General features: G+C 57.2%; 38 protein-coding genes and 1 tRNA gene. 14 read left to right on the forward strand and 25 right to left on the reverse strand.

Going from position 1 to position 44,199, the window contains the following annotated elements:
- Nucleotides 1-1,248: translation elongation factor 4 (gene lepA, locus ABYT07_RS01485; protein WP_372988947.1), on the reverse strand; the 1,248-nt coding region annotated here is incomplete at its 3' end.
- 355 nt (nucleotides 1,249-1,603) lie between these two features.
- Between lepA and ABYT07_RS01490 the strand changes: the two genes are divergently transcribed.
- A complete protein-coding gene (locus ABYT07_RS01490; protein WP_372988870.1) occupies nucleotides 1,604-2,701 on the forward strand; it encodes a porin in 1,098 nt (365 codons plus the stop codon).
- Nucleotides 2,702-2,844: 143 nt separating this feature from the next.
- Complete coding sequence (locus ABYT07_RS01495) at nucleotides 2,845-3,204, forward strand: hypothetical protein (RefSeq protein ID WP_372988872.1); 360 nt, start codon at nucleotides 2,845-2,847, stop codon at nucleotides 3,202-3,204.
- A 17-nt stretch (nucleotides 3,205-3,221) separates the two neighbouring features.
- On the opposite strand, the gene ABYT07_RS01500 is transcribed toward ABYT07_RS01495, so the two are convergent.
- The 6 genes from ABYT07_RS01500 to ABYT07_RS01525 all read right to left on the reverse strand — a co-directional run bounded on the left by ABYT07_RS01500 (nucleotide 3,222) and on the right by ABYT07_RS01525 (nucleotide 7,601).
- Nucleotides 3,222-3,686 (reverse strand): low molecular weight phosphatase family protein, encoded by a 465-nt coding sequence (locus ABYT07_RS01500; protein WP_372988874.1) that lies wholly within the window; start codon nucleotides 3,684-3,686, stop codon nucleotides 3,222-3,224.
- Nucleotides 3,687-4,166: a UPF0262 family protein gene (locus ABYT07_RS01505; RefSeq protein ID WP_372988876.1), complete on the reverse strand. Its 480-nt coding sequence runs from the start codon at nucleotides 4,164-4,166 to the stop codon at nucleotides 3,687-3,689.
- A 75-nt stretch (nucleotides 4,167-4,241) separates the two neighbouring features.
- Nucleotides 4,242-5,543, reverse strand: a complete 1,302-nt coding sequence (gene hisD / locus ABYT07_RS01510; RefSeq protein WP_372988878.1) for a histidinol dehydrogenase — start codon at nucleotides 5,541-5,543, stop codon at nucleotides 4,242-4,244.
- Nucleotides 5,544-5,643: 100 nt separating this feature from the next.
- Complete coding sequence (locus tag ABYT07_RS01515) at nucleotides 5,644-6,114, reverse strand: DUF2948 family protein (RefSeq protein WP_372988880.1); 471 nt, start codon at nucleotides 6,112-6,114, stop codon at nucleotides 5,644-5,646.
- Nucleotides 6,111-7,382 (reverse strand): UDP-N-acetylglucosamine 1-carboxyvinyltransferase, encoded by a 1,272-nt coding sequence (murA, locus tag ABYT07_RS01520; protein WP_372988883.1) that lies wholly within the window; start codon nucleotides 7,380-7,382, stop codon nucleotides 6,111-6,113. The genes ABYT07_RS01515 and murA overlap by 4 nt, the downstream gene beginning before the upstream one ends.
- 3 nt (nucleotides 7,383-7,385) lie before the next feature.
- The gene (locus tag ABYT07_RS01525) at nucleotides 7,386-7,601 is read right to left on the reverse strand and encodes a hypothetical protein (RefSeq protein ID WP_372988885.1); all 216 of its coding nucleotides are present in this window, start codon (nucleotides 7,599-7,601) and stop codon (nucleotides 7,386-7,388) included.
- Between the two features lie 84 nt (nucleotides 7,602-7,685).
- On the opposite strand from ABYT07_RS01525, the gene ABYT07_RS01530 reads away from it, so the two are divergent.
- Nucleotides 7,686-7,760, forward strand: a tRNA-Thr gene (locus ABYT07_RS01530).
- Between the two features lie 145 nt (nucleotides 7,761-7,905).
- Here ABYT07_RS01530 and ABYT07_RS01535 read toward each other — a convergent pair.
- The 4 genes from ABYT07_RS01535 to ABYT07_RS01550 form a co-directional block, all read right to left on the reverse strand.
- On the reverse strand, nucleotides 7,906-8,874 hold the full coding sequence (locus ABYT07_RS01535) for a Gfo/Idh/MocA family protein (protein WP_372988887.1): 969 nt from the start codon (nucleotides 8,872-8,874) through the stop codon (nucleotides 7,906-7,908).
- 166 nt (nucleotides 8,875-9,040) lie between these two features.
- Nucleotides 9,041-10,441, reverse strand: a complete 1,401-nt coding sequence (locus ABYT07_RS01540) for a M20 family metallopeptidase (RefSeq protein WP_372988889.1) — start codon at nucleotides 10,439-10,441, stop codon at nucleotides 9,041-9,043.
- 128 nt (nucleotides 10,442-10,569) lie between these two features.
- Complete coding sequence (locus ABYT07_RS01545; protein ID WP_372988891.1) at nucleotides 10,570-11,088, reverse strand: DUF421 domain-containing protein; 519 nt, start codon at nucleotides 11,086-11,088, stop codon at nucleotides 10,570-10,572.
- Nucleotides 11,089-11,204: 116 nt separating this feature from the next.
- On the reverse strand, nucleotides 11,205-12,155 hold the full coding sequence (locus ABYT07_RS01550) for a mechanosensitive ion channel family protein (RefSeq protein ID WP_372988893.1): 951 nt from the start codon (nucleotides 12,153-12,155) through the stop codon (nucleotides 11,205-11,207).
- Nucleotides 12,156-12,493: 338 nt separating this feature from the next.
- On the opposite strand from ABYT07_RS01550, the gene ABYT07_RS01555 reads away from it, so the two are divergent.
- Genes ABYT07_RS01555 through ABYT07_RS01565 form a run of 3 tightly spaced genes read left to right on the forward strand, consistent with a single transcriptional unit; the run spans nucleotide 12,494 to nucleotide 19,105 of the window.
- Nucleotides 12,494-15,811: a DUF2126 domain-containing protein gene (locus ABYT07_RS01555; RefSeq protein ID WP_372988895.1), complete on the forward strand. Its 3,318-nt coding sequence runs from the start codon at nucleotides 12,494-12,496 to the stop codon at nucleotides 15,809-15,811.
- Nucleotides 15,812-15,814: 3 nt separating this feature from the next.
- On the forward strand, nucleotides 15,815-18,223 hold the full coding sequence (locus ABYT07_RS01560) for a circularly permuted type 2 ATP-grasp protein (RefSeq protein WP_372988897.1): 2,409 nt from the start codon (nucleotides 15,815-15,817) through the stop codon (nucleotides 18,221-18,223).
- Nucleotides 18,224-18,226: 3 nt separating this feature from the next.
- A complete protein-coding gene (locus ABYT07_RS01565) occupies nucleotides 18,227-19,105 on the forward strand; it encodes a transglutaminase N-terminal domain-containing protein (protein WP_372988899.1) in 879 nt (292 codons plus the stop codon).
- A 13-nt stretch (nucleotides 19,106-19,118) separates the two neighbouring features.
- Here the strand turns inward: ABYT07_RS01565 and urtE are convergent, their stop codons facing one another.
- The 5 genes from urtE to urtA all read right to left on the reverse strand — a co-directional run bounded on the left by urtE (nucleotide 19,119) and on the right by urtA (nucleotide 25,008).
- A complete protein-coding gene (gene urtE / locus ABYT07_RS01570) occupies nucleotides 19,119-19,814 on the reverse strand; it encodes an urea ABC transporter ATP-binding subunit UrtE (protein WP_372988901.1) in 696 nt (231 codons plus the stop codon).
- Nucleotides 19,807-20,559 (reverse strand): urea ABC transporter ATP-binding protein UrtD, encoded by a 753-nt coding sequence (gene urtD / locus ABYT07_RS01575; RefSeq protein ID WP_372988903.1) that lies wholly within the window; start codon nucleotides 20,557-20,559, stop codon nucleotides 19,807-19,809. The genes urtE and urtD overlap by 8 nt, the downstream gene beginning before the upstream one ends.
- Nucleotides 20,556-21,722, reverse strand: a complete 1,167-nt coding sequence (urtC, locus tag ABYT07_RS01580) for an urea ABC transporter permease subunit UrtC (RefSeq protein WP_372988905.1) — start codon at nucleotides 21,720-21,722, stop codon at nucleotides 20,556-20,558. Before urtC ends, urtD begins: the two co-directional genes overlap by 4 nt.
- 3 nt (nucleotides 21,723-21,725) lie before the next feature.
- A complete protein-coding gene (urtB, locus tag ABYT07_RS01585; protein WP_372988907.1) occupies nucleotides 21,726-23,657 on the reverse strand; it encodes an urea ABC transporter permease subunit UrtB in 1,932 nt (643 codons plus the stop codon).
- A 61-nt stretch (nucleotides 23,658-23,718) separates the two neighbouring features.
- The gene (gene urtA, locus ABYT07_RS01590; RefSeq protein ID WP_372988909.1) at nucleotides 23,719-25,008 is read right to left on the reverse strand and encodes an urea ABC transporter substrate-binding protein; all 1,290 of its coding nucleotides are present in this window, start codon (nucleotides 25,006-25,008) and stop codon (nucleotides 23,719-23,721) included.
- A gap of 902 nt (nucleotides 25,009-25,910) precedes the next feature.
- On the opposite strand from urtA, the gene ABYT07_RS01595 reads away from it, so the two are divergent.
- A complete protein-coding gene (locus tag ABYT07_RS01595) occupies nucleotides 25,911-26,042 on the forward strand; it encodes a hypothetical protein (RefSeq protein WP_372988911.1) in 132 nt (43 codons plus the stop codon).
- Nucleotides 26,043-26,082: 40 nt separating this feature from the next.
- Here ABYT07_RS01595 and ABYT07_RS01600 read toward each other — a convergent pair whose 3' ends face one another.
- From ABYT07_RS01600 to ABYT07_RS01615, 4 genes are all read right to left on the reverse strand, one after another.
- Nucleotides 26,083-28,782, reverse strand: a complete 2,700-nt coding sequence (locus tag ABYT07_RS01600) for a methyl-accepting chemotaxis protein (RefSeq protein WP_372988913.1) — start codon at nucleotides 28,780-28,782, stop codon at nucleotides 26,083-26,085.
- 148 nt (nucleotides 28,783-28,930) lie between these two features.
- A complete protein-coding gene (locus ABYT07_RS01605) occupies nucleotides 28,931-30,085 on the reverse strand; it encodes an ABC transporter substrate-binding protein (RefSeq protein ID WP_372988915.1) in 1,155 nt (384 codons plus the stop codon).
- A 415-nt stretch (nucleotides 30,086-30,500) separates the two neighbouring features.
- Entirely contained in the window at nucleotides 30,501-31,604 is a 1,104-nt protein-coding gene (locus ABYT07_RS01610; RefSeq protein ID WP_372988917.1) for a mandelate racemase/muconate lactonizing enzyme family protein, read from the reverse strand.
- 11 nt (nucleotides 31,605-31,615) lie between these two features.
- A complete protein-coding gene (locus ABYT07_RS01615; RefSeq protein ID WP_372988919.1) occupies nucleotides 31,616-33,232 on the reverse strand; it encodes a GMC family oxidoreductase in 1,617 nt (538 codons plus the stop codon).
- Nucleotides 33,233-33,498: 266 nt separating this feature from the next.
- On the opposite strand from ABYT07_RS01615, the gene ABYT07_RS01620 reads away from it, so the two are divergent.
- A complete protein-coding gene (locus tag ABYT07_RS01620; protein ID WP_372988921.1) occupies nucleotides 33,499-34,476 on the forward strand; it encodes an MBL fold metallo-hydrolase in 978 nt (325 codons plus the stop codon).
- 91 nt (nucleotides 34,477-34,567) lie between these two features.
- On the opposite strand, the gene ABYT07_RS01625 is transcribed toward ABYT07_RS01620, so the two are convergent.
- The 5 genes from ABYT07_RS01625 to ABYT07_RS01645 all read right to left on the reverse strand — a co-directional run bounded on the left by ABYT07_RS01625 (nucleotide 34,568) and on the right by ABYT07_RS01645 (nucleotide 38,256).
- Nucleotides 34,568-34,678 carry a DUF2474 family protein gene (locus tag ABYT07_RS01625; RefSeq protein WP_372988923.1) on the reverse strand — a complete coding sequence of 37 codons (111 nt, stop codon included), beginning with the start codon at nucleotides 34,676-34,678 and terminating at the stop codon, nucleotides 34,568-34,570.
- Nucleotides 34,678-35,679, reverse strand: a complete 1,002-nt coding sequence (gene cydB / locus ABYT07_RS01630; protein WP_372988925.1) for a cytochrome d ubiquinol oxidase subunit II — start codon at nucleotides 35,677-35,679, stop codon at nucleotides 34,678-34,680. Before cydB ends, ABYT07_RS01625 begins: the two co-directional genes overlap by 1 nt.
- Nucleotides 35,680-35,690: 11 nt before the next feature.
- Nucleotides 35,691-37,100: a cytochrome ubiquinol oxidase subunit I gene (locus ABYT07_RS01635; RefSeq protein ID WP_372988928.1), complete on the reverse strand. Its 1,410-nt coding sequence runs from the start codon at nucleotides 37,098-37,100 to the stop codon at nucleotides 35,691-35,693.
- A 62-nt stretch (nucleotides 37,101-37,162) separates the two neighbouring features.
- Nucleotides 37,163-37,600: an EF-hand domain-containing protein gene (locus ABYT07_RS01640; RefSeq protein ID WP_372988930.1), complete on the reverse strand. Its 438-nt coding sequence runs from the start codon at nucleotides 37,598-37,600 to the stop codon at nucleotides 37,163-37,165.
- Nucleotides 37,601-37,629: 29 nt separating this feature from the next.
- On the reverse strand, nucleotides 37,630-38,256 hold the full coding sequence (locus ABYT07_RS01645) for a peroxiredoxin (RefSeq protein ID WP_372988932.1): 627 nt from the start codon (nucleotides 38,254-38,256) through the stop codon (nucleotides 37,630-37,632).
- Between the two features lie 107 nt (nucleotides 38,257-38,363).
- Between ABYT07_RS01645 and ABYT07_RS01650 the strand changes: the two genes are divergently transcribed.
- The 6 genes from ABYT07_RS01650 to ABYT07_RS01675 form a co-directional block, all read left to right on the forward strand.
- Nucleotides 38,364-38,828, forward strand: coding sequence for an Rrf2 family transcriptional regulator (locus tag ABYT07_RS01650; protein ID WP_372988934.1), 465 nt, complete (start codon nucleotides 38,364-38,366; stop codon nucleotides 38,826-38,828).
- Entirely contained in the window at nucleotides 38,825-39,496 is a 672-nt protein-coding gene (locus ABYT07_RS01655; protein ID WP_372988936.1) for a Crp/Fnr family transcriptional regulator, read from the forward strand. Before ABYT07_RS01650 ends, ABYT07_RS01655 begins: the two co-directional genes overlap by 4 nt.
- A gap of 100 nt (nucleotides 39,497-39,596) precedes the next feature.
- The gene (locus tag ABYT07_RS01660) at nucleotides 39,597-39,809 is read left to right on the forward strand and encodes a DUF2892 domain-containing protein (RefSeq protein WP_372988938.1); all 213 of its coding nucleotides are present in this window, start codon (nucleotides 39,597-39,599) and stop codon (nucleotides 39,807-39,809) included.
- A gap of 81 nt (nucleotides 39,810-39,890) precedes the next feature.
- A complete protein-coding gene (locus ABYT07_RS01665; RefSeq protein WP_372988940.1) occupies nucleotides 39,891-40,772 on the forward strand; it encodes an MBL fold metallo-hydrolase in 882 nt (293 codons plus the stop codon).
- Between the two features lie 15 nt (nucleotides 40,773-40,787).
- Nucleotides 40,788-42,461 carry a TIGR01244 family sulfur transferase gene (locus tag ABYT07_RS01670; protein ID WP_372988943.1) on the forward strand — a complete coding sequence of 558 codons (1,674 nt, stop codon included), beginning with the start codon at nucleotides 40,788-40,790 and terminating at the stop codon, nucleotides 42,459-42,461.
- Between the two features lie 55 nt (nucleotides 42,462-42,516).
- On the forward strand, nucleotides 42,517-44,199 hold a 1,683-nt coding region (locus ABYT07_RS01675), incomplete at its 3' end, for a SulP family inorganic anion transporter (RefSeq protein ID WP_372988945.1).

The raw sequence follows: 44,199 nt of genomic DNA on the forward strand, positions 1-44,199 counted from the left end.
GTCATCGGGCACAAGGATCGTCGCCTTGATGCGCGGCTCTTCGATGTGGTCCACGAATGTCAGATCGACCATGTCGGCAGGGTTGTGCAACTGCGTGACGGTGCCGTCTTTCATGTGGATGTCGTAAATAACCGACGGGGCCGTGGTGATCAGGTCGATGTCATATTCACGTTCGATCCGGTCGCGGATCACCTCGAGGTGCAGCAGACCCAAGAATCCGCAGCGAAAGCCGAACCCAAGGGCGGCTGATGTTTCCATCTCGAAGCTAAAGCTCGCATCATTCAGCGCCAGTTTTTCGATGCTGTCGCGCAGGTCTTCGAATTCAGCGGCATCCACGGGGAACAGGCCGCAGAACACAACAGGCTGCGCAGGCTTAAAGCCCGGCAATGCCTTGTCGCAGCCTTTTTTCTCGTGCGTAATCGTATCGCCGACGCGGGTGTCGCGAACCTGCTTGATCGACGCGGTCAGGAAACCGATATCGCCCGGACCCAGCACGTCAATTTCGGTCATCGCTGGGCGGAACACACCGATACGGTCGACGTGATGTACGGAACCGTTCTGCATCATGCGCACCCGGTCGCCCTTTTTCAGCTGACCGTCCATGATGCGCACCAGAACGATCACGCCCAGATAGCTATCGTACCACGAATCAACCAGCATCGCCTTGAGCGGCGCGTCCAGCGTGCCCTTGGGGGCGGGCAAACGGTGCACCACGGCCTCGAGCGTTTCGATAATGCCGACGCCGGTCTTGGCAGACACGCGGATCGCCTCGGAGGCATCAATGCCGATCACGTCTTCGATCTGTTCGGCCACGCGGTCGCAATCGGTCGCGGGCAAGTCGATCTTGTTCAGGACCGGCACGATCTCGTGATCCGCATCCAACGCGTGATACACGTTGGCCAATGTCTGCGCTTCGACGCCTTGGGTGCTGTCGACAACCAGCAGCGACCCTTCGACGGCGCGCATGGACCGGGACACCTCATAGGCGAAATCGACGTGGCCGGGGGTGTCGATCAGGTTGAGAACATAATTCTCGCCATTAAGCGCGGTATAATCGATCCGCACGGTCTGCGCCTTGATCGTGATGCCGCGTTCGCGTTCGATGTCCATGCTGTCGAGCATCTGCTCTTTCATATCGCGCAAGGCGACTGTGTTCGTCTCTTGGATAAGACGATCAGCGAGCGTGGATTTACCATGGTCGATATGCGCGACGATGGAGAAATTGCGGATGTGTGAAAGTGCTGTCATGGATAGGGATATGGTGCGGTTTTGGGCGCTGGTCAATGGGGTGCCGCGCCTGTTGACGTTGATGATTATGACTTGTTTCACACTGGCACCGCTTTGGCGGCGGGATTCCGTTTTTCTCGGTTCGGCAAACACAAGGTCCAGATGCGGGCAACACCTATGCAAAGCCTGCATATCAACCATAAATCTCAATAAAACAAGGCCCACTGCCCCTGCTCACTTTTGCTTGAACAGGGCCTTGGTGCAACACCTTGGGTTCGTTCGGGTGCCTTACGGTTTTAGAGATACAATGCGTGTTCTAGGTCTGGATTCCAGATTGGCCTGCGACATTGTGGGCCGGGTGAAAAGGAACTTAGAGATGAAGATCAAACAGCAGCTGGGATCTGCAACCATCGCCGCGCTTGGGTTTGCGTGTGTACCGGCCTTGGCACAGGCGCAATCCGCAGGTCCGGTTTGGGACTTTTACGGCCAGCTGAACTTGGGCTTGGTCAGCGTTGACGACGGCGTCGATCGCAATTCGGCATTCACTGACAACGACAACTCAAACAGCCGCATCGGCCTGTCCATGACGCAGGCTTTGCAAAACGGGTCCGAGCTGACGCTGACCTTTGAGACAGGCTTGGGCCTGACCGGATCGTCCAGCTTGAACGGGCAGGACAGCAGTTTTGACGCCGAATACCGCCAGACCGAACTGCGCAAACTTGACCTGAGATACCGGACACCCGCCATGGGGACGTTCTCTTTTGGTCAGGGCAGCACATCGACAGACGGTTCCGCCGAGGCTGATTTCTCGGGCACAGGCGTTGCCGCATATGTGGGCATCAGCGATATCGCGGGCGGTCAGTCTTTGCGCTTTGCTGACGGTACCTTGTCGACTGTCAGCATCGGCAACACCAACAGCTCTTTCGATGGTGGTCGCCGTTTGCGCGTACGGTATGATACGCCCGTGTTTGGCGGTTTCTCGGCGTCGGTATCGGCCGGTCAGGAAGTTCTGAAATCGGGTGACGACAACGATTATTATGATGTTGGCACACGCTATACCCAAGACTACGGCACCTACAAAGTCGACGCGCGTCTAGGCTATTCCTTCCGCGACAGTTCGGACGATCTGGTCATGGGGTCGGCCGCGGTACTGCACGCGCCAACAGGCCTAAGCCTTGCCATCTCGTCAGGTCGCCGTGTCGGAGGAGACACGGACTACGCCTATATCAAAGCGGGTTTGACGCGCGATTATCTGGCCGTCGGTTCAACGTCGTTCTCGATTGATTACTACAACGGCAATGATTTCGTTGTGGCAGGGTCCAGCACGTCGTCTGTCGGCGTCGCGGTTGTTCAGCGCCTTGATCAGTACAACATTGAACTGTTCGCCACCCACCGCAGCTATGAGTTCGACAGCGCCTCTGCGTCCTATCAGGACATGGATGTGACATTTGTCGGAGCCCGCTGGAAGTTCTAAAAAAACGCCTTTGCCCGATATTTTCGGGCAAAGGCGTTTGCATTATCGTGAATTGCCCCATCTTGCATTTTACGGCATAGTCGCCATCAATCGACAGGGCCAGCAAACGGGATCAACCCGGCGCGCCGAAGATGAGGCAAAACATGTTACGACTCTTTATGACGATCTGTGCGCTGTCCGCTTTGGCAGCTTGTGGCGGCTCGCGCGGCTATAACCCCAGCGGCGGCTATGGTGGCGCGGCGGTGTTGTTCGCCACGGGGCCGATCAACTCGGCCTGTCTCGCGGCGGGGCGCAAGCAGGCCAGCCGGGCACGCTGTGGCTGCATCCAAGCGGTCGCGGACCGCGAGCTTTCGGCATCAGAACAACGGCGTGGGGTGCGGGTATTCAAAGACCCACATTCCTTGCAAGAAGCGCGCCAATCGGACCGCTCCAGCGATAACGCATTTTGGGCGGCGTGGAAGGCATATGGCAACACGGCACAAACCCTATGTAGCGCGGCCTAAGCTATCGCAAACGCAGGTTAAATCTGTGGTCGCGTCGGCTCTCCAAAGCGGTCGATCAGCCGGTTTTTGATCTGGTCGCGGGCCGCGCGGTATTGCGCCATCTTTGCCTCACGGGTTTCACCCAAACCCGTCGGATCAAGGATCGGCCAGTATTCGACGGTCAGGTGATAGAACCGCGTCAATTCCAGCGCGCGGCGCTGGCTGGCGGGGCTAAGCGCGATGATCAGATCAAAAGAACTCAGGTCGTCGCCCCAATTTTCCATCTCGTCAAAACTGCGCGACCGGTGCCGCGACAATTCGACATCCAGTTCCTGACAAACAGCAATAGAGAACCCGTCGATTTCAAGGTCGTTCATCACGCCGACAGATTGCACATATGTGCCTGTGCCAAAAAACTTCTTCATCAACCCTTCGGCCATAGGCGACCGCACAGCATTGTGGTCGCAGCAAAACAGCACCGATTGGGGCAATGCGTCGTTCATCTAGCCGCCGTAGTGCAGGACGCAGATCAGGGTGAACAAGCGGCGGGCGGTGTCGGTATCAATCTCCGCCTTGCCCTCAAGCCGCTCTTGCAGCACGCGTGATCCTTCGTTGTGGATACCACGGCGCGCCATGTCGATGGTTTCGATCTGGGCGGGCGCGGATTTCTTGACCGCCTCGAAATACGATTCGCAAATCTGGAAGTAGTCTTTGACGACCTGCCGAAACGGTCCCAGCGACAGATGAAATTCAGCTGCCTTTTCATCGTTTTCGGTGTTCACGTCAAAAACCAAACGCTTGTCGCGGATCGACAGGCCAAGGTGGTAAGGGCCTTGCGGCGCAGGGCGATCCTCGCGCACAGGCAGGGCGAAAACGTTATCCTCCAACAGATCGAACATTGCGACTTTGCGCTCTTGTTCGATCTCGGGGGTGGGCGGGGGCAGGTTCGCATCGTCAAGGACGATATGCGTGATGCGCGACATTGGCTTCTCAATTCTATCAAATCTTTGACGGACCTTAGCCCGCCCACCCGCGTTGATCAATCGGCGTCGCTGCGTCTAGTCGTTCAACTTGCGCAGGCGCGCCGTGACCGAAAGGCCATGCGCCTCTAGGCTTTCGGAGCGCGCGAGCCGTTCTGCCGCTGGCCCGATGGCGCGCAAGGCGTCCGGTGTCATGCGCGCCAAGGTCGTGCGCTTCATGAAATCAAGCACCGACAGGCCCGAGGAAAACCGCGCTGAACGCGCCGTTGGCAACACGTGGTTCGGCCCGCCGACGTAATCGCCAATCGCTTCGGGGGTCCACTGTCCCAGAAAAATCGCACCAGCATGGGTGATTTGCGCGCTCAGCGCATCAACATCAGCCACGCAAAGTTCAAGGTGTTCAGGTGCGATGCGGTTGCTGAGCGCCGCCGCAGTAGCGATGTCCGGCACCGTGATGATCGCCCCGTTATCGCGCCAGCTGGCACCTGCAATTGCACGACGCTCAAGGGTTTCGAGCCGTTTATCGACGGCAGCAGCGACCGCCTGGCCAAACCCCGCATCGGTGGTAATCAGGATGGATTGCGCACTTTCGTCATGTTCTGCCTGAGACAGCAAATCAAGGGCGATCCAGTCGGGATCGTTATCCTGATCGGCAATCACCAGAATTTCCGAGGGGCCTGCGATCATATCGATGCCGACTTTGCCAAAAACCCGCCGCTTGGCCGCCGCCACATAGGCGTTGCCCGGGCCGGTAATCTTGTCGACCGGCGGGATCGTTTCGGTGCCATAGGCCAGTGCGGCAACCGCCTGCGCGCCGCCAATGCGGTAGATTTCATCCACCCCCGCAATGCGCGCCGCCAACAGAACAAGCGGATTGAGAATACCGTCCGGCGTGGGCACGACCATGGCAAGCCGTGCAACGCCAGCGACCTTGGCAGGGATCGCGTTCATCAGCACCGAACTGGGATAGCTGGCCAGCCCCCCCGGCACATAAAGCCCCGCCGCTGAAACTGCCGTCCAGCGCCAACCCAGTGTCGCACCGGCCTCATCCGTCCATTCGGCGTCTTCGGGCAGCTGGCGTTCGTGATAGGCACGGATGCGCGTTGCTGCCATTTCAAGCGCGGCACGATCTTCGGCCGAAACCTGTGCCACGGCAACATCGACTTCGGATGTGGTAATCCGCAGGGTCTGGGGCGTCAGGGTGATGCGGTCAAATTTTTCGGTCAGCGCGATGACCGCAGCGTCACCAGTGGCGCGGACCTGTGCGATGATGTCAGCGACCGTGTCATCCACGTCGGGGCTGTCTTCACGCTTGGCGGACAACAGGGCGGTAAATGCCTGTTCAAAATCTGACTGAGCATAGTCAAGAAACTGGGGCATGGGATTTCCTTTTCCGCCGGGGCTGAACTTGGGCCGGGCATAGTTTGGGATGGTTGTGCAAGCGCTTCGCGCGAGGATATTTAAGAGCCAGAGAAAGGGGTCAGGCCGGATGTTCCGGCAGCTTTCGGGAAGGCGCTGTGTAAGGGCGGGTCACGTCCTTGAGGGTCACTTCGAGCGCTTCGACGCTGAGACGGATTGCCCCGTCGCCTGCAAGCGTCAGGATCACGTCGCCAGAGGGCGTGTCAGTTTCGGCGAATTCTATCTGCAACAGCGACAGGATTGTATCGGCGTCGCCCTTGTTGACGCCTTGGCTTGAGACGCGCTGGACGTTGTTGAACATCAAGACCGATTGCACGCGTTCCGCAGCGTGACGGGTTTTGCCGGTATCTTCCCAACGGACACGGTTCAACAGCAGGGCAAAGCGCGCGCCTTTCTGGTGCCAGCGCATTTCAGAGGCCGGGAAAACTGCGTCCTGCACCAGTGACGAGATCACCTTGAGGTCATCGGCGTCCAAGGCACCAAGGTTCAGCGGTGCCTCGCGGCCATCTTCGAAACGTGCATCTTGAGTCATTGTTCTTTGATCCGTTCGATGTTTGCACCAACGCCGCGCAACTTGGCCACGACGTGTTCATAGCCACGGTCCAGATGGTAGACGCGGTTCACTTTGGTTTCGCCTTCTGCGGCCATCGCAGCAAGGATCAGCGACACGGAGGCGCGCAGATCGGTTGCCATCACCGGCGCCCCCTTGAGCTTGTTCACACCCGTCACCGTGGCTGTGCCGCCGTGGACCTCAATACTGGCCCCCATCCGGATCAATTCGGGCGCGTGCATAAAGCGGTTTTCAAAGATTTTCTCCTCGAGAACAGAGGTGCCTTCGGCGGTACACAACAGCGCCATCATCTGCGCCTGCAAATCGGTGGGAAAGCCGGGGAACGGTTCGGTCGTCACGTTCACCGCACTGATCACACCATTGCGCCGCGCAACCTTGAGGCCTTTTTCAGTCTCGGAGACGTTGATGCCGGCCGCGTCGAGCTTTTCGCAAAAGGCTTGCAACAGGTTGATCCGACCGCCCAGCAATTCAACTTCGCCGCCGCAAATGGCAGGGGCCAGCATATAGGTGCCCAATTCGATCCGGTCGGTGACCACGCGATGTGTCGCACCGCCCAGACGGTCAACACCCTGAATTTCGATCCGGCTGGTGCCGTCGCCCTCGATCTGCGCCCCCATGGCGCGCAGGCAATCCGCCAGATCCACGATTTCGGGTTCGCGGGCGGCGTTATTGATAACGGTCGTCCCTTTGGCCAAGGTCGCGGCCATCATGATGTTTTCCGTCGCCCCGACAGAGGCGAACGGGAAATCAATTACCGCACCCTTGAGAGAGCCACCTTGCGCCTTGGCGTGCAAATACCCGTCGCGCAGGTCAATTTCTGCGCCCATCAGCGCCAGGCTGTCGGTGTGAATGTCCATCGGGCGCGCGCCAATCGCACACCCGCCGGGCAGCGACACTTGTGCGTGACCTTCGCGGGCCAGCAAAGGCCCTAGCACCAAATTCGAGGCGCGCATTTTGCGCACGATGTCATATTCGGCGCGGGTGTTGATCTCTCCGTGGCACGAGAGCGCGAGAACCTTGCCCTCTTGCATCGTCGATACTTCGGCCCCGAGCGAGCGCAGCAGCTCTGTCATGGTGCGAATATCCGACAAGCGCGGCGCGTTTGTCAGGGTCAGCGGTTCCTCGGACAGCAAGGTCGCGGGCATCAAGGTCAGACACGCATTCTTGGCCCCTGCAATCGGGATTTGCCCTGACAGCGCGCCGCCGCCTTTGACCACAATAGAATCCATCGTTCAGCCTTCCTTGTCTTGGTCTGTATGACCAGTGCCTGCCTGCGCTTCGCCAGACCATTCTTGATCGGCCTGCATTTTATCAGTCTGCTCTTTGTCCGTCCGCGCACGTGCCTGTGCTTTGCGCCGGCCCATATTGGCCTTGAGCGCAGCCTTCAGCCTGTCTTCTCGATTTTGCTTCGGAGTGCGGGGCTTTTGCGGGGCGGTATCTTGTGACATTGCCATTGTCTAGCGTAGCGGGCGGATATGGTCCAGATTGCGCTTGCACCAAATTGCGAATGCGGCTAATCACCCGCCCACAGTGCTGGAGTAGCTCAGTGGTAGAGCGCGTCATTGGTAATGACGAGGTCGGGAGTTCAATCCTCCCCTTCAGCACCATTTCACAATAGTTTTGTATGTAGATAAGCGGGTTCGGTCTTGATTGACCCCACATGCGCGATCTATGCGGCGGAATATCGACGCTGGGCCTATTTGTGAAAGGCAACCTGCCCGCGCCAAGACAGCGCAGGCAGGCATAATTTCTTCAGGCGGCGTTTTTGCCCGATAAGATACTTTCAACAAGGATTTGGACCCGCAACGCTTCGTCCAAGGTTGCCAGACGGTTCGGTTTGCCCGCCACCAACAGGGCAAGATCATCCAACTGCGCCTTTAGGCTAACCGCGCGTGGGTCTGACACATCAGCACTGACAGGTACGAAATCACCCCCGTTAGATTTGGCATCGCGGTAAAAATCAGCGATTCGGCGGCTGGTTTTTGATCCTTTGATCGTCAGTTCCTGACGGTCGGGCTGTGCGCCCCCCACGGACCCCATGATTGTTACAACCGCGCCATTTTCTGCAACCAACCTTGCCGCCACATGGGTTTCGCACAGATCGCTATTCGGGGGGGTATCGGCCCGCGCCCAGACCAACTGCAGCGGGCCCAAGATACGTTCCGAGAAGAACAGGAAATGCGAGACGACTTCGCGGGTCATACCGCCTTCGGCGGCAAAGCGCAGCCAGTCTGCCGATTGCTGCCATGCGCGCGGCCAATTGGCATAGGTGACGACGATATCCGCACCCATTAGATCGCCCAATTCGCCCGATTGCGCCGAAGCCGCCACATCGGTCAGCGCAGCCCCTGCCGCTTGGGTGAAATTGACTGCTGCGGGGACACCCAACGCTGTGATTTGCGCCACAAGATCGCGGCTTTCGGCGATATCGACGCCAAGGGGTTTTTCGAGGAACACAGCCTTGCCTAACCTCGCAGCCGCCAAGGCGTAAGCTTTGCGCGGCACCGGCGGACAGGCAAGATAAACCAGATCAGCGGCGGCGATTGCAGCAGCGGCATCCGCCGCGATCTGTGCGCCGGGCACAATGGCTTGGGCGGCCTCGCAGGCTGAGTGATCCGGGTCCCAGATGGCCGTAACCGTAAAATCTGGGTGTAGGTTCATGTGTTCCAACATGCGCCGACCCATGATGCCCAAACCGATGATTGCTGTTGAAATGGTCACTGGAAATCCCCTGAAATCTTGCAGGACGGTTTCAAAGCCTGCGTTGCCCTATGGTCAAGGTGACAGTGTCACGCTGCCCATCGCTGTGCCAGCCGGGTTTTGCCTTACCCTGCGTTCCGAGGTCAACCACCGCACATCTACAGCGCAGCAAGAAACCACAAGGCATCTATTTGGCGGCCATTTCCGGCGTGCTGGTCCCGATATCCCAGAACAGTCCGGCCATCACCTGCATCGCCTCGCGACAGACGGGTTTCAACACATGCTCATCAGGGGCGTGCTGATTGCAGCCCAGATAGCTATGGGGAATCCAGATGGTGGGCAGCCCCAGAACATGTGCGAAACAATCGTTAGGCAAAGAGCCTGCCAGATTGGGCAATACATGCGGGTCCTTGCCGGTGGTCCGTTCCAAAGAGGCCCGCACATAGGCCACCCAAGGGTGATCCGGGTCCAGACGGGTCGCAGGAAATTCCCCCTGATCCAGCGGCTGGATCTGCACCTTTTGCAACCCCTGCGCATCCAGATGACGGCGCAGCGCGGGCAGTGCATTTTCGATATCGGTGCCCACCACATAGCGCATCGCGCAGCGCGCCCATGCGGTCGGGGAAATCGCGTTAACGGGGGCCTCGGTATTGCCGGATTTCATCGCCAGAACAGTAAAGCTGTTCCAGCCATAGGCGCGTTCGGCGGGGGTCAGGTCTGCCTCGCCCCAATCCATGTCTACGGTGGGTTCCGCGTTCGTCCCGACCGGCAGATCGCGCAATGCCGCGCGCAGTTTCGGTGTCAGGCTGGTCGGCCGCCATTCGGGAATCTGCAACTGGCCACGGGCATCCGTGATGCTGGCAACGGCATGGGCCAGCAGCATCGCAGGATCAGCCAAAAGCCCGCCCCAGTTGCCCGAATGATGCGCGCCCTTGCGCAGGTCAACCACCAGATCAAACCCCAGAACGCCCCGCGCGCCCATGAACATCGTCGGCTGTGTCGCACTTAACCGTGGGCCATCCGATGCAATCAGCACATCAGCTTGCAACGTATCGCGGTGCAACGCCATCATCTCGGACAGACCTGGGGATCCTATTTCCTCGCTCATCTCCAGAACGATTTTGACGTTGAAGCCCAGCGTGCCGCGCACTGAGAGGACCGCCTCAAGCGCTGCGATATTGATCAGATGCTGGACTTTGTTATCGGCTGAACCGCGTCCGTACAAACGGTCACCGTCCGGCGTCAATTCGAATGGTGCCAGACCATCGCGCCATTGCTCGTCCTGCCCCCAGATCACATCGCCATGGCCGTAGGTCAGCACCGTTGGCAGGTCCGGATCTTCGATCCGTGTCCCCAGCAAAAACGGGCCACCTGTTTTTTCAATGCTGGGATTGGCGTGGATCGCGCAGTCGAACCCCATCGCCTCAAGCCGTGGCTGGATCGCTTGGGTCAGGTATTCATGCAACACGGGGGCCTGATCGGGGTTCTGGCTTTCGCTGCGATAGGCAACCAGTGCTGCAAGCTCGGCCTCCAAACGCCCGCTTTCAAAATAGGTGGTCGCTTGAGCAATCGCGGCGTCGCGGGTCATAAGATAAAGGTCCGTTCATTCGGGATTAGAGGCGGCACAGACATTGGCCAAACTACCGCCCATGATTGATCGCCCGGGCGGGGCATGCAAGATGCATTTGCCGCGCGACAGGCCGCCCAATGCCCCTGTCAATCGATCCGCTTCACCCCTTGCAGCACAAGTTCATCGACATGGTCACCGTGCAACACCGATACATCGCCAGTTGTCTCAAGCACCACGGCGCGTATCTTTGACATATCAAGAGCATTCGCTTCGCGTAATTTCGCGATCAGATCGCCTTTGCTAACGCGGGTGGCCTCCAGCGCCTGCTGGCAGATCACGCCGTCCTCCATCAAGATCACAGGGTCGTTTTGGATCACCGATAGAAAAATATCTGATCGCTGTCGCAAGAACGCCGCGGTGAATTGAAGGCAGAAAAGGACAGTGATCGCAGCTATGCCCTGAACAAGCGACGCCCAGCTTGTCGCCGTCGCCATCCCTGCCAGCAAAGACCCAACCGCGATTGTCATCACAAAGTCGAAATTGGTCATCTTGGAAAACGACCGCAGACCGAAAAGTCGCACCAGCAGGATAATCCAGACCAGTCCCACAGCGCCCAACACCAATCCGCGTGCAAGCGCATCGGGAATTTCACTGCCAAAAATCATGTCGGTCTCCTAATCGGGTAAAAGCTGCATCGACGCTAAGTATTTCGCACAATTGCGGGCACTTGTGGTTAATGGCATCAGCGGCCCGTGATCGAGGGAGCTGGCCGCTAAACCATTCAATCCGTAGACGCGCTTCTTTCCTGTGCACGCGGTTTTGGCACATCCCCGCGACCGGCGGGCCAGCCTTCGCGCTGTCGGGAGCGGTCGCCATCTGTTTCTTCGGTTTGATCGTGAAACAGATGCACCTGTGTTGGATAGGGCATGTCGATCCCTTCGGCATCCAGCGCCTTGTAGACCGCGACCAGAACGTCACCAAATGTGTGAATTTGCGACGCACGGTCAGATTTCGTCCACCAGCGCAGGCGGACGATGTTTGCAAAGTCGCCCAGTTCAACCGGAATGGTTTCGGGGGCGGGGTCGCTGACCACGCCTGCAACTTGCGCGCAAGCGTCTTCCATCAATTTACGTGCTACGTCCCAATCGTCGTTGCAGCCAATGCCGATATCATATTGCGACCGCCGTATGTCGAACGCGGTATTGACCACAACGCTATCGGTATAAATGTCGGAATTGGGGATCACCACGCGCCGACCGTCATAGGTTTTGATCATGGTTGCACGGGTCTCGATCTTTTCGACGGTGCCCTCGTGGCCACCCGACACGATCTGGTCGCCGACCTCAAAGGGTTGGCGCAGCAAGATCAGAATGCCTGCCAACATGTTCTGCAAAATATCCTTGAAGGCAAAACCGATCGCGACCGAACTGACACCAAGGCCCGCAAATAAATCACCGGGGGTGATCGACGGCGCGACGACCGTGATCGCCAACATGACGCCGACAACGACAAGCGTCCAACGGATCAGCGAACCGCCGACATCACCCAGATTGCCACGGCCACGCTTGTCCAACGTCCGGCGCACCAAGGCTCCGATGCCAAGCCCCAACAGCCAGAAAATGATCGCAACCACGACAGCAACGCCGATATTGGGCAAAAGCTTGTAAAACCCGTCAAGCCACGCATCCAGCTTGTCAAAAATCAGGCCGGGGTTTGCGTCGATTTCTTCCATGGTTTCGAAATCCTATCATTGTCTCAGGGCGTTACGTGTCGTGGCGTCATGTCGGCAAAGCCGACCCATTTCGCGCAAATTCGAGGTCTGTGCAGCATAAACCCCGCCTTCCGAGATTTGGTTCCCGCATGTGCCTGTTTTTTACGCACAGCTTCTTGGGCGTGGCTGTTGGCCAATGCTAGGCGCATTCCCGTGAAATTACAGCGGGGGCAATCGTTTGCACTGTGCGCGGCAATCGGCACGAGGGCCTGAATCCTGACTGTGATCCGCGCAATTACCCTAATCTTGTTGCTGCCCCTTAACAGAACGGCCATGCTGAACCGTAGGAGCACCCAATTATGTCAATTACCGCCAGTATCTATCACCTCACCCATTACAAGTATGACCGGCCGGTCACCTTGGGCCCGCAAATTATCCGCCTGCGCCCTGCCCCGCATTCGCGCACCCGCGTGATTTCGCATTCGCTCAAGGTGTCGCCGGAAAATCACTTTGTGAACCACCAGCAAGACCCCTATGGCAACTGGCTGGCGCGTTTTGTGTTCCCCGAACCGGTGATGGAATTCAAAATCGAGGTTGATCTGGTCGCCGACATGTCCGTCTACAACCCGTTCGATTTCTTCGTCGAGGAAGCCGCGACCAAGTTTCCCTTTACCTATGGCGATGAAATTGCCCCCGACCTGAGCATCTATATGCAGCCCGAACCTGTCGGCCCGCTGTTATCGGATTTCATGAAAACGATTTCGCGCAATCCGATGGTAACAGTCGATTTTCTGGTGATGCTCAACAGCCGTCTGGCGTCCGAGATCAACTACGAAATCCGCATGGAACCGGGCGTGCAAACCGCCGAGATCACCCTTGGCCGTGCATCAGGATCGTGCCGTGACAGCAGTTGGCTATTGGTGCAAATCCTGCGGAATTTGGGTTTGGCAGCGCGGTTCGTGTCAGGGTATCTGATCCAGTTGAAACCGGACCTCAAGGCGCTCGATGGCCCGTCGGGGACGGAAAACGATTTCACCGATCTGCATGCTTGGGTCGAAGTATATCTGCCCGGCGCAGGCTGGGTTGGCCTTGATCCGACGTCGGGATTGCTGGCGGGCGAAAGCCACGTGCCGCTGGCCGCAACACCGCATTATCAAAACGCCGCCCCTATCGCCGGTGTCGCGTCATATGCCGAGGTCGATTTTTCCTTCGACATGCAGGTCAAACGCACGGCTGAACACCCGCGCATCACCAAGCCGTTTTCGGATACATCTTGGGACGCGCTGAACAAGCTTGGCCAAGACATCGACAAACGGCTTGAGGCCGGCGATGTGCGCCTGACCATGGGCGGCGAGCCGACATTCGTGTCGATCGACGATTTTGAAGGCCCCGAATGGAACACCGACGCCGTTGGTCCGACCAAACGCGGGCTGGCGGATAAACTGATTCGCCGCCTGCAGGATAAATTTTCGACCGGCGGTTTACTGCACTACGGCCAAGGCAAATGGTACCCGGGCGAAACCCTGCCGCGTTGGACGTTCTCGATGTTCTGGCGCAAGGACGGGCATCCGATCTGGAAAGACGCTGACCTGCTTGCCCGCGAAGACACCGCCGAAGATGTCGGCCCCAATGATGCGCAGGCACTGTTGGTCGAAATCGCGCGCAGCCTGTCCGTGCCCGGTGAAAACGTGCTGCCCGCCTTTGAGGACCCCGCCGAGTGGATCATCAAGGAAAGCAATCTGCCTGAAAACGTGACGCCCGAAAATTCCAAGCTGAAAGACCCCGAAGAGCGCGCCCGCATTGCCAAGGTGTTCGAACGCGGTCTGACCACCCCTGCGGGCTATGTGCTGCCGGTGCAACGCTGGCAGGCCCGTGCGGAAAGCCGCTGGATGTCAGAGGTCTGGAACCTGCGCCGCGGCAAAGTATATTTGGTCGCGGGGGACAGCCCTGTGGGTTACCGCTTGCCGCTTGGTACCCTGCCCCACATCCCCGACAGTGATTATCCGTTCGTCTACCCCCAAGATCCGACAGAACCCCGCGTACCGCTGGTCGAGCCTGAGCAGGCACAAGAACGACACCAAGCCATTGCCAGCCGGACCGAAGATACCAGCGCCAGCCAGACGCAGGTCGAACAGACGCTGGGCGATCTGACCGGTGCCGTTCGCACGGCGATTTCCGTGGAACCGCGCGACGGCAAGCTGTGCGTGTTCCTGCCGCCGGTTGAAACGCTCGAGGATTACCTCGAACTGATCTCGGCCACGGAAAACGCCGCCAAGACCATTGGCCGCAAGGTGCTGATCGAAGGCTATTCGCCGCCCAGCGATCCACGCATCGACGTGATCCGCGTGGCCCCCGACCCCGGTGTGCTTGAGGTCAACGTGCATCCTGCAGCGTCTTGGGCGGAATGTGTGCACACCACAGAAACCGTATACGAGGAAGCCCGCCAAACCCGTCTGGGCACCGATAAATTCATGATCGACGGTCGGCATACAGGCACCGGCGGCGGCAACCACGTCGTTGTTGGCGGGGCCACAACCACGGACAGCCCGTTCTTGCGCCGTCCTGATCTGCTCAAAAGCCTGATCCTGTTTTGGCAGCGCCATCCCAGCCTATCTTACCTGTTCTCGGGTACGTTTGTAGGCCCCACATCCCAAGCGCCGCGCATCGACGAGGCCCGCCATGATGCACTATACGAACTGGAAATCGCGCTCGACCAGATCTGGCCACCGACCGAGGGCACGCCGCCGCCACCATGGCTGACCGACCGTTTGCTGCGCAACAGCCTGATCGACGTGACCGGCAACACCCACCGGACCGAGATTTGCATCGACAAGCTGTTCTCGCCTGATGGCCCCACGGGCCGTCTGGGTCTGGTCGAGTTTCGCGGCTTTGAGATGCCGCCGAACCCGCGGATGAGCCTTGCGCAGCAGGTGTTGATCCGCGCCATCATTGCGCGGTGTTGGGAAAGCCCGATCAGCGGCAAGCTGACCCGATGGGGCACAACCCTGCACGACCGTTTCATGCTGCCCGCCTGCATCTGGGACGATTTTCTGGACGTGCTGGACGACCTCAAGGGGTACGGCATGGCACTGGACCCTGCGTGGTTCAAAGCGCAGGCTGAATTCCGTTTCCCCTTCTGCGGCGAAGTCACCTATGAGGGCGTGACGCTGGAACTGCGCCAAGCGCTTGAGCCGTGGCATGTCTTGGGCGAAACCGGCGCGATTGGCGGTACGGTGCGCTATACTGACAGTTCGGTTGAACGGCTGCAGGTCAAGCTGACTGGCCCCAACCCTGATCGTTACCGTGTGACGGCAAATCAACGATTTGTGCCGCTGCAGCAAACCGCCAAAAACGAAGAACGCGTCGGCGGTGTGCGGTTCAAGGCGTGGAAACCCGCCGTGTCCCTGCATCCTGTGCTAGAGGTCGACGCACCGCTGACCTTTGACATCTATGACACATGGACAGGGCGTTCCTTGGGCGGCTGTCGTTATCACGTGGCGCACCCGGGCGGGCGTAATTTCGATACCTTCCCCGTGAATGGTAACGAGGCAGAGGCGCGGCGTTTGTCGCGGTTTGAACCGATGGGCCATACCACGAACAGCTACACCCCAACCGACGAAACGCCGCATCCGGAATTCCCCATGACGCTTGATTTACGGCGGCGTCCCGGTTTGTAACGCATGCAGAATTCCCAGCATACCCAAGGCACCCCCGGCCCGCGCGATCTTTTGACGGGGTACCGCCAGCAGGCGGGCAACCGCGACGAAATGTTGGATGGCGCGGGCAATGTGAAACCGGTGTGGCAGGAATTTCTGGACCACCTGCAACGGCTTGATGATGTGGAACTGACCCATCGGTTTGCCCGTGGCGGGCAGTACCTGCGTGATGCGGGGGTGCTGTACCGGCAGTATGACGAAACGGTTTCAGTAGATCGTGGCTGGCCGCTTAGCCACTTGCCGGTGATGCTAAGCGAGGCGGAATGGCGCGAGATTTCAGCGGGCCTGATCCAGCGCGCCGACCTTTTGGAACATGTCGTGCGCGACCTTTATGGGCCCGGTGAACTGGTCGCCTCGGGCCAGTTGCCCGCGACATTGCTGACACAAAACCCCGCTTGGCTGCGGCCCATGGTGGGGGTCAAACCGGCCAACGGGAATTTCCTAAACCTGCTGTCCTTTGAAATCGGGCGCGGCCCCAACGGCAAATGGTGGGTGATCAGTGATCTGATCGAAGCACCATCAACCGCAGGGTTCGTGATTGAAAACCGGGTCGCGATGACCAAGATTTTTCCGAATTTTTTCAGCCGATCGAATGTGCACCGCATCGCCGGATTCTTTCAGGATTTCCAACAACAGCTGTTCAATCTGCGCGGCACTGCCAAGGGGCAGATCGCGTTGCTATCCTCGGGACCTGCGAACCAGAACTATGCCGAACACGCCTATATCGCACGATATTTGGGGATGCTGTTGGTCGAAGGTGAGGATCTGATCGTACAAGACGGTCATGTGATGGTGCGCACTGTTGCTGGGCCAAAACCGCTCAGCCTGCTGTGGAACCGCGTACCAAGCGCGCTGTGCGACCCACTTGAGCTGGACCAGACGTCGCTGATCGGTACGCCCGGACTGGTGGACGCCTTGCGGCAGCAGCAGTTGCATATGGTGAACGCAGTCGGTGCCGCGGTGCTAGAGACCCGTGCGCTGATGGCGTTCTTGCCCAAAATCGCACGGCAGCATTTTGGCGCGGCGCTGAAACTGCCCAATATTGCCACGTGGTGGTGTGGTCAGGAAACCGCGCGCGATCATGTGATCAAGAACCGGGACACCATGATGGTGGGGTCCGCCTTTTCGACAGTGCCGCTGATGGCCGATAGCGCCAGCAGCCCTGACACTGAAATGCCCCAAGGTCCCGGCCAGCAAGAGATCACAGCGCTTTTGCGCCGCTCTGGCCGGGAGTTGGTCGGTCAGGAAGCCATCACGCTGTCCACGACCCCGACCTACGAAGATGGTGCGCTGGTTGCACGGCCCATGTGTATCCGCCTGTTTCTGGCCCGCACGCCCGATGGCTGGCAGGTGATGCCCGGCGGCTATGCGAGGGTCAGCGCGGGCAATGACGCCAAGGCCTTTGCCATGCAGCGCGGCGGCAAAGTGGCCGATGTCTGGATCAGAGGCGACCAGCCCGTTGAGACCCCCAGCCTACTGGTGTCGGGTGCCGCGGAAAACCGGGCGGCATCATCACGGGCGGCCCTGCCCAGCAGGGCGGCAGATAACCTGTTCTGGCTTGGCCGCTATGTTGAACGCGCCGAACAGAACATCCGCCTGTTTCGCGCCTATTATGCGCGGATCAACGATGGTGCGGCCCATGATGCGCCCTTGCTGGCCTTTATGCGCAATCATCTAATGCAAGACGTTGACGCCCGGCCCGGTGCAATGGCCGAACGGTTCGGCACGCCGTTGGATATGGCGCTGAATGCCGCCCGCAAAATCGGGGACCGGTTTTCGCCTGATGGGTTGATGGCCCTGCGGGCCTTGGTCGCAACGACCGCTGATCTAGATCAGCGTGATATCCCCCTCGAAGAGGTCCCCAAAGAGATCAGCCAGTTGCTGCGCCAAATCACCGGATTTGCCGGTCTTGTGCATGAAAATATGTATCGCTCTGACGGCTGGCGGTTCCTGAGCCTTGGTATATCGCTGGAACGCGCCGCAAATATAGCGCAACTTTTGTCCCAACTGGTGGGGGATGATGCCCCTGACGGCGCGCTGGATCTGGCCCTTGAGGTGGGCGACAGCGTGGTGTCCTACCATGCGCGGTTTTCGATTTTGGCCAATAGGTGGGCGATCACCGATATCCTTGGCGTTGACGATCAAAACCCGCGTTCGATCCGCTATCATGTGTCGCGGGCCAAACGGCATATCGCTGAACTACCGGGGCAGAATGACAGTCACGTTCTCTCGGATCTTGCGCGCAAAATTTTGCTGCTTGAGACAACGCTGGCTGCCAGTGCGCCATCCGCATTGACGCCCGCGATGCTGGAAAAGGTCAAAACTGACATCTGGGACATCGCCGATGCCCTGACCCAAGCGCATCTGGTCTAGGCCGTGCTTTATGATATCCGACTGACGATTGCCCACCGATATGCGGGCTCTGCCGGCAACGGGCGGCATCTGCTGCGGGTGTTGCCACGCCAGATGCCGGGCCGACAACGCGTTTCGGCCCATCTGGTTGACGTAACGCCCCACCCCGACCAGCGCCACGACACCGTTGATTTCTTTGGCAATGCGGTCACCACGGTCACCCACCTTGAGGCGCATTCCGAGATGTCGATCCGCATGTCGTCGCGGGTCGAGATTACTGCATCCCCCGGCTTTGCAGGTACGCAATTGGACCTTGCCGAACTGCGCGGTGCCCTGACTGAACATCGCGCCCTGAACGCCGCATCGCCGCTGCATTTTCTCGGACCCTCGCCGCGATTGCGGCCAATTGCAGACATCGCAGATTTCGCGCAGATGAACTGCGATCCCGCCGCCCCTGTCGCCCAGACCGTCGCGCGCCTTGGCGAAGCTTTGCATCATTTCATGACCTTTGATGCGTCCGCCACCACCGTTGATACCGACGCCGCCGAGGCTTTTGCCAAACAGCGCGGCGTGTGTCAGGATTTGTCGCATATCATGATCCTTGCCCTGCAATCCTTGGGCATTCCGGCAGGCTATGTCAGCGGCTACCTGCGCACCCTGCCCCCTCCGGGTGGTGTTCGCCTCGAAGGGGTTGATGCGATGCATGCTTGGGTACAGGCGTGGTGTGGACCTGATCAGGGCTGGGTCGAATACGACCCGACCAATGCGACCTTTGTCGGCACAGATCATATCGTGGTGGGGTACGGCCGCGATTATTCCGATGTCAGCCCGGTCATTGGCTATCTGCGATCCTCTGGCAAACAGACCAATTCGCAATCGGTTGACGTGGCCTGCGTCGACTGACCGACTGCCAAAGCTACAGCGCCAGATCAGCGATCAGCATGTCTTTCGAATAATCCGCCTTAAGCTTGCGCGGTCCGTTGCGCCCGCCTTCGACCACGATGAAACTATCGCCAAGCGCGTAGGCGAAATCGGCGTTTTGTTCGACCAGCAAAATCGCCATCTCGCCCTGCGCCCGCAGCAAGCGCAGTGCATCCCCGATTTGTTCGATGACATTGGGCTGAATGCCTTCTGTCGGTTCGTCCAGCAACAAAACCGTCGGTTTGGCAATCAGCGCCCGCGCGATGGCCAGTTGCTGTTGCTGCCCCCCGGACAAATCGCCACCGCGCCGTCCGCGCATATCGCGCAGCACTGGAAACAGATCAAAGATGGCATCGGGGATGAACCGTTCGGCCTTGGGCAGGCAGGCAAACCCGGTCTCGAGGTTTTCATGGACGGTCAGCATCGCGAACACCTCGCGGCCCTGTGGCACATAGCCTATTCCGGCGCGGGCCGCCTGAAACGCGGTGCTCAACCGCACGGGCTTGCCGCCAACCGAAATGGTACCGCCAGACGCCGGATGCCGCCCCGCTATCGCCTTGAGCAAGCTGGTTTTACCTACGCCATTATTGCCCACCACCGTCGTGATCTGGCCCTGTGGGGCCTCGAATGACATCTCGTAAAGGATGCGGCTTTGGCCGTAGTGCAGGTCAAGGTTTTCAACGTTAAGCATGGCCGCGCCCCAGATAAACTTCGATCACCGTCGGGTTCGAGGTCACGTGATCCAAAGACCCTTCCGCCAGCACAGACCCTTCGTGCAGCACGGTCACCTTGCAATTCAGTCTGCGCACAAATTCCATGTCATGTTCCACGACAACGACCGCGCGGGTTTTGGCCGCACGCTTCAGAATGTCGGTGGTCTTTTCACGTTCCTCGACGGTCATCCCGGCGGCAGGTTCATCGACCAGCAACAGGCGCGGTTCTTGCGCCAGCAACATGCCGATCTCCAGCCATTGCTTTTGCCCGTGGCTCAGCTCTCCTGCGATGCGAGTCAAACTGTCGGACAGGCCAATTTCTTCGGCAATTGCTTCGATCCGCGTGCCATTGGCGGGGGTTCTGCGATGCAACAGAACCGCCAACGGTCCGCGCGGATTTTTCAGCGCCATGGCAAGGTTTTGCCGCACGGTCTGTGCCTCAAACACCGTGGGTTTTTGAAATTTCCGCCCGATGCCTGCGTTGGCGATGTCCGCCTCGGACATGCCAAGCAGGGAAATGTTGCGTTCCCCCCAGATGACCACACCTTCGTCCGGCTTGGTCTTGCCGGTGATGATATCCATAAAGGTGGTTTTACCCGCACCATTTGGCCCGATGATGGCGCGCAATTCAGGTTCGGCAATCTGGATCGACAGGCTGTTGATGGCCTTGAACCCGTCAAAGCTGACCGACACGCCCGACACTTCTAGCAAGGTTGTGTTCATGACGGTTTCCTTACCAGATAGTCAAACAAGCCGCCGATGCCCTTGGGAAAGAACAGCGTCACGCACACGAACGAGAAGCCCAGCAGCACCAGCCACCAGTCCGTCCACAAGATCGTATAGAACCCCAGATCAATCGCCGGCGCGCCGCCGCCCGTGAACCAGCTGGACAGCAACGAAACAAAGGCTGCACCGATGACCGCGCCATACAGCCGCCCGCGCCCGCCAATGGCGACCCAGACCGCCAGATAGATTGACGCGATTGTGGCCAGCTCTGCCGGGTTGATGATGCCCGCCTGAGGGTAGTAAAGCGCGCCAGCGATACCGGAAACCACCGCCGTCAGCGTAAAGATGAACAGCTTGTAGCTTTCAACCCGGTAACCCAGAAACCGCACCCGCGCCTCGTTATCGCGGATACCTTGAATGACGCTGCCCATCTTGCCCGATACGACCCACGCAAACAGGATATACCCCAAAGCCAGTGCCAGCGCCGACCCCAGAAAGAACACCAGACTGATGACCGCCTGAGGTGTTTGTTCAAACCCCGGGATATTTTGCAGACCCGACAGGCCGTTATTGCCACGCAACCCGCTGTCGTTTTGAAACAGCCATAAGGACAAGGCCAAGGTCATCGCTTGGGTCAGGATCGACAGGTAAACGCCTGTCACACGGCTGCGAAAGGCGAGCCAGCCAAAGACCAGCGCCAGCAGGCCGGGCACAAGCACCACCATCAACAGCTGCAAAAACAAGCTGTCGGAAAAGGCCCAGAGCCACGGGAACTCCGAACTGCCCACGACGCCGAAAATCTGGTTGCCGATGGCATCTGACACTTCTTGCGCGGTGGGAGGGATGATCTGACCCTCTAGGCTGTTCAAGACGATAATTTCGGTGCGCGCATACATCAGCCACATACCAATCGCATAGCCGCCAATGCCAAAGAACGCAAAGTGGCCCAAGGACAGGATGCCGCAATAGCCCCAGACCACATCCATCGCGATGGCGATCAGGCACAGGCACAGCGTCTTGCCCAAGGTCTTGACCATCGAGGTCGAGATGAGGCCGGTGCCTGCCGCCTCTGATCCCACGACCACCGCCAGCGTGAACAGCCCCAAAACGGCGATGAACCACAGGATGGACGGGTTTTGGGAAAGAAATGTTTTACGCATGGGTCAGTCCGCCGCTGCCCGGCCTTTTTGGGCGACGATGCCCTTGGGCCGGAATTGAATGAACAGGATGATAAACAGGACCATATAAGTCTGCGCCGCCAGTGTGTTGGACGGGTTGAACCATTCGATCCCCTTTTGCAAAAAGCCGATCAGCGATGCCCCCGCAAGTGTACCCCAGACGTTGCCAACCCCGCCCACGACCACAGTCATGAAGGATTGAACAATATAATCCGCCCCCATTTCCGAGGTCACCTTGGCGTAAAGCCCGATGGCCACCCCCGCGATACCCGCAATGCCCGACCCAAGGCCAAAGGTCAGCATGTTGATGCGGTCCGGGTTGATGCCCATGCTGGCGGCCATGCCGGGGTTTTGCGTCACGGCACGGACCTCAAGCCCCAGTCGGGTGCGTTTTAGAACGAACAGGATCAGCCCCAGGAACAACAGCGCCAGCACGAAAATAGCGATGCGGATATAGCTGATCTGGATCACATCCGAGAATACCAAAGCCCCGTCCAGCCACGCGGGCGAGGTCAGCGGGCGGGCCTGCGTGCCAAATATGTTCTTGGCCAACTGTTGCAGGGCAATCGAAATACCAAAGGTCGCCAGCAGCGTTTCCAACGGGCGGTGGTAAAGATGGCGGATCACCAACCGCTCCATCACAACACCCGCCGCAAAGGTAATTGCAAAGGCCAGCGGCAGCGCGACGATGATCGACAAGGTGTAGTCGGGCACGAACAACTGCACGACATAGCCCGTATAGGCCCCCATCATGATGAATTCGCCATGGGCCATGTTGATCACGCCCATCACCCCGAAAGTGATCGCAAGGCCAATGGCAGCAAGGAAATAGATCGACGCCAGCGAGAGCGCATCCAGCGTTAAATCAACGGCTTGCGAGACGCCGACGCGGGTCTCGATACTGTTTAACGCGGCACGCGCTGCTTCGGTGATGGCAATACTTTTTTCGTCGTATGCTTCGTAAAAGACGTAGTTTTCGGTGGCGGCGCGTTGCTCGGCCATGGTGACAAGGGGCGGTACGGTCCCGGCCTGGGCCAGCGCACCGTACGCCCGTCCCCGTGCGTCCTGGGTGTCAAGCTGCGCTGTAGGAATACCACCCGCGCGCCCGTCGACCACATTAGCCGCCAACGCATCGCGGATATCATTAGGGCTAACCACTGGCGCGGCAAGCCCGGCATCGACCAACCGGGCATAGGCATCTGCTTGGCCAAGGTCTGATCCCACGGTCAGGATACGCGCCACATTGCCCTTGGGCTGGTCAGCCGAAACCCCGGCTTTGACCGTCAGGATCTGGTTCAACACCGCGCGCGCTTCGATCGACGTATCGGTGGACATGCTGTTGATCGCGGCGATCCGGTCCGGCGTGTCCGGCGCAAAGCTGGCCGAAAGGAAGTTCGCAAGCTGGGTTTTGCGGGCTTTGAGCTTTTTGTCAGGCTCACCCTCTATCGACTTGAGCAAGGGAGCAAGCTGGCTGGCATCGGGCCTGCGAGCGATGGAATCGACAGCCGTGCTGCGGCGGTCAACATCGGGGTCGGTCAGTTGAAATTGCACCAGCGCCGTGCCGATCAAACGACGCACACCACCGTTGGGTTTCAGCTGGGTAAAGGCATTCTCAGGCGCAACCGATTGCGCGCCACTGTCGATATCTTGGATGGCCAGATCATCGCCAGATTGTTTGGCAAAGAAGAATAACCCGTCATCGCGCTGCCATACGCCTTTGTCCTGCCACCGTTCCAGAAAGTCGCTGACCTGTGGCGCGCCAGTAGAAACCAGATCGTCCAAGGTGACCGAAACGCTGCTGCGTGATGGATTTGCGATCTCGTCCGCGTGGATCTGCAAGACCGGTTGCAGATCCTGTGCCTGTGCTGCACCTGCAAGTCCAAGCCCCAGCATCAGGATCAATAAATGGCGAAACATGCTGTCCCTTTTTCCAAAAAGAACGCCAGACGCGAGGGAGACCCGCGCCTGACAGAAAGGCTTAGTAGTTGGATTTCAGCTGGACGCAGCTTTTGGTTTCGGTGTTGTACATACCGCATTCCAGATCTTTCCAGTCGGACATCAGCACGGCGGATTCAGGCAAGAAATCTGTCCATGCGTCGCCGGGAACCGGATCGGTCTGGCTGATGATATCAAATTGGCCGTTGGCGGTGATTTCACCGATCAAGACAGGCTTGCTGAGGTGGTGGTTCACCAGCATTTCAGCTGTCCCGCCAGTCAGGTTCGGGAAAGTTTGGCCGTACATGGCTGTGCGTACGGCATCCACATCGGTGGTACCTGCTGCCTCGACCGCATTCACCCACATGTTAAAGCCGATGTAATGGGCTTCCATCGGGTCATTTGTCACACGATCCGTGCTGCCGATAAAGTCCTGCCATGTCTTGATAAATTCGGCATTCGCAGGGGTATCAGCAGACATAAAATAGTTCCACGCGGCCAAGTGACCGACAAGGTTCGTGGTGTCCAGACCGGACAGTTCTTCTTCACCGACCGAAAAGGCAACAACCGGAATATCATCTGCTGATACGTCCGCCGCAGCCAGTTCTTTGTAAAAACCAATGTTGGCGTCGCCGTTGATTGTGGAAATCACGCCGACCTGCTTGCCGTCTTCGCCAAGCGCAACAACGTCGCCGACGATTGTGGCCCAGTCAGAGTGCCCAAATGGCGTGTAGTTCACAAAGATATCTTCTTGCGCGATACCTTTATCCTTCAGGTATTGCTCAAGAATGTTGTTTGTCGTGCGGGGGTAAACATAGTCCGTGCCCAGCAGCGCGAACTTCTCGACACCCAGTTCTTCGAGGAAATAATCAACCGCAGGGATCGCCTGCTGGTTGGGGGCCGCACCGGTGTAGAAGACGTTTTTCGACGATTCTTCGCCCTCGTATTGCACAGGGTAGAAGAGCAGGCCGTTCAATTCTTCGATGACCGGCAAAACCGATTTCCGCGACACCGATGTCCAGTTGCCGAAAATCACGTCGACCTCGTTTACCGTTAACAATTCGCGTGCTTTTTCAGCAAACAGCGGCCAATCCGAGGCCGGATCAACCACGACCGCTTCGATTTGGCACCCCAGCACACCGCCTTTGGCATTTTGCTGTTCAACCAGCATCAACATGGTGTCCTTCAATGTCGTCTCAGAGATCGCCATTGTGCCTGACAAAGAGTGCAGTACGCCAAGCTTGACCGGATCAGCACATTCCGCCAGCGCAATTGATGTCGACCCCATCAACGCGACCGTGGCGCAGGTGGCAAATTTATTAAAGTATTTCATAACTTATCCCCTATTGGCGCTGCGGGAACCCGTGCTTAAATGCACTTTCGCCATATCCCCGAACACGATAGATAAGGGCCGCAGCAGTTTTTGTTGTGGTCGTCGCGCAGCGGGAAGTATCTTGCAGGATAGCCCGCCGTGCGGCGATTTTGCCGTGAAGGCATGCGGCAACGATGCATATGCGATTGGCAAACTTGCCAGCCAAAACAGTGCAGCTCGAACTGACGTCGGATGATTTTGCCTAATTTACAGGCACACAGCAGCGCAACCGCCTAGCATTTAATCAGTCGAGCCATATGAACGGGCGACCGACGCTTGGTTCGCGCGCGGCCACATAGTCGAACCGAATGGTTTTCAGGCTCATGATTGGGGCTAATCCCGCCTGCACAGGCAGCCCTGCAGAATCATGAATTTACTGTTCCAGTATTCCTCGACAACGAATTGGTGCTCCGCACCAGAATGCAGGTTCAGCAAAGATTAGCCAAAGACCAATTGGCGGCTTCAAATCTAGGACGGACGATGGCCATCTGTGGCCGATGGCGAAATAAAAACCGAAACAGGTGACTTCTCATCTTAGCCAGCCATAAGCCATCAAGCGGCCACAACACAGCTGCGGCAATAGCAAGGGTAGTTCGGCCGACATGATATTACACGGGGTTCGTAAAGACTTGCGTTCGTATCAGCCATGAGAGGCCTCACCCGCTAGTTGGCCCAGCTTTTGAAGTGGCGCATGCCGTATTTCAGCGGAATGGCCGGTGAGGTCATGGCCCGCCCAGAATCTCTCATTCAATTAAGAATAGAGTTCAAGAGTTTGGACGTCATGGCCTGCAGCTTCCCTTCACACAACCACTCGCCGGGCTTCTGCTCGTAATTGGGCTGCCATCGAGAAAGGCGGCCTGACAATGGCTAAACAGGTCATCGTTCTCTCGCACAGCCCCCAAGCTCCCGGTGAGACTCTCGGCAAGGTTTTCCTGCTGAAGCTTACCCTGAGCGATGCACAGTACACCCAAATCGTGCGCCTTTCTTTCACTTGAAAAATGGTTTCTGGCACAATCAATCAGTTCAAAAACCCAGCTAAGCCACCGAAGATTTCAAGTGGTTGGAACGGCCGCCATTATCACCAGTTTCGGCATTAATCTGGAAGGCCGAAACGATGTTTGTTAAGGCTTTGGCCTCTTGTGCCAGTGATTGATTTGTCGCAGCTGTTTCTTCAAACATTGCAGCATTTTTTTGCGTGGCTTGATCTAACCTGCTGACAGCGTCGTTAACTTCCGAAACGTTTTTGGACTGCTCGGTCGCAGATAAGGCGATGGTGTTCATTGCCTTGGATACCCGGCCAATACCTTCCGAAATTGTCGCAATTGAAACATCGGCCTTGCTCGTCAACGCGACCCCCCGTTCGACCGTTTCATTCGTTTCTTTGACTACGGTATTGATTTCGGACGCGGCTTCAGTGCAGCGCTGCGCCAAACTACGAACTTCTGAAGCAACCACTGCAAACCCTTGCCCTGCCTGGCCCGCACGAGCCGCTTCTACACCTGCATTGAGCGCCAAAAGATTTGTTTGGAACGCAATAGAATCAATGACATCAACTATCGATATAATCTTTGAGAACGACATCTCGACTTCGGCCATGGCCGATTTTGTTTCCATCACAACATTCCGACTAATAGCTGCGTCTTGTTCAACGCCACGTGCCGCTACATCTGCACTTGTCGCGCCTGCAGCTGAAACCGAAACGCTATTAGCGAGTTCACGGATTGCATTCGCAATCTTTTCGAGGGTCGCAGCGTTGGTTTCCGTACGCCGCCCCAAGTCACCAGATGCCATCGCAAGATGGGCAGAGCTGTCTTCAATAATCCCCGAACTATCTCGCAGCCGGATAATATGTTCCGCAAGTTGGGAAACGGCAGTATTAAAGTCCTGACGGAGCGCTTCGTATGGACCAGGAAACTTTGTTTTGATTTGATAAGTCAGATCACCAGCTGAAAGATGTGTCAGACCCTGAGCCAAAGCGGAAACGATTGTCTCTTGCTCCTGCATACGTTCTTTTCTTTCCGCTTCGATTTCAGCCTGCGCTCGTTGAGTTTTTTCAGCCTCTAAAGCTTTACGTTCTCTTTCCAATCTTTCACGTTCAGCGGTTTCATCTTGTTGCCGCCTTTCGTCTTCAAGTCTCAGCCTTTCAGCTTCACGTTCTGCTTCAATAGCGGCTTGATCCCTTCGCTTTTCTTCTTCTTGCAGCGCTTTGGTTTTTAAGGCTCCATCGCGGAATACATATAACGCTGCGGCGAGGCACCCTAGTTCACCAGATCCTTGACGCAAACCGGTGATTTCCGAAAGATCACCCGATGCCAGCCGCTCTGTTATAGATGTAACACGGTTCAATGGGCGCGTTACCATGGCCCAGACAAGAACGGGCGCAGCAAAGCCCAAAAGAGCGCTTAAAGCAGCGATCTTACCAAGCTGTAGCCCTGCGCCATCAACATCTGATTGCAAATTCTTCGCTGTCATGGCGATCTGATCCAATGCAACCTCGGACAATGCGCTTGTTTCCAATGCAATTGCATCCACAGCAGCGGCTGCATTCATCGCTGCCAGGGAAGCCGCTGCAACGGCGGCAAAAGACTGTCTACGAATATTCGCGATGCCGGTATCGACGGCCGCAAACGCGACGAGTTGGTTCACCATATCGACCGTATCCGCAGACCTATTGGACGCCAACTTTTGTATCATGGCAACCTCTGCCATCAATTCACTTTGCCTCTGGGAGAGTTCTGCCTCGTTGCGCGCAAGTGCTGCTGTCAGAATTTTTGCGAAGAACTGTTTCGTAGCGGCGTCGAGCTGTGCCTTTTCACGCATCCCTTTAACTTCAACGTTCAGCAATGTGTCTATGGATTGCGAGTTCGCTATTTTTGCGTCGTCAGTGCCGATGACCAAATTGAAATGGATATCGTCGAGTGCCGGCGAAAGAACGCGATCGACTTCGAGACGCGCCGCTAATATCTCATTCGAATTTGCAGCGTATCCAGTCGAGGTGAAAACTGTTTCGAAGATGCCAGTTGCGATTTGCAGAACGGGTAGAAGTTCAGAAAACTCAGGAGCGTCAGCATTCTCGTCTGCTTTGGCGCGCAACCGACTGATTGATGAATTCGCCAAGTCTGTGATGATTGACTTCAACCCAGATGAGTAAGTCTGTGACATTGTCAAAGCCAAACCAGACAAGAGGCCAACATCTGCGCGAATTTCCAACACGGTTTGATACATGTTGAAATCTTCTTCAACCAGCTTGGTCAACGTTTCGTCAATGACCTCAATCGTCTCTTCTCCTCGAATGGCCATGTCAAACAAAGCTGCATCCGATGCCTCCTCAAGTACCAAGCTGACAGAATCGGCGAGTTTGAACGCACGCTCGACCATCGCTGTCAGATCCTGCCCCCTCTGCAATTCACTTTCACGCGCGGTCAGAAGGTTCGCCAATGATAGCTCCACTTTTGACAGGTTTGAAACTTCCAAAATCCCGTCCGAAGTGGGGAGCTGTTCAAGAGCATCGGCAAAGGACGTCATGAGTGAGTGTACTTCGCCTTTTTTACGCTCCAACGCGGCTTCGCTTTCGACGATCAAAAGATCGGATAGCAAGCTTCGGGTTTGATCTGCAGCTGCTTTGACAACGGCAGTCGCGCGTAGCTCTGGAAGCCGGTCATTTGTCAGCGCAGTCATACTTTCATCAATTGACTGGAAAATCATCCAGCTGATCACAACCGCTGCTGCTGTCATTGCGACCATCGCCCCGAGTATAAAAGCAAGGCGTGCCATGATAGAATTAAGTATTCGACTGATGAACCGCATGATAAACGAAACCCTAGTTCCTAAAATTGAATATTGCGGATGGCACCGACGAGATCAGCACCATCCGATCTTTGGTTCAGCTGCCCGGGGCCATGGCTTCGAATGAGCCGTCTGCGCGGATACGCGTCAGGAAGACACTGTCAGAACCCTGATTGTCACCCGCGCCATAGCTTAGTGTCATTCCACCCAAATCAATCGTCCCTAGACCGCTGAGCGCCGCAAGATAGCCAGCGCGCGTGACATCGGCACCCGCATTCTCAAGCGCCTGGATTGCAAGGCGGCCGGTGATATAGCCCTCGAGCGAGACAAAACCGGGTTCCTCGTTTGCATCAAAGGATTTCAAGGCCGCCTGATAGGCTGCGACAACTGGCAAAGAGGCATCCCAAGGCTGCGGGACGACCTGACTGACGATGACACCGTCCCCCGCCTCGCCAAGCTCTGCGGCCAAGGCCTTTGAGCCAACAAAAGAAATTGTAACGAACACTGGGTCCATCTTCATTTTCTTGGAAAGCTTGATGAATTCGGCAAGTGGCTTGTAAGCGCCGACCATGACAACCGCTTCTGGTTCCGCTTTGCGGATCTCAAGCAACGCGGATTTCACCGCAAGCGTATTGCGGGTATAAGTCCCTTCTGCCGACAAGGTCATTCCACGGGCTTCGAGCGCTTTGTTCACGCCTGACAGACCCACGCGACCAAAGCCGTCATCCTGATAAAGGATCGCGATGTTTTTGAGGCCCAGATCGTCGACCAGATAATCAACCCACGCCTGCGTTTCAGCGTCATATGTGGCACGCATGTTGATCACATTTGACAGCGCTGGATCACGCAAGAAACCCGCCCCCGTAAACGGCCCGATCAAGGGTAGTTTCGCAGCGGTTGTAAGAGGTTGTGTCGCCTTTGTTGTCGGCGTGCCCACTGTGCCGATCAGCGCAAGATAATCATCGCTTTTGATCACTTTCGTCACCGCCTCGATCGAGCGACTAGGTTCATACCCGTCATCCATGCTGGTCAATTCTAACTTGCGACCGTGAACGCCGCCGGCAAGGTTGGCTTCGTTGAAAGCAGCCAACAGACCTTGCCGCATTCCCGTACCAAGGGCCGCCGCCGGACCATCAAGGGCAGCAACCTGAGCAAATCGGACAGAGGTTTGTTCGACCCCCTGATCAGCCAGAACCGGAGACGACAAGGCCAGAGCCGCCGCACAAGCAATCGTATGAGTAAGTTTGAACATTTCTCTTCCCGCAATTTGGACATATCTGCGGGATTGGTGATTGAGTAATCTCTACATTACATTAATCTGGATGCGCTAATCGACCTTCCCCACCTCGCCCCCTTCGCGCAGTATGGGCGTACCATGAGCTTAAATATATGCTTATAAAACATTATTTCTGCACCCTTCTGAATTGCGCTGTTCAATACATGCGCCTCATTTAAAAGACTCAATATTTAGAGAATCCCCTAAAGGTCGCGATTTAGAACCATGCTGCACAAGTCCCGCGTAGCGCCCGATCCTTGCCGTTTCCCATCGCTGCCCCCAGCCACTTGACTGATTCTTCCAACTGCAACCTTGGGAAATCATAAACATAAATCAGCAGGGCTCGCAGGCGCGGCCCGGACCCCTTACACGCATAAGAGAACGGCTAGCTTTACGGATGTTCGCTGATCTCGTAACGGGACTTTGCCAACCACTCGGGGCTGATCTCTACGCCCCATCCCGGCGCATCGGTGACACGTGCGTGACCGTCTTTGATCGCGTAGGGTGAGGCGACATATAGTCCGTCCTGCCACGGGTAGTAATCCGCGCCTTCGATAGAGAATTCCAGATATTTACCAGCATTGGGAAGCGCGCGCAAAAGATGCATCGTAAACAAGGTCACCAACGACCCGTTCGCACAATGGGGCGTCACCGGCAGGCCTGCTGCCTTGGCCATACCCGCCACCCGAAGCGTGCGGCAAATACCCCCCAGATACAGAATATCAGGCTGCACGATGTCCACGGCACGCATGTCAATCATGCGCTTCCATGTGGCCAGATCGCAATCCTGCTCTCCTCCGGACACGTCGATATCAAGCGCATCGGTGACCTGTTTGGTTTGCTCAAGCTCCCAATAGGGGCAAGGTTCCTCGTAATGGCAAAACCCGTGATCTTGCAGCATATGCCCGACCTCGATCGCGCGATCGGGGGCATAACAACTGTTGGCGTCAATCAGCAGATCAACGCCGTCGCCCAGTTCGCGGCGCATGGTGGGGATGATCTCTTCGGTGCGGCCCGGCCATTCGTCCTTATTGCGTCCGACCTCTGATCCCGCGCGCACCTTAAAGGCGTCAAACCCGTGTGTGTCGCGTAGTTTCTTCAGGCGCAGCGCCTCGTCTGCCGGGGTGATGTCGCGCTTCATCGAAGACGCATAGGCGCGGATCAACCCGACAGAACCGCCCAACAATTCAGCCACAGGTTTACCCTGCTGCTTGCCCCGCAAATCCCAGATCGCCGTGTCGACCCCGGCCATCGCGCGGCGCAGGTACGATCCGGGGAACTTATGTTCGCGCTCGGTCACAATATCCAGCAAATCATCAAGGTCGGTGGTGTCCTGCCCCAACATCCAAGGGGCAACCTGCCGGTGCAAAACCTGACATGTGATGTCCGAATGATAGGTCGACACCTGCCCCCAGCCTTGCGCGCCATCCTCGGCTGTGACCCGCACAAAACCAACGAATTCATTGGTGAAAGTCTCTATTGATTTCAGCTTCATCGCGTGTCCTTTCAGGATGTGGCGTCTTCCAAAATAAGGTCCGACGCCTTTTCACCGACCATGATCGCAGGCGCATTCGTGTTGCCGGTCGGTATGGTCGGAAAGATCGACGCATCTGCGACGCGCAGCCCCTGAATGCCATGCACCCGCAACCGGGCATCGACGACATTGCTGGACGCATCGCTGCCCATCCGGCAGGTCGAGCATTGGTGAAACACGGTCCAAGCGGACTTGCGCAGGTAGGCCGCGATATCCGCGTCATCGGTCACATTCGCGCCCGGCGACAGTTCGGATTGGATCACGGATCTCATGGCGGGCATATCGGCAATCTGGCGGATCAGTTTCGTGCCCGCCAACATCACGGCGCGGTCATGGTCCGTATCAAGGTAATTGGGATGCAGTTCAGGTGCCACCATCGGATCGGGCGACTGGATTTGCAGGTAGCCTGTGCTGGTCGGCTTGCACGGGTTGAACCCCATCAAAAAGCCCTGAAACGGGTCCGGGTTCATCAGCGGGCGTACCCCGACAGGCGCGCGGGTATAGCTGACGGGCGAAAAATACAGTTGCAGATCAGGGCCTTGCGATTGCTCGGACAAGCGCACAAAACCACCGCCTTGATTTAGGCTCAGCGACAGCGGCCCTTTGCGCTTCAGTGCATAGTGCGCGGCGGCGATGGCCTTGCCCCACAAGGGGCGCAGCTGCCGGTTCAGGCTGGGCACCTTCGAAACATAATAGTTGTCCGCCCCCAGATGGTCTTGCAGATTGCGCCCCACGTGGGGGGCGTCCAGCAGCACCGGAATACCGTGGTCTTGCAGCACGCCTGCGGGGCCGATGCCCGACAGTTGCAGCAGTTGCGGCGAATTGATCGCGCCCCCAGACAATACGATCTCGGCGCGGGCCGATGCGGTTTTGGTCTGACCGTTCTGGCGATATTCAACGCCGGTGGCACGCGTGCCGTCGAACAAGACCCGCGTCACATGGGCATGGGTCTGGATGCTCAGGTTTTGCCGGTTGCGGGCGGGGCGCAAATAACTGCGCGCAGCCGAGGCACGCCACCCGTCTTTGGTGGTGATCTGATAGCAAGCGGCACCCTCCATAACCGGACCATTGTAATCAGGGTTCGTCGGGATCCCGGCCTGTGCTGCCGCCTGCAAATAGGTGTTCGTCAGCGGATGCACCTCTTGGGTCACATCATGCACGGACAACGGCCCGCCTACGCCACGCGCATCGCTGGCCGGACCATCCCAATCTTCCATACGGCGGAAAATAGGTTCGATATCGTCCCAGCCCCAACCGGCCGCGGCGGCATTCCATTCGGCATAATCGCGTTGATGACCCCGCACATAAACCATCGCGTTTATCGAACTTGACCCGCCCAGAACCTTGCCGCGCGGCCAATAGGACCGCTGGCCATCAAGGCCTACAATCGGTTCGGTCGTGTATTTCCAGTTCACTCGGTCATCATAATAGACCTTGCCATAGCCAATCGGCACCTGAACCCAAAGACTGCTGTCAGCCCCACCGGCCTCAAGCAACAGAACGCTGAACTGACCGCTTTGCGACAAACGGTTGGCCAAAACAGACCCTGCCGACCCTGCGCCGACAATCACATAATCAAATTGGTCCAAATCACTTCTCCGACGGGCTACCCAGACATCCGCCAAGGGATCATCATTGTGCACCCGATGACAATCATAAATTTCAAACCTTCATTTGAACGTGACTGCGCCTGACCATATTTCATCCACGGCTGTACCGCCCTTTCAAGGGCGTGAATCCCAGATCCACTACAGTTTGGAAATTAAACCTCGGATTGGGCGGGTTGTGCCCTAAGTAATGCAGCTAACATCGCGTCAACGTCCTTTGAACGTCGAGAAAAAGATGGGGAAACACCGTGAACCGCTACTACTCTGGCCCTACCAGCCACAATTTTGACGGCACCCGCTTTTACTCGCCGGGGCAACCCTCGGCTGACAAAAGCCTGACTGATCTGTGGCGGTGGCGTCGCGGGGGCGACAAGGCAATCTGGCCAAAGCACGTCGCCATCACCCCGCAAACCCCGCCCGCGCGGAGCGATGTTGCGCGGATCACCATGGTTGGGCATGCGTCGATGTTAATTCAGGTGGCCGGGGTCAATCTGCTGACCGACCCGGTCTGGTCCGACCGCGCCAGCCCCCTCAGCTTTGCCGGTCCGAAGCGGGTCACTGCACCGGGGATTGCGTTTGCCGATCTGCCCCCCATCGACGCGGTACTTCTGAGCCACAATCACTATGATCACCTTGACCTTGCCACACTGGGCAAACTGCACAGCGGTCATCGCCCGTTGATGGTGATGCCGCTTGGCAATGATGCAATCGTTAAGACGGCTGTGCAGGACGCTCGGATCGAAACCGGCGACTGGCATGACAACATCAAGGTTGCCCCCGATGTCACAGTGACGTTGACGCCCGCCAACCATTGGTCAGCACGCGGCATTGCAGACAGACGGATGGCCCTTTGGAGCGGGTTCTGGATTCATACGCCGCATGCGCAGATCTGGTTTGTCGGGGACACCGGATATGGCGATGGCGCGATATTTCACGACATTCGCCGGCGGCATGGTTCTCCGGATATCGCCATTATCCCGATCGGTGCCTATGAGCCACGCTGGTTCATGTCTGCCCAGCATGTCGCCCCCGAGGAATCCCTGCGGATTTTTCACGATGTCGGGGCAAAACAAGCCCTTGGGATGCATTGGGGGACGTTTCAGCTGACCGATGAAGCGCGGGACGCCCCCAAGGAACTGCTCTATGCAAGTCTGGCCGAGGCCGATATCCCTGCAGAACGCTTTGTTGCCCTAGATGCAGGTGACGTGCATCTTCACGGAATTTGATCGGGGGGCAAAACGCGATTGGCGTCGGGATGCGTCAAAACACAGTTGGCCCCCTGCGCTGGCGGTTCACCACCAGCGCAGGGGAGACGGATCAGGCGTAGATCGCCAGCCGGATGGCATAGGCAACAACACCAAGTGCCAGAACACTTGCCAGCCAGATCGCGATGAACCATCCGATCCGGCGCAAACTGCCCTGCGCCATCAGTGATACCCCTCGTTCGGGTCAATCTTGCCGCGGAAAACCCAGTAGGCATAGGCGGTGTAGGCAAGGATCATCGGGACCAGCACGACGGTACCTACCAGTGCAAAGCGCAAGCTTTTGTCTGGTGCCGCGGCCTCAACGATGGTGAGGCTTGGCGGCACTATATTGGGGTAAAAGCTGATCCCGATGCCGATAAAACACAGCACAAAAATGCTGATGGCGGCCAGAAAAGGCTGCGCATCCTTGCCAGCATTCAACCCCGTGAAGAGCGCCCATGCAGCGGCCAGAACCGCCCCCGGCATCAGCACGCTCAAGATACTGCCGGGCAGATTGAACCAACGGTTAAAGTATTCAGGGTCCTGAAACGGCGTCAGGATGCTGACGATCCCGATAAAGCCAAGGGTCACGGCCCCAAGCCACCACGCCAGCCCTTGCATGTGGCGTTGCAGACGCCCTTCGGTCTTGAGGATGATCCATGTTGCGCCAAGCAGGGCATAGCCGACAACAACCGCCAATCCAGTCAGGACAGAAAACACGCTAAGCCAGTCCCACCAGCCGCCAGCATAGGCACGATCCGCCACTTCGATTCCCTGCACCAACGCGCCCAGCGCAATCCCCTGCATAAAGGCCGCAACGATCGACCCGCCAAAGAATGCAACGTCCCAGACCGGCTTCCAACGTTCGGTGCGCCAGCGGTATTCGAACGCAACACCGCGAAAGATCAGCGCCAGCAGCATCAGGATAATAGGCATATATAGCGCAGGCATGATGACGGCATAGGCCAGAGGGAAAACAGCGAATAGCCCGCCGCCCCCCAACACCAGCCACGTTTCGTTGCCATCCCAGATCGGCGCAATTGAATTCATCATCGTGGCCTTTTCGGTTTCATCCTCTGCAAGCGGCGAAAGGATACCGACCCCAAGGTCGAACCCGTCAAGGATCACATAGGTCAGGACTGCAAATGCAATGATCCCGGCCCAGATAAAGGAAAGTTCAAACATCGTAAGGCTCCTTATTCGCCTGGGGTTGCATCGGCTTCAGCCTGCTGGACAGGGGTAATGCCAGCGGTGCGGATCGGACCATCCTTGAGGCCTAGATACAGGGTCCCCGCAGGTTTGTTCATCATCCGCAGCAGATAGAACGTCCCCGCACCAAAGATAAAGAAATACACCACGATGAAGGCAAGCAGCGACGCGGCCACAGCAGGGGCAGCAACCGGCGCAAGGCTGTCAGAGGTGCGCAACAGGCCATAGACCGTGAACGGCTGGCGGCCCACTTCGGTTGTGATCCAGCCCGCAAGAACTGCGACAAAGCCCATCGGCCCCATCACGATTGCCACCCGGTGCAACCAACGGTCCTCGTATAGCTGACCACGTATCCGGCGCAGCACGCTCCATGCGCCCAGACCAAGCATCGCAAAGCCAAGGCCGACCATGATACGAAAGCTCCAGAATACGATCGCGACAGGCGGTTCGTCTTCGTCTGGAATGGTATCAAGACCGGCAAGCGGCGCGTTCAGATCATGCTTGAGGATCAAACTAGAGAGTTTGGGTATTTCAATCGCATAATCGATCCGCTTTTCAGCCGGGTTCGGGATCCCGAACAAGATCAGCGGTGCGCCATCGGGGTGGCTCTCATAGTGCCCCTCCATGGCCATGATCTTAACCGGCTGATGTTCGAGCGTGTTGATCCCATGAAAGTCCCCCGCGAGGATTTGCAGCGGTGCTACAAAGATCAGCATCCACATCGCCATCGAGAACATCCGCCGCGCTGGCGCGTCTTGGCGGTTGCGTAACAGGTGCAGCCCGCCCACGCCCCCGACAACAAGGGCGGTTGTCAGATAAGCAGCCAAAACCATGTGAACCAAGCGGTACGGGAAGGACGGGTTAAAGACGATCTGCCACCAGTCTTCGGGAACAAACTGGCCCAGTTCGTTGATGCTGTAGCCCGCAGGTGTTTGCATCCAAGAGTTCACGGACAAAATCCATGTGGCCGACATCAGTGTGCCAAAGGCCACCATCGCCGTGGCGAACATGTGCAGCTTGTCGCCCACACGTTCCCGTCCGAACAGCATGATGCCAAGAAATCCCGCCTCTAGGAAAAACGCCGACAGAACCTCGTAAGCCATCAATGGGCCAAGGACCGGGCCGGTCTTGTCGGAAAACACCGACCAATTGGTCCCGAATTGGTAGGACATCACAATGCCCGACACGACGCCCATGCCGAAAGCCACGGCGAAAATCTTTTTCCAATAGTTGAACAGGGTCAAATACCTGTCGTCTTTCGTCCACAGCCACGACCCGTTCAGCACGGCTAGATAACTGGCCAGCCCTATTGAGAAGGCCGGAAAAATGATGTGAAACGATACCGTAAATGCGAATTGCATCCGGGCCAGCGTTTCTGCGGTCATACCGTCAAACATGGTGTCTGCCTCTTTGGATTGGCCGATGCCCTGCCCATATGACAGGGCACCGGTAAAATATGTCAGTTCCCCTGCGGGCCAAAATCGGCAGCGGTAATGACACCGTCGCCATCGCGATCAATCTGAGCCATCCAAGCGCCAGATTTGGAGATGAATTCTTCTTTTGATACTTCGCCATCGGCGTCGATGTCATTAAACTCAAGGGTCAGGCCTTGTTGCATGCGCCCCCCGCCGTTGCCGTGGCCTGCGGCATTGTTTTCCATGTCAGCCGCCCGTGTTTCATCAAACAGCACATATTCTTTGGCATTTAGGTAATTGTTATCATCCTGATCGAACATCGCAAACACATCCCCGCGTCGTTCGGTGATCTCTTCGAGGGAAACATCGCCGTTTCCATCCAAATCCCAGTTCTCGATAAAGTGGGAGCCCGGAGTGGTTTCGGCAAAACCGGCGAGTGGGGTCAAAGCAACAAGCGTTGCAAACATAGCTAACTTGGTCATGATATTTCCAAACTTATAAGATGTCAGAATTACAGTTTTACGGTGCGCAGATAGGGGCGGATGGTTTCAAAACCTTGCGGGAAAGCTTTGGTTGCGTCCGCATCTGTCACTGAGGGCGGGATGATGACCTTTTGACCGGGCACCCAATCGGCGGGGGTGGCGATCTTGAACGTGTCGCCGGTCTGCAATGCGTCAATGACGCGCAAAATCTCGTCGAAATTGCGGCCGACGCTCATCGGATAGGTCATGGTCAGACGAATTTTCTTGCCTGGGTCAATGATATAGACCGACCGCACAGCGGCTGTTTCACTTTCGGTCGGGTGGATCATGTCATAAAGCTTGGCGATCTTAAGATCGGCGTCAGCCACAATCGGGAAACGCAGGGTGGTATTTTGCGTGTCGTTGACATCTTCGATCCATTTCACATGCTCTGCCACGGTATCGGTGGACAGCCCGATCGGTTTTACGCCACGGGCTGCAAACTCTTCTGCCAGTTGCGCAGTGCGCCCCATTTCGGTTGTGCAAACAGGTGTGAAATCGGCTGGGTGGCTAAAAAAGAACGCCCAGTCGGTTCCGATCCAGTCGTGAAACGTGATCGGACCGGTCGTTGTATCCGCAGAAAAGTTCGGGGCTGTATCACCAAGTCTAAGGCTCATGTTGTATATCCTATATTTCAAATATTGGTTTAATCATGAGTTAGCTTGGGCCACTTACAAAAGCAATACTTTGAATGTATCTTTTAGGTGCGACAAGAGGATGCACCATGAAACTGACCAGTTATACCAATTACGCAATGCGCTCGTTGCAGCTTGCGGCGATCAAATCCCCCAATCTCGTCCGCGTTGATGATGTGGCACAAATCCACAACCTTTCGCGGCCGCATATCATGAAGATCGTGCATGAACTTGGCAAAGCCGGATATCTGGAAACTGTGCGCGGGCGCGGGGGTGGTTTTCGTCTGGCGCGTGACCCACGCGACATCATCGTCGGCGACGTGGTGCGCATCACCGAAGGTCCGTTGGACGTGGTCGAATGTTTCAACCCCGAAAAGAATTCATGCCCTCTGATCGGCATCTGCATTCTGTCGCGAAAGATGCAAGAGGCAACAGCCGCCTTTATGGCGGTGTTGGACGATCTGACCATCGCAGACATCGCCGCGAACAAGGGGCAGTTGCTGGACCGGATCGCACCGCTGGAATTTCCACCGATGGGCAAGGTGCCACAATGACCACTGAAAATGAATGGGTCGAGCGTTTCCCGGGGCTGGCGCGCCTTGAAACGTCGGCAAAGAAACGCATCATGGCGCAAAGCGCATTGGTCGAGGTCCCGCAAGGGACAACAATCTTTGGTCCGGGAAAATCACCCGAGAACATGCTATTCCTCTTAAAAGGCACCGTCAGGGTGCAGCAAGTGTCGGACACGGGCCACGAAATCGTTCTGTACCGGATACATGCAGGCGAAAGCTGCGTCCTGACGACTGCCTGCCTGCTGGCCTACGAAGATTATTCAGCAGCTGGCATTGCAGAAACGCCGGTACAGGCCGCTGCCATCCCCCGCGATGTGTTCGATGATCTTGTCGGGCAGTCAAAATCGTTCCGTGACTTTGTGTTTGCCGCGTTTTCCAAGCGCATCACGGATCTGTTCTTGATGATAGACGAAGTGGCCTTCCAAAAGCTGGATGTGCGCCTTGCGGACAAGCTGATTGCCCTTGCCAATGACGACAATGTCGTCGCGACCACGCATCAAAAACTATCTGTTGAATTGGGCACCGCCCGCGAGGTCATCTCGCGACAGCTTCAGGAATTTCAGCGGCGCGGCTGGGTCGAACAGGCCCGCGGCAGCGTCACCCTAACGGACCGCACACAGCTTGCACGGCTGGCGCGTCACAACAACTAACCAATTTTCTTCGCTTGTCGGCACGGCTTGGTGACAATGTCACCGAACATTACCCTCCAAAAGGTCTATGTAGAATGTGACTTTTATAGGAGAGAGCAAAATGACTACGAATATTGGCACAATAGATCGCGTTTTCCGCTTTGTTTTGGGGATTATCTTGCTGGCCGCTCCGTTTGTCAGCGGTCTGGATTTGTTCAACTCAAGCACTACGACCATCATTTCCGTCATCGTGGGCCTTGTCATGGTCGGTACATCGGCACTGAAGTTCTGCCCGCTTTACCGCATCTTCGGCATCAAGACCTGCAAGCTCTGATCAAAGGCGCGTCAGCCGCTGTCCGCGAGCCGGGCAGCAGCCGCGTTTTGCATCAAGCTCACTCAATTTCAAGGAAATCCCATGACCTATCCCATAGATATGTCCGTCAAACCTGAGGTTTCAGCCCATTTTGACGCGGCAACCAACACCATCAGCTATATCGTCAAAGATCCAAACAGCGATCATTGTGCCATTATCGACAGCGTGATGGACATTGACTATGCCGCTGGCCGGATCACCTATGATCACGCCAATGCGCTAATCGCCGAGGTGCAGGACCGCGGCCTGACCCTTGACTGGATCATCGAAACCCACGTCCATGCCGACCACCTAAGCGCAGCGCCCTACATCCAGCAAAAGCTGGGCGGCAAGATCGGCGTAGGCGACAAGATCATGGTGGTGCAGGAAACCTTTGGCAAAGTGTTCAACGAAGGCACCGAATTCCAGCGCGACGGATCGCAATTTGATGCGTTGTTCAAAGATGGCGACACCTACCAGATCGGTACAATGCAGGCGTTTGCGATGTACACCCCCGGTCATACGCCCGCGTGTATGGTCCATGTCCTCGGCAACGCCGCCTTTGTGGGTGACACGCTGTTCATGCCCGATGGCGGCTCTGCGCGCGCGGATTTCCCCGGCGGAGACGCGGGTGTGCTTTTTGACAGCATTCAAAAGGTACTGTCGCTGCCCGACGATATGCGTTTGCTGATGTGTCATGACTACGGCCCGAACGGGCGTACGATCGCATGGGAAACCACTGTGGCCGCGCAAAAGGCCGACAACATTCACGTCGGCGGCGGCAAAACCCGCGCTGATTTCATCAAATTTCGCACGGAACGCGACGCCAGTCTGGCCATGCCCAAGCTGATCATCCCGTCTTTGCAGGTTAACATGCGCGCCGGAGAGGTTCCGAAAGATCCGGACGGCAACCCAATGCTAAAAGTACCGATTAACGCCATCTGATCAGGGAGAGAGATCATGGATATCAAAAAACTGACGGCGGGCCTGTCTGTGAGCGAGCAGATCATGCCCGCAGATTTGCAAACGATCAAAGACGCGGGCTTTCGCGCCATCATCTGCAACCGTCCCGACGGCGAAGGGTCCGACCAGCCGACGTTCGATGAAATCTCGAAAGCTGCTAAAAAGGCAGGGCTTGAAGCAGCCTATTTGCCGATTGTGTCTGGCAAGGTCACAGATGACGACGCTGCGGCATTCGACAAGACGATGGCGGAATTGCCCGGTCCGGTTCTGGCCTATTGCCGCACCGGCACCCGGTCCGCAACGCTTTGGTCGCTGGCCCAAGCAGACAGCCGTGACCTTGCCGATATCCTCGCCATCACGAAAACGGCAGGATACGACATGGCGGGCGTCGTGCGCCGCATTGTCAACGGGGGCAAAACCCCGACGGATACGGGCGATGCCAGCTTTGAAGTCGTGATCGTCGGCGCGGGTGCCGGTGGGATCGCTGCGGCGGCCAGTCTGAAGTCGCGACGGCCCGGACTGGAAATTGCGATCATCGATCCGGCTGACATTCACTATTACCAACCCGGCTGGACCATGGTCGGCGGCGGTGTCTTCGAAGCCGAACAGACCTCGCGGACCATGGGGTCGCTGATCCCGCAGGGCGTGCACTGGATCAAATCCGCCGTTGCCGCGTTCGAGCCCGAAAATAACGCCGTAATCTTGGATGGCTGCCGTGTCGTAAAATACAAACGTCTGATCGTTTGCCCCGGCATCAAGCTGGACTGGAACAAGATCGAAGGTCTTGTCGAGACCCTTGGCCAGAACGGGGTCACGTCGAACTACCGCTATGACCTTGCGCCCTATACTTGGAAGCTTGTCGAGGGCATGAAACAAGGCCGCGCGATCTTTACCCAGCCGCCGATGCCGATCAAATGCGCAGGTGCCCCCCAAAAGGCAATGTATCTGTCGGGCGATGCGTGGTTCCGGCGCGGCGTGCTCAAGAATATCGACATTCAATTCAACAACGCGGGCGGCGTGTTGTTCGGTGTCAAAGACTACGTGCCCGCCTTGATGGACTACGTCAAGAAATACGACGCGCATCTCAACTTCTTCCACAATCTGGTCGCCGTGGATGGGCCCGCCAAAAAAGCATGGTTCGATGTGGCCAAGCCGGACATGCCCGTCGAGCGGATCGAGATGGAATTCGACATGATGCATGTTTGCCCGCCGCAAACAGCGCCTGACTTCATCCGCGTTTCGCCGCTTGCCGATGCCGCAGGTTGGGTCGATGTGGATCAAGCAACGTTACGCCATAAAACCTATGATAATGTCTGGTCTTTGGGCGATGTGATGAACGCGCCCAATGCCAAAACAATGGCCGCTGCCCGCATTCAGGCCCCCATCGTTGCTGAAAACATCGTGGCAGATATCCGGGGAAAATCGCCGGTTGCCCAATATAACGGGTATGGATCCTGCCCGCTGACAGTCGAGCGGGGAAAAATCGTTCTGGCCGAATTCGGCTATGGCGGGACGATGTTGCCCAGCTTTCCCAAAGCGATCATTGACGGCACAAAACCTTCACGTGCCGCTTGGTTCCTCAAGGAAAAGGTGCTGCCGCCAATCTATTGGCAAGGCATGCTCAAGGGTCGTGAATGGATGGCCAAACCCGAAAAAGTCAACGTCACCTGATTAGAAGAAATGCCCCCCGCGCGCCTTGCGGGGGGCCTGAACTCCAGAGAATATCATGAAAACTACCCTGACGCGTTACCTGCCCATTCTGACCTGGGGGCGGGAGTACAATCGCTCTGCCCTGTCAGGCGACCTTGTTGCCGCGTTGATCGTGACAATCATGTTGATCCCGCAATCGCTGGCCTACGCCTTGCTGGCGGGTCTGCCTGCCGAGGCGGGCCTTTATGCCTCGATCGCGCCGATCATCCTTTACACCATCTTCGGCACCAGCCGCGCTTTGGCAGTTGGACCTGTTGCCGTCGTGTCGTTGATGACCGCTGCCGCGCTTAGCAATATCGTCGAACAGGGCACTATGGGTTATGCGGTTGCGGCGCTGTCGCTGGCGGCGCTCTCTGGCATAATACTGCTGGCCATGGGGTTGTTCCGCCTTGGCTTTGTGGCGAATTTTCTGTCCCACCCCGTTATCGCAGGCTTTATCACCGCCTCGGGCATCATCATTGCAGCAAGCCAGCTCAAGCATATCCTTGGCATCAATGCCGAAGGCCATACCCTGCTGGATCTGGTGATTTCGCTGACCCAGCATTTGTCCGAGACAAACTGGATCACCGCGCTGATCGGCATCCTTGCCACCGGTTTCCTATTTTGGGTGCGCAAGGGACTGAAACCCCTGTTGCAGCGCTTTGGCCTGTCTGATGGCCTGACCGGCGTGTTTGTAAAGACCGGCCCTGTTGCCGTTGTCGTGGCGACGACTGCGGCGGTCTGGGCCCTGGGTCTGGCCGACAAGGGCGTCAAGATCGTTGGCGACGTCCCGCAAAGCCTGCCACCTTTGACTCTACCGTCATTCTCGCCCGAACTGCTGGGCCAGCTTTTGCTTCCTGCTTTCCTGATCTCGATCATCGGCTTTGTGGAATCGATCTCTGTAGCGCAGACCCTTGCGGCCAAAAAGCGCCAGCGCATCGACCCCAATCAAGAACTGATCGGGCTTGGCGCGGCCAATATTGGCGCATCTCTCACAGGCGGGTTTCCAGTCACCGGCGGGTTTTCACGGTCCGTCGTAAACTATGATGCCGGCGCTGAAACGCCTGCTGCCGGGGCATTTACCGCTGTCGGTCTGGCCATTGCGGCCCTTGCGTTGACGCCATTGATCTACTTCCTGCCCAAGGCCACTTTGGCCGCCACCATCATCGTCGCTGTTCTAAGCCTCGTGGACTTCTCCATTCTCAAGCGCAGTTGGAATTATTCCAAAGCAGACTTTGCCGCAGTATTGGCCACGATGGTCCTGACCCTTTTGCTGGGTGTCGAAGCGGGGGTTTCAGCCGGTGTCGGCTTGTCGATCCTGTTGCATCTGTACAAATCCTCGACACCGCATATCGCCGAAGTCGGCCAAGTGCCCGGGACTGAACATTACCGCAACATCCTGCGCCACGATGTCCTGACCGACCCCGCCATCGTCACCTTGCGCGTGGATGAAAGCCTATATTTTGCCAATGCCCGTTTCCTTGAGGAAAAGATCCACAACCGCGTGGCCGCAGACAAAAACATCCGCCATGTGATCCTGCAATGCTCAGCAATCAACGAAATCGACCTGAGCGCATTGGAATCCCTTGAGGCGATAAACGCCAGACTGCGCGAAATGGGCGTGCAACTGCACCTGTCCGAGGTCAAAGGCCCCGTGATGGACCGCCTCAAACGCGAACATTTTCTGGCAGAGCTGACTGGCAAGGTTTTCCTTTCGCAA

The sequence above is a fragment of the Sulfitobacter sp. genome (assembly GCF_041552635.1).
GTDB lineage: Bacteria > Pseudomonadota > Alphaproteobacteria > Rhodobacterales > Rhodobacteraceae > Sulfitobacter.

Bases quoted from the DNA above. Each gene is read 5' to 3' on its own strand.
- ABYT07_RS01670 (WP_372988943.1), top strand. From the start codon at position 40,788: ATGGATATCAAAAAACTGACGGCGGGCCTGTCTGTGAGCGAGCAGATC.
- hisD (WP_372988878.1), bottom strand. From the start codon at position 5,543: ATGCCCCAGTTTCTTGACTATGCTCAGTCAGATTTTGAACAGGCATTT.
- cydB (WP_372988925.1), bottom strand. From the start codon at position 35,679: ATGTTTGAACTTTCCTTTATCTGGGCCGGGATCATTGCATTTGCAGTC.
- ABYT07_RS01660 (WP_372988938.1), top strand. From the start codon at position 39,597: ATGACTACGAATATTGGCACAATAGATCGCGTTTTCCGCTTTGTTTTG.
- ABYT07_RS01560 (WP_372988897.1), top strand. From the start codon at position 15,815: ATGCAGAATTCCCAGCATACCCAAGGCACCCCCGGCCCGCGCGATCTT.
- ABYT07_RS01525 (WP_372988885.1), bottom strand. From the start codon at position 7,601: ATGTCACAAGATACCGCCCCGCAAAAGCCCCGCACTCCGAAGCAAAAT.
- ABYT07_RS01550 (WP_372988893.1), bottom strand. From the start codon at position 12,155: ATGGAAGAAATCGACGCAAACCCCGGCCTGATTTTTGACAAGCTGGAT.
- ABYT07_RS01555 (WP_372988895.1), top strand. From the start codon at position 12,494: ATGTCAATTACCGCCAGTATCTATCACCTCACCCATTACAAGTATGAC.
- murA (WP_372988883.1), bottom strand. From the start codon at position 7,382: ATGGATTCTATTGTGGTCAAAGGCGGCGGCGCGCTGTCAGGGCAAATC.
- ABYT07_RS01540 (WP_372988889.1), bottom strand. From the start codon at position 10,441: ATGACCCGCGACGCCGCGATTGCTCAAGCGACCACCTATTTTGAAAGC.
- ABYT07_RS01490 (WP_372988870.1), top strand. From the start codon at position 1,604: ATGAAGATCAAACAGCAGCTGGGATCTGCAACCATCGCCGCGCTTGGG.
- ABYT07_RS01640 (WP_372988930.1), bottom strand. From the start codon at position 37,600: ATGACCAAGTTAGCTATGTTTGCAACGCTTGTTGCTTTGACCCCACTC.
- ABYT07_RS01515 (WP_372988880.1), bottom strand. From the start codon at position 6,114: ATGACTCAAGATGCACGTTTCGAAGATGGCCGCGAGGCACCGCTGAAC.
- urtE (WP_372988901.1), bottom strand. From the start codon at position 19,814: ATGCTTAACGTTGAAAACCTTGACCTGCACTACGGCCAAAGCCGCATC.
- ABYT07_RS01545 (WP_372988891.1), bottom strand. From the start codon at position 11,088: ATGATTTTTGGCAGTGAAATTCCCGATGCGCTTGCACGCGGATTGGTG.
- ABYT07_RS01655 (WP_372988936.1), top strand. From the start codon at position 38,825: ATGACCACTGAAAATGAATGGGTCGAGCGTTTCCCGGGGCTGGCGCGC.
- ABYT07_RS01595 (WP_372988911.1), top strand. From the start codon at position 25,911: ATGGCTAAACAGGTCATCGTTCTCTCGCACAGCCCCCAAGCTCCCGGT.
- ABYT07_RS01610 (WP_372988917.1), bottom strand. From the start codon at position 31,604: ATGAAGCTGAAATCAATAGAGACTTTCACCAATGAATTCGTTGGTTTT.
- ABYT07_RS01605 (WP_372988915.1), bottom strand. From the start codon at position 30,085: ATGTTCAAACTTACTCATACGATTGCTTGTGCGGCGGCTCTGGCCTTG.
- urtC (WP_372988905.1), bottom strand. From the start codon at position 21,722: ATGCGTAAAACATTTCTTTCCCAAAACCCGTCCATCCTGTGGTTCATC.
- ABYT07_RS01600 (WP_372988913.1), bottom strand. From the start codon at position 28,782: ATGACAGCAGCAGCGGTTGTGATCAGCTGGATGATTTTCCAGTCAATT.
- ABYT07_RS01635 (WP_372988928.1), bottom strand. From the start codon at position 37,100: ATGTTTGACGGTATGACCGCAGAAACGCTGGCCCGGATGCAATTCGCA.
- ABYT07_RS01625 (WP_372988923.1), bottom strand. From the start codon at position 34,678: ATGGCGCAGGGCAGTTTGCGCCGGATCGGATGGTTCATCGCGATCTGG.
- urtA (WP_372988909.1), bottom strand. From the start codon at position 25,008: ATGAAATACTTTAATAAATTTGCCACCTGCGCCACGGTCGCGTTGATG.
- ABYT07_RS01650 (WP_372988934.1), top strand. From the start codon at position 38,364: ATGAAACTGACCAGTTATACCAATTACGCAATGCGCTCGTTGCAGCTT.
- ABYT07_RS01665 (WP_372988940.1), top strand. From the start codon at position 39,891: ATGACCTATCCCATAGATATGTCCGTCAAACCTGAGGTTTCAGCCCAT.
- ABYT07_RS01500 (WP_372988874.1), bottom strand. From the start codon at position 3,686: ATGAACGACGCATTGCCCCAATCGGTGCTGTTTTGCTGCGACCACAAT.
- ABYT07_RS01495 (WP_372988872.1), top strand. From the start codon at position 2,845: ATGTTACGACTCTTTATGACGATCTGTGCGCTGTCCGCTTTGGCAGCT.
- urtB (WP_372988907.1), bottom strand. From the start codon at position 23,657: ATGTTTCGCCATTTATTGATCCTGATGCTGGGGCTTGGACTTGCAGGT.
- ABYT07_RS01505 (WP_372988876.1), bottom strand. From the start codon at position 4,166: ATGTCGCGCATCACGCATATCGTCCTTGACGATGCGAACCTGCCCCCG.
- ABYT07_RS01645 (WP_372988932.1), bottom strand. From the start codon at position 38,256: ATGAGCCTTAGACTTGGTGATACAGCCCCGAACTTTTCTGCGGATACA.
- urtD (WP_372988903.1), bottom strand. From the start codon at position 20,559: ATGAACACAACCTTGCTAGAAGTGTCGGGCGTGTCGGTCAGCTTTGAC.